This is a genomic window from Arenibacter sp. ARW7G5Y1, assembly GCF_003201775.1.
Classification (GTDB): domain Bacteria; phylum Bacteroidota; class Bacteroidia; order Flavobacteriales; family Flavobacteriaceae; genus Arenibacter.
Window position 1 is genome coordinate 115,344 of the sequence record NZ_QJJZ01000009.1, and the last position, 57,671, is coordinate 173,014.

The window sequence follows — 57,671 nt, forward strand, 5'->3', positions numbered from 1 at the left end:
TTGGGTTAGGGAAAGACAACCAGGACAAACCGAGCTGGAATACCAAATGCGAAATTGGTATTATTTCAACTGGTTGTGCGGAGACCATATATTGGAACAGCACATCCACAATATAGATGTTGCCAATTGGTTTATAGGGGAATACCCAGTTTCAGCACAAGGATTTGGAGGAAGACAAGTAAGGACGGGTAAGGACCATGGGGAAATTTTTGATCACCATTTTGTGGAATATACCTATCCCAGTGGTGCTGTAATAGCCAGTCAGTGCCGTCATATGCCGGAAACCATGAGTAGGGTGGCCGAGACCTTTCAAGGTACCAAAGGAACTATTGAAACGTACGGGGATAATGCCTTTATTAAGGATTATAATGGCAATGATATATTTACTCACCGAGGAAAGGATGATCCAAATCCATATCAGGTAGAGCATATTAAACTTTTTGAATCCATTAGGAACAAAGGTGTAATAAGCAATGCTGAAAATGGAGCTATGAGTACCATGAGTGCAATTATAGGAAGGATGGCCACTTATTCGGGCCAAGTAATTAAGTGGGAGGAGGCCATGACTTCCAATATAGATTTGGCTCCGGACAATTTAACTTGGGATTCTCCGGCACCGGTACAACCCAATGCGGATGGTACTTACAATATACCAATCCCCGGGAAGACTGTTGTGATCTAAGATTTTAAATAGAATAATTATTAATCCCAAACTTTCCAAGTAGGTAGAAAGTTTGGGATTTTTTGTGGTACGACCTGATTGATACAATTGAAACGCCTATATAAATTAAACAAGGCTAATCTCCAATATACGCTTGTTGGCTGTTTTGGCCCTAATATTTTTTAGTGTCTTTTTTCTATTCTTTTCAACATCTAGTATTACGATGGTATATTTTCCTTCCTCGAAGACTTTGGGAGTAAATGTGTTTGTTGCCATACGGATTGAATAAACCAGTTGATCCCTTTTGTCGAAAACCAGAATCACTGGTTTATTTGTATTATGAACCATTATCGTTGGCAGCCAAGCTTTAGCTTTTTTGCCATAATTGTCCTCTTGTTTTATTGTAATCGGCCATCCTGGGAATTGTTCATTTTTATTGCTCAAGGGGTTGGCATATCTAGGCCAACAGGCTGTGGTTATGGTTCTTTCTTTTTTATTAAAGGTTACCAGACCATAGCCTGTGGCCCTATTGTGAACAATGGCCGGTTCAATCCCGGTATTGAAAGGGTTACCTACGGCATGGACAGAAATTTTATTCCCAAATCCGTCTTCATGATTACCTACATAAGCTGGTTTTTCATAGGTGTGGTCCTTGGCATTCACTTCGGGCCAAAACCTTCTTGGCCAAATATTGTTCAGGGCCGGGCCGGCAAAGGCATATCCACTGTCGCCATGCTCATCTGTGCCATATTGTATAAAACTTCCCAAATGTTGATCTCCGGCAATATGAAAGGCAAAACATTTTCGTACGGCCTTTACGGCCTTATCCCTTTCGTTGGCAGGCCAACCATTGGAATCCATGTCCACGGTAGGTACATCGCCCAATACGTATTCCCCTTTTTGGGGAATAGGCAAGGAGGGAACCACGTCATCATTTAAGGCTGTTTTTGGTAAGGTGGCCACGGTGGCAAAATTGGTTTGGGAGAGTACCACTTTCATTTCTACTCCATTGCTCCAATCCCGGGTCCAATGATCTATAAAATCATGCTGCCTCTTTCCCAGAAGTACGGCTTCCAAATCGCGATGTTTTTTTATATCAAATTCCCTATTCTGTATCCAGCCATTTCTAACTTGGGCTTCCTGGGGCAAAACATGCTTGGGCGCCGATTTAAATTTTCGATCCTCCAAGATGGCAAAACTTAGTCCGCCGTAGTTCCAAGTTGTATAATAAACACCGATATTCTGCTGTACGGGGGTAGGGTCATAGGGATCCGGTAAATGACTTGTTTGTGTAAATTGTACCATGTTGATCCATTCCGCAGGCATTTTATATCCGCCCGAATCCTGTGCCAGCATGCCATGTCCTTTACTGGTATCGGCTTTTTTACCACTCTCGCCCCATACATTGCCGTGATATACATCATGATCATCAGGGATAATGGCGCAGGGTTTGTGCCTGAACAGTTCTCGGTAAGACCATCCGAACATCATCCATTTTCGCAGGTAATCCAGACACAGATTGTCTAGGTTACCACTGCGTTCTGCTCCATATCCACCGGTACCCTCGTAAAATTGGTCACCTAGGAAAAGAACCATATCAGGATTTAATTTGGATACATTTTCTTGAACGTCGTTATCAGGAAAACCATAGTGGAAATTACAGCTAAAAACAGCTGCAGAAACTGCATCCTTGGCCATTGGTTCTTGGGCTATGGTTCCGTCAAAGGTGTACTGGTGGGTTTCATTTTTTAAAGGAATTTCTACCAATATTCGATACGGTATTTCCGTGCTGGTGTTCCAATCTTCAATTACAAAGTTCACTGCCCTGCCAATATGCTCCAATTTGGCATTTTTTCTGGTTTTCCAAATTCCTTGCTCTTGGAATTGCAAAATAACGGTATGATTCTCAATCTCTTCAATGGGGGCCAATTGTGCAGTCAGTTTCAATTTTTTTTCGTGAAGGGTATATTGGGCAAAACAAATAGGGCCGTATAATTGATCCTTGTTTGAAATAAGGTTGTCTGCGGATATATTCCAATTGGAAAACGTGGCTGAAGCTTTGGATGTATGGCTCTTGGCGATGTTTAGATCGGCAAGCAGGGCAAAATTGCCTTCAACACTACCGCTTTCAACACTTATATTTTCTTGGGTATGAATCAGTTGATCGTTTGTGGGGTCCAGAATTAAAACCTTTAACAGGTATTCGCTTTTATTTGGGACAAGCTCTGTAATTAATTGGTAGTCATTTGGAATTTGTGTAAGCTTGGTTTCAAAGCTTATATCTCCAACCTGTAGCTTACCACTCGGCTTCAGTCCTATATCGAGCCCCTTGCCAAAAACGGCAGCAGACCTGTAATCCTCAAAGGGACCTTTACATCCAAGTCTTATCCCCAAGCAACCTTCATCGGCTGGTGAAATATTTTTATTCAATACGTTTATATCCACGCTTACCCTTAATGGCGACATGTATTCCGTTTTTTGAACAGTAAGTAGCTGTAGGTTTCTGCTTTTAGCACTAATGTTGCAAACGACCCTTCCATTTTTTAGTCGCCAATCCTGTAAACGGTTTCCCCAATATTCGGGTCCGACCCATTTCATATCTGGCCAGTTATGCCAATTACTTTTAAATTGTATTGTTTCAAGGGCTTTGTTTTGGCTTACTAATCCTAAAGGGAATGCCGAAGCTGAAAAGCTGGGCAATAGGGTTCCTAGGGCAATGGTTTTGATATATTTTCTTCTATTCATGCAGGTTGACTTCAAGTTGTGTAAAGTATTATAATTGTTGTCATTATGGCTAAAAATAAATAAAAAAATGGTTTGAAATGGGAACCAAAGTTGCGCCAAAACAAACCATTTATAAGGTGTACTAAGCTAGTTTATATTATTCCTTTACCTTGGTATAAGGGATTTTCATTTTTATCTCCCAGGTACCTGAATCATTTATTTTAATTCCCCAGCGTATATAAGCCCTATTTCTAATTTCACCAGTATCTGGATCTAGGTATGGTGTCCAGTCCTTTGGGCCGTTATCCGCTTCAAAGGCTTCGGTGTCCACTGTAAAGGCATCATCTGTGGTGAGGTAGTACATTAAATAAGAATTGGTCCCAGTAGCATAGGTTCTTCCGTATTGCGGAAACGGTGGTGCTGGTAGCGAGAATGTGGATCCAGTTGCATCAACTTCCGTATCTACTGAATTGTCATGATAGTTTTGTAAGAAAGTTGACCCGGATGGATAAAAAACAACCTTTTCAGGGTTTAATGGTTTATCATAACTGTCCGCAATGATCATTTTAACCTTTACGCCCAAGGATGGTTCTTCACTTATCTTGGTTACTGTGATATAAGGGTGGGTACCATCTAAAACACTGGGAACACCTTCATCAAAATCGTTCATAATGGTAGAGGTATAGGCAATGTCATAAGCTCCGTCACCTTTACCCAATTGCAGCCTAGAACGCATTTCTGTAGGGAATTCAACTGGTTGAAAATCATCCAATTTCACTATCACAAAGTCATCCAATTGACGCTCGCCCCTTACATTGGTTGCTTTAACGTTTATCTTGAATATGTTATTGTTGGTTACAAACTTACTAGCCTGGGTAAAGGCCAATTGTCCACTTACTTCATTGATCATGATGGTGGGGAAATCCCCCAATTCCAACTTTTCTTCCACTAGTGCCAAGGTGGTATCGGTTTCGGCATTGAAGGCGGATTTCCAAGTTAATAGCTCGTATTCGTCGTACAAATCGTTTGTAGGATTACCTTGGGCATCTGTGATACTCGTTATTTCCCATTTTAAAGGGTAGGTTGATCCCTCTATGGCTGGTGCAGCCCCCACCTTAAACACTCCGCGTGGAACGGCAATGGTGTCTTCCAAAGCATGGATATTGTCACTGAGGTAACCCACTTCAGGTGGTTGACAAGATGCAACCATTACGATAATGATCAGTATGGAATAAATTATATTTTTCATCTTTTTATTTTTATGATTTTTATTAGTCCCTTTCGAAATTGAACAAAGTATGGTTTCCCTGTAGGACATGAATAACTCCATTGGTAGAGATTAAATTGGAGGTTTTTACAACCACCTTATCATCATCATCTATATTATCCCATTCGTCCCAGTCATCACCTTGTTTATAGGTGAAGTACACAAATTCGGGTTTGGAATCCAACTCATCGTTATATATATCTGTTGGTTCCAAGGAAATTCTTTTTTCTTCACCATTTACAGCGGTATAGATTTTTCCTTGTTCCTTGGTCATGTTTTCCCTTCTTATTTTGCCAGAAAAAATATAACCTCCCATATATTTGGTAAGGGTATCCAAAGGAATATCGTTTAAGGTAAACTGGGCTTGTGGATCTACTTCCCTCATATCTGCCAGTACAGCGTTCACATAATTCTTAATGGAAAGATTATTGGGTGCAAAGATGGTGTTGTTTCCGTTCACCAAATCGGCCATTCCCGCTTTTTCAATTAATAGGGCCAAAGTGTCCAACTGACTGTGGGACTTAAAGAATTCCATGGTGGTTGTTCCCACCTCTGGACTACTAATACCTCCATCTACAAGGTAGTTTCCATCCTTGTCACAGGAATAAAGGACTACTACGGCTGTTAGTATGATTATTATTTTTTTCATCGTGATTGTTTTCTTTAGTTCTAAAATTAGTCTACAATTTACCTCTCCAGTATTCTGTTTGTAGAATTGAAGGATTCCTCGATATAACTGAAGGAAGGACAGGCCAGAAATATCCCTTTTTGGCATTTCTTGCTTGGTTTACCCATGGCACTCCATCGTAATAATCCATACGTATTCTATCATAACCAGATTGGGCTTCACCAACAAATTCAATGGCCCGCTCATCAAATATGGCCTTCATTAAGGATTCGCGATCTGTTCCTCCTGTATAATCTGGAACATTGGCTTTGCTTCTAATCTCATTTAAATCGGAAATAGCGGGACCCGATAGCTCCTTACGGGCATTGGCCTCTGCTCTTAATAAATACATATCTGCCAACCTGAATATTAAGATATTGGATTCAGAAAATTGGGCATAGGCATCTTCGGAAGCTTCATCTTGAGTGGAATGCGAATATTTTTGAAGGTAGGAGTAGTCTGCATTGGTCCCATATTCATAAAAGAAAAGATCCTTACGCACATCGTTAGCCCTATCGGCATCCGTGGCCATCATCTCATTACCATAGAAATCTGGATCCATATATGGACTTATTCCGGTATTGACACTTTGCCAAACAGGGTAATTTAATGTAAGTCCTGTATGGTTATCATCATATTGAAGCAACCTAAAGGATTCGTTCATATCCGCGCTGATATTAATTTCGAAAAGGCCAGTTTTGGACTGTCCAATACACATTTCATCAAACCCCTCTTTTCCTTCGTTCACATAATCGATTAAACTGGCACCACTATTATTGATAACAGAGGTGGTTGCGTCAATGGCCTGCTGAATCATTTCTGGGTTGTCATTATCCCTACCGGCATACCAAAGGCTAATATGGGCCTTTAAAGCTTCTGCACTTGCCTTATTGGCCGTTATGGCCCAATTGGAAGCTCCTGGAGTGGAATACTGCAATAGTCCAATGGATTTATTAGCGGCTTCCAACGCGTAATCCAATACCTGCAATTCATCAACCCTCGCATTTTCTACAATGTATCCGTCTTCAGAAATAAGCTGGTCCGAACTTTCTATGGATTGTTCTACGATAGGTACATCACCCCAGATTCGGGCCATATAAAAATAGGTCAGTGATCTAATAAAGGCAGCCTCTCCTAAAAGGCGATCTTTTTCGGTCTGGGAATCGAACATATCCACAGGCATGTCCTCTATATATTGTTCAATAGTATAGGCCCAGTTGGCAGCTCTGTAGAAGTTTTTCCAGTTCATGGAAGCATCCCTATAAGCCAAAACATAATTGCCACTACCTTCAATATAGTTCACGATCCAGTTGCGACTGTTCATAAAGGTCATTCCTGTCCATTCACCCCAATATAGAAAGTTGGATTGTGTCATGATAGCCTCTTTAAAAAGGCTGTAGGCACCGGCAACGGCTTGTTCGGCGTTGGCCTGACTATCCCAAAAGACATCGGGATGGGTAATGCTTATTGGCTCTTGGTCCAACAAATCTGAACAACTAGCTGAACCCAGGAGGCACAGGACCACGATATATATTTTAAAACTTTTTATCTGTTTCATCGTTTATAATTTAAAATTTTGTATCAATTCCAATGGTAATTGTCCTTGCTTGTGGATATCCATTTCCATATGTATGTCCTTTGGCATCTACCATGGAGGCATCTACCACCTTCTTGGATCTCTGCCATTGGTATGGATTTAACATTGCTCCGTAGATTCTTAAACGGGATAGACCAATGTTTTTCATAAAGTTATCGTTTTGGTCAAAAGTGTACCCAATGGAAGCATTGTTAACTTTCCAATAATCCCCACTTTCTATCCATAGGGTCTGATTGCCTCGGAAACCGTAAAATGCTCCAAGTGTTGGACTCTGTGGGTACATTGCAGGAAAGTCTACACCGGCAGCACCGTCACCAGGCTGTTGCCAGAATGTATATTCACTCAGGTCGGCAAGTCCTCTTCTTGCCCAATCGTCACCACCTCTATCGTAACTATCCATATAACTGTTTAATACGGTATTCTTAATATCGGCACCAAAGGAGAATTGGCTATAGGCCTGGAAGTACCATTTTTTGTACTGCAGGTTTATATTGAAGGAACCGGTAATATCGGGAATAGGAGAGTAGTCTGTAGTTAATTTTAGATCGTGTTCCTCATTAAGTAAGTAATCCCCGTTAAGATCCTGCCAAATCGGAAAACCGGGGCGGATGCTGGCCCAAGCGGATTTTCCTTGCAAAGGTTCTCCAGTAAATGGATTTACAGGCAATTGATCCAAATCATCAATGATATAATCGTTAATGAACATCTTGTACAGGTTAAGCGGACGCCCAACAACATATCCATAATCACCTCCTATATAATCCTGGTTGCCATTGGGCAATTTAGAAACGTAGTTTTTGTTTTGAGCAAAACCAACGGACAATTCCATTCGAAGATCGTTCTCCCTAGGGAAAACATGGTACCGTAGCATGGATTCCCAACCGTAGTTTAAGACCCCGGCTACGTTTGTAGGAGCGGAATTATAACCCGAATAAGCAGGGAAAGCTACGTCAAAAAATAACTTGTCCGTACTCTTGTTATAGGCATCAAATGCCAAACTTACCCTTCTATTGAACATATCCAGGTCGAACCCAACATTCCATTGTTCGGTTTCTTCCCAAGAAAGGGATGCATTTCCAATTTGGTCATAATTGGGAATAACCCCGGTTACACCCCCATAACTGGAAACATTCATCTGGTTTGCCCAATATGGGTTTCCTCCATAACCTAAATTGTATTTTCCAAATCTCAGGTAATTTTCTGGGAATTGTTTCCCGTTGATACCCCAACTACCCCTAATCTTTAAATAATCTATAAAACTGGAAATATGGGGTTTAAGGAAGGGTTCATCCGATATGACCCAACCTGCATTAAGGGAAGGGAACTTCGCCCAACGTACATCCTTACCAAACCTGGAGGAACCGTCTATACTAAAGTTTCCACCAACCATATAGCGATTTTTGTACTTATAACTCACACGCCCAAAGTAGGATACCAAGGCATTGGCACTAATATCGGTATATCCACTTATTTGGTCTTGGGTGTACCTGTTGTTAATTGTTTGAATGGCATCACTACCAAAACCAAAGGCGGTCATGGCCATGTCTTCGTATTTGTTATAATCTACCCTATTTCCCAATACTCCCGTAACTTCATGATCGTTATTGGCGCCAATGTTCTTAAATAGGCTCAAATAGGTTTCTGCGGTCAAGTTTTTTCTGTTGTACAAAGCGTAACTAGCAAAGCCATCTCCTTCTGTTCGTATGGTAGACGGCTCATAAAAGTTCTTTTTATTGCTGTCATAAACAAAGCTTAGTTGTGAATTTAGGCTTAAACTTGGTAGAAGATCAAACGTAGCAAAGTTGGAGATGGTAAAGTTTACGGTCCTATCCTCGTTCAACTTGCCTTCCAGCTCCCCACTTAAGGACTGTTTTCTTTCGTCCGTAATATAAAATAGGGAAGATTGAAGTCCGGCCGGATCCACCGGTAAGGAAGAGTTAAGGTTAAAACTTCCTTGGTAAGGGTTTCCTTGTCCAGTTTGTAGATCGGTATGGGTAAACCTAGTAATTAATTGGTTGCGAAATTTTTCCCCTGCCTTAAAATTAAGGTTGGAGGAAAAGGTAACCCTGTCTACCCCGGTACCCTTTATAACACCTTCCTGGTTATCATAACCTAAGGAAACCCTATAGTTGGTTTTTTCACTACCACCACGGACACTAAAATCGTACTGCTGATCAATACCGGTTTTGTAAAAAAGACCTTGATAATCTACATTATTATTAAAGGCAGGGTTTATACTATCGGTCAATACCATTGGTGTTTGTCCGGATTGCAATTCGTCCGTATGCCACCATCTTTGGATCATCCCCATTTTGGCTTGGCGTTCAGCACCTCCAACCAACATTGGTACCAAGTTGGGTTTGGGCTGTAAACCTAAACTGGTGGAAAACGAAAATTCCGGTTTGTCCAGGGCAACCCCTTTTTTAGTTTCAATGATGATAACCCCATTGGCTCCCCTGGATCCGTAAATGGCAGCAGCAGAAGCATCTTTAAGTACGTCTATACTGGCTATATCGTTGGGGTTAAGTGAGGCCAAAAAGTCAACGTTTGAGACACCGTAACCGGCCAAATCCTCAAGACTGGTCTGAACCCCATCAATTACATATAATGGGCTGCTGTAGGCTAAATCGGCGTCAATATCCCCGCCTATACTTGTATTACCACGGATGATCAACGCACCCCTACCTGCTGGGGCCCCCGTCATATTCACACTCTGGATACCAGTAGCCTGGGTAGCGATCAATCCTGATACGTCCAATACTGGAATCCCTTCAATATCATCGCTCTTAATACTGGAAACAGCACTGGTAACATCCCTTTTAAATACTTTTTGGTAACCAATCAAAACTACATCGTCCAATTGTGTGGCATCCGGAGCCTAGGAAATGCTCAGCTGTGTTTGGTTCCCTACAAGAATCTCCTGTGGCTTAAAGCCCAGATAGGAAATTGTTAGTATGGATTGTGGACCTTGTACGTCTATATAAAAATTTCCGTCAAAGTCGGATTGAGTTCCGGTAGAGGTTCCTTTAACTACGACAGAAGCTCCCGGTAATGGAACTCCATTGTCATCGAAAACGGTTCCTTGTACCGTTTTATTCTGAGCCTGGGCAAAATGGCCTACACTCAAAATTAGAATTAGTAAATAAAAAAATGGTTTTTTCATTGATCTAGTTTAAATTAATAATCGGTTGATGTTAAAAATTGAAAAATTCTTGTCGAGCTAATTTTTATTGGCTTCTGTTCATATGCTATTTGGGTTTTAGTTTTTATGTAATGTTGTTACTTTTTAAACCCATTCCATTTTCATGAAATGGGTTTTGAAAAACAACTAACTCAAACAACTCTATAGGTAATGCTATATCTTCAACTTAATATGTATCCTTTATCCAGTTATATGGTTTTCTCTTTATCCAAGTACCTCGGGTGAAATCAGGGAAATCCTGTGGTTCCCCATTATTTTCTATGGATAGTTCGGAAAGAGGCGTAACTGCACTCCATGCGGCGGCATCATACGCATCCATCGGGGGAGCAATATTTTCTTTGGCCGATTCAATAAAGGCGTTCATTACATAAAAATCTATGCCTCCATGACCAGCTTCGGTGGCACTGCTTCCGAATCTTTTCCACAGTGGGTGATCATATTTTTCGAACCAGGAATCCATATTTTCCCAACCATGTCCTTCAGTGGTGCCTTCAATATGGATTCGTTGGGTGTGGTAGTCAAAGTCTGTAAGACCTTGAGCCCCTTGTACTTTAAACCCTAGGGAGTAGGGGTGGGGGTTATTAACGTTATGCGTAACTATAATGGTCTCGCCATTGGAAGTTTCTATAGTGGAGGTAATGATATCCCCTTGTTTAAATTTTAATTGGGCATTGGGGTGGTTTTTACCAGCGGTATCCACAATATATTTATGCAGACCAACTCCTTTGGTGGCATGTGAGGTAAGCGATAAAAATCTATTGCCCCTGTTTATATCAGCCATGACAGCTATGGGCCCAAGACCATGCGTTGGATATACATCAGCGTTTCTCAATAGGGAATGCTGTGTTCTCCAAGCCGATTCGGAAATTCCCTTGGCACCAAATTCGGCGCCCTTACCATAGGCAGTTTTACCGTCATTGAATTTTACCCCGCGCAGATCGTGCTGATATCCACATCTGAAATGCAATAGTTCACCAAAAACATTCTGTTTAACCATATTCAATACGGCAAGCACATCTCGTCTGTAGTTCACATTTTCCAATATCATGAGATGGGAACCGGTTTCCTCATGGGTATTTACCAAATCCCAACATTCCTCTAGGGTATTGGCAGCCGATACTTCAAGGCCGGTATATTTACCTGCTTTCATAGAGTCTACCGCCATCTTGGTATGCCATAACCACGGAGTGGCAATAACCACGGCATCTATGTCTGCCAATGCCAGCAGGTTTTTATAATCGTGCTCATTTTTTCCAAAGGCTTTGGCCTTCTTTTGTCCAGCTTTTACAATATGATCCTGTGCAATATCAATACGGTTCTTGTCTATGTCACAAATGGCCGTGACCAAAACATCCGTTCTCTTTAGAAGGTTATCCAAATGATTGGTGCCCCTTAGTCCAACACCAATGACACCCACTCTTATTTTTTGGGAGTCCTTTACAAAACCATTTCCTAAAGTTAGATTGGGCACTAGGGCTATACCAGCTCCCGTAATGGCGGTCTTTTTAATAAAATTTCTTCTTTGGTTCATATTTTCCTTAATACAGATACTTATTGTTAATGTTCCGCAAATATTAATATTGTGTTAATTAATTAGGTGTGCTTTTTTTGCGTTCTAGGGGTAATTTTTCGGATAATTTGGATATTTGAAGTTTTTTTCCACCTTTTTGCAAAAAATACCTCCTTTAGGTTGACACCAATTATAGGTACATTTGTTCCGGACAGATTAAGGATGGATTAATTGAAATCGTAGCAACTTGAACAAGAAATTAAATAGGAGTAAAATTTTTGCCCTATCCCTTCTGGGTGTGTTGTGCTGGTCCTATTTGTCTGGACAGCATTCATCCAATTTTATCCACCTTCCCAGTAAATTGGATAACCACACTATTAAGGTTACCCACACGGTACAGGATAGCTTAGGCTTTGTTTGGTTGGCACATGCAGAAGGAATATCCAAATACGACGGTTATAATTTTGAATTTACTTCCAAAGAATCAATTTTTAAGGAGGAAACTACTTCGGATGAAGTAAAAAAAATATTTAGTGATGCCAAAGGGGTAATTTGGGCCTTGTCCATGAACGGACAAATATCCTATTTGGAGAAGAATGGTAGGTTTTTGTCCATTGATAAGGCTGTTGAGGGGTTCCAGAAGAAATACAAGGTCACTATTGTCAACGAGGATGATGGTGTAATTTGGTTGGCCACGGACAAAGGGTCCATATATTCTTATGACCACGGCAAGGGCGTTGTAGACAGTATAACCACGATTCCCATTAATTCATCTGGGCTAAATAAAGTGAATTCCCTGGTGGTTAGAAAATCCGACCAACTTATAATTAGTACCTATAAAGGACCCCTTTATATTTATTATTTGGAAACCAACCGACTTGAGACCTTGGAGGTGCCCTATGATTATACCCTGGCCGACAACAACCTTTTGCTATTGGACAAAAAAAATAGGCTATGGATAGGTTCTTCCTATGTAGGGCATGGTATAATGGTTTACGACTTTAGTAAAGAATCCTTTGTACAGAACGAGATTATAAATGATCAGTGGCGCAGCCAGTTAAACGAGTTATTTACTTCCATGTACTGCGATGTAAATGGTTTTATTTGGTTGGGGACTGATGGGAATGGACTATACAGACTGGATACGGAATCTGGCGAATTAACAATTTATAAGCATAACCAGCTCAATGAATTTTCCCTTAGTACCAATACGGTAATTGGTATAAACGAAGACCTAAAGGGCAACTTGTGGGTACTTACCAATTATGGGGACATAAACATACTGCGGAATAAGAATAATCAGATCAATTATCACTCGGGTGCTGTACAGGGAAGCCCTGCAAGGGTGTTGTCTTCCTATAGGGCAAAGGATGGCACCCTGTGGATAGGGACGGACGGTGATGGAATCACCAAGGTTGATTCAAAAGGTAGGGAAGAGCAATTTTTTAGCAATTCGGCCCAAAGCAAGGGGTTTTTTATACACTCTATCAATGAGGACAATAGGGGTAATATCTGGATGGGGACCTATAAAAATGGACTTTGGATATATAATGCGGTTAAGGGAGGGTTCTCAAAGGTGCCTTTGAGCAATTCCAAGAACAATATGGTAATGGACGTCCGATTTATTTTTAAGGACTCCAAACGAAGATTATGGGTGACTACCGATATGGGCATTTATTTGTTTTCGGAAAGAAACAAAATGTTGACGTGGTTTGAAAATGGCACGGCCGGATTGGTGGGGACCATTTCCCAATCTATAGTTGAAGATTCCTCAGGAACTGTTTGGTTAGCCAGTAATGGAGGAGGATTATTTAGGTTCAATGAAGATGGTGACGATATTACTAAATCCAATTTCACCCAATTTCAGCATGTCGACGACACGCTTATTACCAACAAAAATTATGACATCTGGTCCATGGCAGCTAGTAGCGAAGATGTTATTTGGTTGGTTATGGTAAGTGGAGAATTGATCAAATTCAATATAGGTGATAAACAGGTTGAAAAAATAAAGATAAATGGAACCTATGACAACACGATCTTTAGATCTGTATTATTGGAGGACCCAGATAATTTATGGTTGGGCTCAACTAAGGGTATCTGGCATATAAATACAAGGGATTCGATATCAAGGGTGTTTCAAAAAATAGATGGACTACAGGATGACTCCTTTATGCAGCGAAGTGTCCACAAGGGTTGGGATGGGAATATTTACTTTGGAGGGTTGAACGGGGTAAGTTACTTTAAACCCAATCAAATTAAAAAAGAGGAAACGGTAGCCAAATTATTTATTGAAGATATTGATATCCTAAACCAACCCGCCATAAACGTAATTCCAGAACAAATTGAAGAGGGGGTTGAGAAGTTGGACGTTTTGGAACTAGACCATGACCAATCGTCCTTTTCCTTTCGGTTTTTGGCGATTGACAATGTATTGTTTTCCAATTACGATTATGCATATAGGCTTAAGGGGTTCAATGATACCTGGATAGATTCCGAAAAGGAACGTCTGGCAACTTATACCAATATACCTCCCGGAAATTACATTTTTGAAGTGAAGGCCAGTAGTGGTAATGGGGAGTGGGATATAGAAAAAACATCGATTTCCATAAATGTATTACGGCCATTTTGGAGATCAAATCTGGCCTATTTATTTTATACGATCTTAATAATTGGACTTATTTATGGTATGGTCATTTGGATCAGACTTAGGAACAGGGTAATTGCAGATGAGCTGGAACATAAACATGAGAGGGAACTTTATGCCTTAAAAATGGATTTCTTTGCCAAGATGTCCCACGAAATACAAACCCCTTTAACTTTAATTTTGATTCCCTTGGAAAACATGTTGCAACGCGCTATGAAAAGTGGCAATGTGTTGCTTCAACAACGCCTTAAGTTAATTTCCAATAATGCCAATAGACTATCCCGAATTGTATTTGAATTGACATCTTTGCGGGACAAGGAATTGGAGAAATTGGTTTTAAGGGCGGCAGAACACGATATTATTGCCGATTTAACCGAAATAACCAGCTCCTTTGAAGAGCAAGCCACCTTTAAGGGCATCAATTTTAAATGTAGCTATCCCAGTGATGAGTTAAGAATGTGGTACGATAAAGATAAAATGGAACATATTTTCTTTAACCTTCTGTCCAATGCCTTCAAATTTACACCTAAAGGCGGATCTATTGCCCTTGATGTAATTGTGGAGGATTGGGAGAGAAACGTAAAAATATCCGTGACAGATTCGGGTCCGGGTATCCCAAGAGAGGAGCTGGAAAATGTTTTCCAGTTGTTTTACCAGGCCGATACAGGGAAGCAAAAAGTAGGTACGGGAATAGGCTTGGCACTGACCAAAGAGCTGGTAGATCTTCATCACGGAAAGATAGATGTAAAATCGGACCCCATTAAAGGTACTTGTTTTAGCGTTAGTTTTCCTATTGATAAAAATCGGAATGAAAATGTACTGAATAAAAACGGCGCGGAAGAGTCTATTATGGAAGTGGAGGAGGAGGAATACCAATTGAAGGAGGAAAATATAGGTGTTGGGTCAACCAAATTGGCGAAGACCATATTAGTGGTAGAGGATAATTATGAACTACAAATATCATTAAAAGATATTTTTAACGATTACTATAACGTACTCTTGGCTGAAAATGGGGAAGAGGGTTATGCCTTGGCCTTGGAGCATAATCCGGATCTAATAATAAGCGACATAATGATGCCAAAATTGGATGGTATTGAAATGAGCAAAATGCTTCAGAGAAACGAGCTCACCACCCATATCCCAATTATACTTCTCACAGCCAAAAAGGCAGCAAAAAATAAAATACTAGGATTGCGGGCCGGAGCGGTAGAATATATAAATAAGCCCTTCAACATCAATGAACTGGTGCTCAAAGTGAATAATATCATCACCCGAAGTGATCGGTTGATTATGAAATATAAGAACGATTTAATAACAACGCCCAAAAAAGGAGGAAGTAGGTCCCAAGATGAAGTTTTTCTGGAAAACTTGGTTAGCCTAGTAGAAAATCAGATTAGCAATCCGGATTTTAAGACAGAAGACCTGGCCCAGGATCTAAACATGAGCTATTCTGCTATCTATAGAAAGTTTCAAGGGTTAACAGGGAAGAAAATAGTAGATTTTGTAAGGACCATGCGTCTTAAAAAGGCAGCTGTTTTAATTGGCGATTGCAATTACTCCGTATCCGAGGCTGCGTTTTTGGTAGGTTTTAACGATCCAAAATATTTTTCAAAGTGCTTTAAAAAGGAATTTGGCAAGAGCCCTCGAAAGTTAAAGGGGAAAGCAGATCCAAATCCGAGATTTAAATAAAACCGAATAGGGATCAATCACAAGAAAATAACTGTAACAATTTCAATAATCAATATGATAACAATAACCAATGTGGGGGCCAGGATTAGAAATAAAATGGCACCTAAAATAACAATGTTAAAGGGTACGGGATACAACAGTTTAAAGGTACTAGGTTTATTCTTGGTGGTAGCCTCCTGTACAACTTTGTCCAAGCAGGAGAATTCAGAAGAAATAACCATGGCCAAATTGAGTTTAACCGAAAGCATAAAGCCAGGAGGGAATAGTTGGGTGGTAAATGATGTTAAGGATAATCACAATCTTATCTCGGACAAGGGGATTAGGAATTGGAGTGATTCGAATACGGTTATAAGAACCTATTTTAAAACAGATCAAACAGGTCCGTTAAATGTGGGACTAACGATGAAAGTGAATGGTGGTATGTCCAAACTCCGGGTTTCCTTGGACGGAATTACAAAGGAGATCACAGTTTCCAATCAAGATTTTGAAACAGTGGATGTAGGAGTCTTTAAGATTGGCACACCAGGCTACCATTTTATAGAATTACAGGGGTTGGAAAAAACGGCAAATATGTACGCAGATGTCAATGAGGTACTGGTAGGAGGGCAGGCAGCCAATGGGCAACTTACTTACGTAAAGGATGATTTTTATTGGGGTAGAAGGGGGCCATCGGTACATTTAAGCTATACTACTCCCGAAAACACTGACATACTTTGGTTTTATAATGAAATTACGGTTCCTGAAAACGAGGATGTTATTGGATCCTATTATATGGCCAATGGTTTCGGGGAGGGCTATTTTGGTATGCAGGTGAATTCCGAGACCGAGAGGAGGGTCCTGTTTTCTGTCTGGAGTCCGTACGAAACCCAAGACCCCAAAAGTATTCCGGAAGAATATAGAATAATTTTGCTGGGCAAGGGGGAAGGGGTAACTACCGGTGAATTTGGCAATGAAGGCTCTGGCGGACAAAGTTATAAAGTGTTCAATTGGAAAGCTGGCAATACCTATAAATTTTTATTAAAGGGAGAGCCTTCTGTAAATAATTCTACTGATTATACAGCCTATTTCTATGATTCGGAAGCTGAAAAATGGAATTTAATAGCTAGTTTCAGAAGACCGCATACCAATACCTATTTAAAAAGGCCACATTCTTTTTTGGAAAACTTTAGGACGGAGGTTGGACATATATCCAGAATGGGAGAGTACACCAATCAATGGATTTACGATACCAAGGGCAATTGGCACGAACTTACCAAGGCCAAGTTTACGGCAGATGCTACCGCTAGGAAAGGATCTAGGGTAGATTACGCCGGAGGGGCCGTTGGCAACAATTTTTATATGAAGAATTGTGGATTTTTTAATGAAAAGACCACTATAGATACCTTTCATGAAAGGACTGCTAATGGAGTAGCTCCAGTGATAGATTTTTCATCACTTGAGAAACCAATGCAATAACAATGTATCAATGTGAAAGTGTGTTGGTGTGCAATATTTCAAAAGTGATCCACTAAAAAGAATCCAAGACGTTGAATGTGCCTAGAAGAATTGATTACACCGAAACCATAAAGAAACTAAGAATGAAAAATATAAGCTATTTAATCCTAATTCCATTGGCCCTATTATCTTGTAAGGATGAGGGCAAAAAGGATGTTGGTATAACTCCGGCACCTAGACCAAATATCATATATATTTTGGCAGATGACCTGGGATATGCCGAACTGGGTGCCTATGGACAGGAAAAAATTGAAACCCCCAATATCGATGCCTTGGCCAAAGAAGGTATGTTGTTTACCCAACATTATACAAGTGCCCCAGTGTGTGCCCCAGCACGTTATATGTTATTGACGGGGACCCATTCGGGACATGCACATATTCGGGGCAATGAGGAGTGGGGCGAGCGTGGTGATGTATGGAATTACAAGGCAATGGCCAAAGACTCCGTTTTGGAAGGACAGCGCCCCATGCCGGACAGCACCATTACAATCGCCAAAAAATTAAAAGAAGTGGGCTACAGTACGGCCATGTTTGGTAAATGGGGATTGGGCGCTCCCCATACCAATTCTATTCCCACAACTATGGGATTCGATTTCTTTTTTGGATATAACTGTCAGCGACAAGCCCACACCTACTACCCATTGCACCTATACAAAAATGAAAATAGGGTGCATTTGAATAACGATACCATTGCTCCAAATACTAAGTTGGCCAAAGGGGCGGATATTAATGATCCGGCTAGTTATGCAGCTTATACATTAAACGATTATGCTCCCGATCTTATGTTTGAGGAGTTACAGGGGTTTGTAGATAGGAACAAGGAAAATCCTTTTTTTATTTACTGGGCCACGCCCATTCCCCATGCGGCTATCCAAGCTCCTCAAAAATGGGTGGATTATTATAGGAATAAGTTTGGGAAAGAGGAACCCTATTTGGGGAAAAGGGGATATTTTCCACATCAAAATCCCCATGCCGGTTACGCTGCAATGATTTCTTATTTGGATGAAAATGTAGGGAAATTGGTCGCGAAGTTAAAAGCGGACGGACTATACGATAATACGTTGATCATTTTTACCTCGGATAACGGTCCTACTTTTAATGGAGGTACGGACTCTCCCTGGTTTGATAGTGCCAAACCGTTTAGAAGCGAACTTGGTCGTGGAAAGGGATTTGTCTATGAAGGTGGAATTAGGGTGCCCATGATTGCCACATGGCCCGGTAGTATAAAAGCCGGTACCACAACCGATCATATTTCCGCACACTATGATGTAATGGCCACGTTGGCAGATGTTGCGGGTTACGAGGCGCCAAAGTATACAGACGGAATCAGCTTTTTACCTACCCTACTTGCCGGGGATCAAGAAAAGAAGCACGACTTTCTATATTGGGAGTTTCCGGAATATGGTGGACAGTTGGCGATTAGAATGGGTGATTGGAAAGTGGTGAAATCACATTTGAAAGACAAAAAAAAGGAACCAAAACTGGAACTATTCAATCTTAAAACGGATTTAAAAGAAACTACAAACGTGGCAGATCAACATCCAGAGATATTGGAGAAGGCTGCGAAAATATTGCAAAGCCAACATACAGAGCCCACTATCGAGAAGTTTAGGATCCCGGCACTTAGTGATGGCCTTTAGGGATTTATTGGCTAGTTGCCCCTGTTAAATAATTATATATTTTTGCGTTTTTTAAACCACCTTTGAATCATAATTGTTTTAAATGAGAATTTATTTTACCCTGTTCTGTTTTTATTTTCTTTTTGGGCCCTTACTGGCACAGGAAGATATTACTACTCCTGAATTAAAAGGACACATCGCTTATTTAACGGCTGATAAAAGTTCTGGTAGGTATCCCGGAGGAAAAGTCAATAAAAGGATTGTCAGATATATTGCCAAGGATTTTAAAAAGTCGGGAATATCTCCTTTTTTGAAATCTTATAAACAGCCATTTATGGCCCATTTAAGGGTAAAGAAAGGGGAGGAACCCAAAAGTGCAGTTGAGACATGGAACTTAATAGGTTTTATAGAAGGGAACGACCCTTTATTAAAGAATGAATATATTCTCTTGGGCGCCCACTACGATCATTTGGGTATGGGCGGTGGACCATCGTCAAAGTCCGATAAAATAGGGATACACCATGGTGCGGATGATAACGCAAGTGGTACCTCGGCATTATTGGAAATAGGGGAGATGCTTATGGCCCACAAGACCGAGTTGAAAAGAAGTATTTTATTGGTAGCTTTTGGCGCCGAAGAACAGGGGCTTTTGGGAAGTAAGCATTTTACTGATCATTCAGTAGTGCCCTTGTCAAAAATTAAACTCATGATCAACATGGATATGGTTGGCAGGTTAAACGATGCCAAACAGGTTTATATGGGGGGAGCAGGAACCTTTCCAGGGGGCGTGGAATTGATGAAGGAATTGGGGCCGCCATTGGGCCTGTCACCCGTAGTCCATGCTGGCTCAGTGGGAGGTTCGGATCATGTCTCATTCTATAAAAAGAATATTTCCGTGCTTGGGATCCATACCGGAGGCCATCCCCAATACCACACCCCTGAAGATACGATGGACCTTATTAATTTTGATGGGCAAAAACAGGTTTGTCAATATATATTCAATACCATTATGAAAGTAGCCTCAACATCTTATGAAATGAAATTTATTCCGCAAGGGGAATAGAATCATTTACGTTCTTTACATTTGTAAGGATTAAAAATTATAGAATGCAAAAAATAAATGTTTTAAGTGCCTTATTTGTATTGGCTTTAATGGTTCAATGTAAGGAGGAAAAGAAGTTGGACGATAAGGTTGGAAATACGGCTCCAATATCGGAGGTTACGGAATCTTCGGCAGTCACAACTCCTATATTAATAGAAAAGCCAGAAAATATAAATACACCGGATGGTATGGTGTGGATTCCTGGGGGCGAATTTATGCAAGGTGCAGTACCACAGGACAAAATGGCCATGGATCATGAAAAACCTGCGCATAAGGTAAGGGTAGATGGTTTTTTTATGGATGTTACAGAGGTGACCAATGCCCAATTTGCAAAATTTGTTAAGGAAACGGGTTACATCACTGTAGCAGAGCGGGCAATAGATTGGGAGGAAATGAAAACCCAAGTCCCAGAAGGTACTCCCAAACCCCATGATTCCATTTTGCAACCAGGCTCTTTGACCTTCAAAAAAACGAAGAATTCCGTGCCCAACCTTTACGACTTTTCACAATGGTGGAACTGGACCATTGGAGCCAATTGGAAGCAGCCCAACGGACCTGGAAGTACAATTAAAGGAAAGGATAACGAACCTGTAGTACAAGTGGCCTATGAGGATGCCTTAGCCTATTGTGAATGGGCCGGTAGAAGATTGCCTACGGAGGCCGAGTGGGAAAGGGCCGCTAGGGGCAATAAAACTGAAAGCATATATTTTTGGGGCGATGACGATTCCGTTTTGTCCCAAATGGCAAATACATGGGAAGGGGAGTTCCCCGTGACCAATATGAAAACGGATGGTTATGAAAAACGCGCAAAAGTCAAGTCTTACCCTCCCAATGATTTTGGGCTGTACGACATGGCCGGGAATGTCTGGGAATGGACCAGTGATTGGTACAATACGAATTATTATAACGAATTGGGTGCTTTAAACGCTCCCGTGGTAAATCCGCAAGGAGCATCCACTGCATATAATCCTAATATGCCCTATGCCAAGGAGAAGGTAATGAGGGGAGGCTCCTTTCTTTGCAACGCCTCCTACTGCGCCAGCTATAGGATCTCCTCTAGGATGGCCTCTAGTTTGGACTCTTCCTTGGAGCACTTGGGATTTAGGACGGTAGCTACAGTGGATATGGTAACAGAGGATTAATAGTATTTTTTAATTATTTTATATATCCCCTTTGGCTTTCCAAGGGGGATTTTTTTTGTCCAAGGTTTAGTTGTACGTGGGAAATAAATTTACAGTTTCTATAAACGTAAAATATACGTTTATAGAGGATATTTTTTTTATATTTGCGGACTAACACACTTTGAAGTATATGGCGTTTCCGGAAAATTTCACCCCTGAGCTAGTTATTGAATCCCCAGGTAGGATCAATTTGATAGGGGAGCACACAGATTATAATCTTGGATATGTATTACCTACGGCCATAGAGAAGAAAATAACTTTTAAATTTAAAAAGAACCATACAGACAAAGAATGTAGGCTGTTTAGTTTGGGGTTTGATACCGGGTTCACCCTTCAATTGGATAAAATTGCACGGAGCGCTGTGGAATGGGAAAATTACGTTTTGGGCGTATTAAATGAAATTTTATTGAGAACGGATAGGTTAAAGGGGTTCGACTGTACCATTGAAAGTAAATTACCAATGGGTTCGGGCCTAAGTTCCTCGGCAGCCTTGGAGTGCGGACTGGCCTTTGGGCTCAATGAATTGTTTCAACTAGGACTTTCCAAAATGGATATAGTTCAACTTTCACAAAAGGCGGAGCATACCTTTGTAGGAACCCAATGTGGAATCATGGACCAATTTGCGTCTGTAATGAGTAAAAAAGGGCATGTGCTCTTATTGGATTGCCAGTCTTTGGAACATCAACAAATTCCAATTCATATAGATCCGTATAAGATGATAATGCTGAATACCAAGGTGTCTCACAACTTGGCTTCCAGTGAATACAATACCAGAAAAAGGGAATGCGAGGAAGGTGTCGGCATTATACAAAGAAGATATCCTGAAGTAACTTCCTTGAGAAAGGCCAATAAGGAAATGCTGGAATATTGTAAAAGCGAAATGAGTGGCACCATATATAAAAGATGTTCCTTTATCATCAGTGAAAATGATAGGGTTTTGCAAACGGCCAATGCCTTGAAGGAAAATGACCTAAACCTTTTTGGCGCTTTGCTGTACGAGGCACATGAAGGGATTAGCAAATTGTACGAAGTAAGCTGTCCGGAGTCCGATTTTTTGGTTGATTTTTCCAAACAGTATAAGGCTGTGCTAGGAGCTAGACAAACCGGAGGTGGATTTGGAGGCTGTACCTTGAATATTGTACATAAAGATCAGGTGGATAGGTTTGTACAAGAAGCCACCAGTGCCTACAAAAAGGCTTTCAATATTGAATTGGAGGCGTTTGAGGTTAAGCCAAGTGCAGGAACCTACATTCAAAAATAAGCGAAATGACAAATAGTTTTAATGACAACCCACATAGAAGGTTGAACATTCTTACCGGAGAATGGGTTTTGGTTTCACCCCATAGGACCAAAAGGCCATGGCAGGGAAAGACCGAAAAAAGTGCCACAACGGATTTACCGGAATATGACCCTTCCTGTTATCTTTGTCCCACTAACGAAAGAATGGGAGGAGAGTTCAATCCCAGTTACAAAAAGCCATATTCATTTATCAACGATTTTTCGGCCCTATTGCCCGATGTTAAGGAAGAAACTTATGATAATGGCCTGTTGCATGCGGAATCAGAATCAGGTATCTGTAAGGTAGTCTGTTTTTCTCCCAACCACTCACTAACATTACCTTTGATGTCTGTTCCGGACATTACAGACGTAATATCACTTTGGCAAAAAGAGTATAGGGAATTGGGAGCTAAGGAAGGCATAGACCATGTTCAGATTTTTGAAAATAAAGGAGCTATAATGGGGTGTAGCAATCCTCACCCACACGGACAGATTTGGGCACAGAATAAAATTCCGCAAGAGGTACTTAAGAAAACAGGAAATCTTCAAGCTTATTGGGACAAGCATGGTAGAAGTATTTTGGAGGACTATTTAGTACAGGAATTAAAATTGGACGAGCGTATTATAGTAGAAAACGAACATTTTGTAGCGCTTTTACCCTATTGGGCCGTATGGCCATATGAGACTATGATTCTTCCCAAAAGAAAATTGGCACATATCGGTTTACTTTCTGAATCTGAAAAGTTATCCTATGCAGAAATCCTGAAACAACTAACTATTAAATACGATAATATATTCAACACTTCATTTCCATATTCTGCGGGTATTCATCAGGCCCCTACAGATGGAAGGGAACATCCGGAATGGCATTTCCATATGTCATTTTACCCGCCCTTATTGCGATCCGCTACTGTGAAAAAGTTTATGGTAGGCTATGAAATGTTTGCTAACCCCCAACGTGATATTACCGCCGAACAGGCGGCCGAAAACATGAAGTCATTATCAGACGTACACTATAGTCAGCTAGACGCAACAAAGTAGATTATTATATAAAATCCCCAATGATTTCTGTTTTCGTATAGATTAAAGGGAATGTTGGTTTTGAAGGGAGTAACCTACCCGGCCCAATTCTTTTTCTACCTTATCCAGTATTAAGGGACTATTGTATACCAGCAAAATGGTCTTATTTATTATATCAATATCCAATATTCTTAAATCCAATATCCTACTAAGATTTCTGGAGATAACATTTTTACTTTCTTCGGAAATAAGCTGTTCAACCTTAAGCAATGTGGTCATGGAATCATGATTTTTATTAGTGAAACTCAACTTTGAGAAGTCGGTAAGACGCACTTAAAATTGCAAGTTGAACTAATCCCGCCTTTTTCGGCGGGATCTAGGTTCAATACCTTTTATTTCAAGACAAAACTAGGTATAGAGAAGTTTATCCTACATGATATAAATCAGTTTAGGGCAATTGTAAGACAATTTTTTTCCCGAAGGACATAGGAAAATGTATTTAAAAGGAACAGTTGATAACCAAATATTGATAGAATGCGGTTTTCAATTTTAGTCGCATGCTGAAAAATGACTCCTATTGCCAAATGACCCTATATGAATAGGTCCAATTTATTTTTGAGCTGGGTTATTTCATCCTGCATTTTTTCCATTTGATTAAGAAGTTGTGTAATAACCGCTATGCCTTCCAAGTTGATGTCCAGATCGGCATGGAGCCTTAGTATTTTTTCCGCTTTGGGCAATTGTTGGATTGGGATATATTGTACATCCTCTTTTACCACAATATCTACTAGACCGTATTCGTATAGTTCCGTTACGAAATGGGTTTCTATATTGTGGCTCATACAAAAGTCCGTAATCAGTATATATTCCTGTTCCATAAGGATAAAATTTGGTGTTTGTAATTTCTGGATTTCCTTCTTGGGATTTCTTTTTCCATAAATTGGGTTATTTTCTCAGACTCGCCAATTCCTTAAAAAGTTCTTTTTCTCTGGCCGTTAAATTGGTAGGGGTCACAATATTGTAGGTAATATATAAATCCCCATAAACGTCTGTTTTTTTATACAAAGGGAAACCCTTGCCTTTTAATTTAATTTTGGTTCCGTTCTGCGTTTCCGGTTTAACATTCAATTTTACCTGACCGTCAAAAGTATTCACCATTATTTCGCCGCCCAAAAGAGCAGTGTACAAATCCAGGTCTACAGTGGTATATAGGTTGTTGCCATCCCTTTTGAAAGCCGTATCGTTTATGATACTGAAGGTAATATAAAGGTCGCCTTTAGGGCCCCCTTGATGTCCAGGCCCACCGTGACCGCTAATTTTTATGGTTTGACCGTTTTCAACCCCTGCAGGGATAGTTATTCTAATATTTTTGCCGTTTACACTAAGTGTCTGTTTATGCGGCTTAAATACATCCCTAAGGTGCAATTTTAATTCCGCGTTTAGGTCCTGGCCTCTAAAACGGGCTTTGCTTCTTCCGGAAAAACCAGCGGAACCTCCGAACATGGATTCGAAAAAATCGGAGAAATCGTGTTCCCCATAATGTTGGGACCGACTTTGTCCGCCGCTTCCGTAGGCTGATTGTTGGGAAGCCCTAGCTTTTTCAAACTCTTCGGCATGTTCCCAATCCTTTCCGTATTTGTCGTACTTTTTACGTTTTTCAGGATCACTAAGAACCTCATTGGCTTCATTGATTTCCTTGAATTTTTTTTCGGCCTCCTTATTGTTGGGGTTAACATCCGGATGGTGTTTTCTAGCCAATTTCCGATAGGCTTTTTTAATATCGCTTTGGCTGGCGCTTTTGTCCAACCCCAAGATTTTGTAGTAGTCTATAAATTTCACATGAAAGTTATTTATGCTTTATTCTTATTCTATTTTGGAAACATCATTTAGCAATTACTATACTAAAACATTCACCAACCCTACCTAATTTAATATATGTTTCTGGTTTAAAGTAATCCGCTGCAAAATTATTTAATTCAATTGTGGATCCAACTGATTAAAATCATGTATCGGTCTGTTTTATTTTACTAAATTTCTGGGTAAACCAATAGGCAATGCCACTGAATATTATTTTGATTAAGTTAATAATTAATTCATTCCGGCGGTACTTATTGAAATCTGCCTTGTAACTTTTTGGCCTATTATTGGTCAGCAAAAAATTGTTCATATGAAAAATATTTTGATACCTACGGATTTCTCTGATAATGCCTATAAAGCCATCTCCTATGCCTTGCGATTGTTTAAAGATGAGAATTGTGCTTTTCATTTGTTGCATACCTATACTCCCGCTGTTTATCAATCCGAGTACTTATTGCATAGTCCTGGGCAATTGGGGTTAGGGGACATTTATCGCACAGATTCCGAAAAAAAATTGGAAGATTTGAAACAAAAGGTCATTTCAGAATCCAGTAACCCAAAGCACCTTTTTAGAACCTATAGTGCATTTAGTATTCTGATGGAGGCTATTGACGAACTAGTAGATAGCAAACAAATAGATATCTTAATTATGGGGACCCAAGGAGCCACGGGGGCAAAAGAAATATTTTTAGGCAGTAATATGGTGCATGCCATTAAAAGGGCAAGATGTCCCATTTTGGCTATACCCTTTGATTTTGATGTTCAAATGCCCACCAAAATTCTATTTCCAACGGACTATGAAATAAAATACAATTTTGAATTGATTGAGCAGGTACTGTTTATTGCCAAGAAGCATAAATCAATATTGGATATTATGCATGTCCGTTCGGGTTATGAACTCAATGAGGAGCAGAAAAAGAACAAAATCAATTTGAAGCTTTTGCTTTCGGAAACTAAACACAAATTTCATGAATTGCCAGATCAAGGAATCATGGAAGCCATCAATAATATACAATCCTTGCTGCACCCCCAAATGTTGGTGATGGTCAAAAACAAACACAGTTTTTTGGAGAATCTATTTTTAAAACCTGTAATAAATCAAATTGGCTTTCATTCGAGCGTCCCTTTTATGGTTTTACCTTATAATTTGTTGGAATAGCCTTATTAAGGTCTACCGATAAATGATTATCGGCCGGAGAAGTAGTTAGGTTTCCATCTTAGGTAATCTTGTGTATTTAAATGGTCATTGTGAGGTTTTCTAAATTATAATAAAGATTATTTTCTGCTGAATGGTCACCATCCATAGTTTTAACAACTATGTTTATAATAACTTTTTATAACTTTTGATGTAAGATTTTTAATGAAAATCCTACTTTTGTCTACTAACAAGTATTGAATATTTTGATTATGGCAGAAAAAGTAGAGCGTTTAAAAACGTTGATTATTGGTTCGGGACCGGCAGGTTATACTGCGGCCATATATGCATCTAGGGCCGATCTTAAGCCGGTGTTGTATACTGGAATGGAACCAGGTGGACAATTGACTACCACTACTGAGGTGGATAACTTTCCCGGTTACCCTGAAGGAATTGACGGGCCAACCATGATGATACAGTTACAGCAACAGGCCGAAAGATTTGGGACCGAGGTCCGTATTGGTATGGCAACCGCTGTAGATTTTAGTGATGAAGTAGGAGGGATACATAAGGTGACAATAGATGACAATAAGATTATAGAAGCAGAAACAGTAATTATTTCCACTGGGGCTACGGCAAAATATTTGGGTATCCCTAGCGAACAAAAGCTACGTGGAGGAGGCGTATCGGCTTGTGCCGTATGTGATGGTTTCTTTTATAAGGGACAGGAAGTAGCCATTGTTGGGGCAGGAGATACTGCAGCGGAAGAGGCTTCCTATTTGGCCAATATATGTAAAAAGGTAACCATGTTGGTTCGAAGGGACGAAATGCGTGCGTCAAAGGCGATGCAGCATAGGGTGAATAGCTTGGACAATATAGAAATTCGTTATAACACCGAAGTGGATACGGTTTTGGGAGATCAGGTTGTAGAAGGGCTAAGAGTGGTGAACAATATTACTGGAGAGAAAGAGGATATTGCCATTACCGGATTGTTCATTGCCATTGGGCATAAACCAAATACCGATATTTTTAAGGGACAACTGGAAATGGATGAAACTGGATATTTGATTACCCAGGGTAAAACAACCAAAACTAGTAAGCCTGGCGTTTTTGCCAGCGGCGATGTCCAGGACAAGGAATATAGACAGGCTGTTACGGCTGCCGGTACTGGGTGTATGGCAGCACTTGATGCAGAGAGATATTTGGCGACCATTGAAAGCCATCAGGAAGTCTCATCCTAGAGGGTGATATAACAGTCCTAAATTTGAAATTAATTGAATTGAAGGCATTTTAAAACGATCTGTTCTTGGACCAATGTTCTTAGTACAGATCGTTTTTTTATAGTGGTATTTATTTTGGCTTTACCTCAGCTGAAGTCCAATTAGACCTAAACCTAGTTTAGACGTTTGTAATTTTCAGAATTTATTCGGTTCCCATCCGCATCAATAAAGATTTGGCTGTATTTGTCCCCTTCCAACAGAAGTTCCATATGCCATTCCATATTTTCGTTGGCAACTTTTTTCATGGAAGCCGACATGTATTCCAATTTTTCGGTCAAGGTGCTGTCAGTAGCCTTATAAGAGCCATACCCAAACCATTCAATTGAATCTGTAGGGACATAGCGGGTCCACATTACCTTTCCATTATAATACATTTTAATTTGACGGTATCCTTCGGTAGGAGGTATGGTCTTTACAACATCGTTACCGTCGTAATTGTTAAAACTAATTAATTCCCACGTGCCTTCCAGCGTTTTGGGGCTTTGTATTTTAGTAGGTGCAATTTTGGTGGCGGATACCAAAAATAACATCAAAAAAGCTATTCCAAATATTTTTTTCATGACGATTTGCTTTTAAGGGATTAGATACTAATAAGTTACGACTTTTTTGGAATATTAACACCTGAAACGCGGAATATGTTAAAAGAAACTTATCAAAAGGAATTAAATAATAACTGTATGTAGTCTTGGTTTTGTGATAAAATCTCTGATAAGTGGTCGATTTATTGTATAAATCACATTTCGTAGTACAAATGTTTGTTTTAATAATAGTTTTGGAGGTTGTATTCACCGGTCTACAAATAAGATTGGAGGAAGCAAGTGATGATAGCGAGTTTTTTGGACAGTGGTTCAGAAGGGCCATTTATCCTTCAACCGAGTTGAACAGAAATGAGGCCAATGTTGTGGCAAACCAACAAACCCCGGTTACCCCAGTATGGTGGGATAATTAGTTTTTTGTAAGGGAACTGTTAAATGAAGCGGCCATCCATTTGGGATGGCCGTTTCATTTTATAAATAGGAATTAATAATATTACATAATAAAAGAATATCTTCCGTTTTATGATGGGCACTTATTACAATTCTGCTCATAAGTTGGGAATCCTCATCAGGATAACGAAAACTGGTCACCACAATATTTTTACTTTCCAGATAGTCTACCAACTTTTCATCTGAAAAGCTGAACGCGGGATGGCCCTCCATGAATTTAAATATATCCAAAGTTTTAACATTGGATTTGAACAAGTTTATATTGTTCATTAGAATAGTCCTCTTTTCAAGGAAAAGCTTTTTGCCATCCAGGAGACAGGCTACTGCTGCAGGTGTTGCGGGACTTGCCCCGCCAAAAAAAGGAGTGTCCATGAATTGTTCAATTCTCCTTTTGGTCCCAAAAACAGATCCTGCCTGAACCCCAAACCCTTTACCTAGTGAACAACATACAATAAGTTCTTTTGGATTTAATTTCCTTAGCCTTCTAAAGACACCCCCACCATTGTCATCTACAATACCAATACCATGGGAATCGTCTACCACCAGAACGATCCTTTCCAAAGGCAGTGTCCTTAATCCTTCAAAATTGGGATAATTGACCCCGGAAAAATCAATGGCATCCAAAAATACCACAGGAGTAATATTTTGATTGGATTCCAAATGGGCCCTAACGGCTATGTTCAAGGCCGTGAAAGTGATGTATGGTTTTGACTTTGTTGATGGGGTAGTGGAATAGAGTGCAGAATGGGTATTGGGGGCATAGAAGAGCCTATGCTCTTTGGTATCCATGGATTGCCTCACAAGTTGTCCTGCCAAATAACCAGAAGACAAAGTAGCGCTATATTCACACCCTACCAATTGGGATAAATATTGTTCTGCTTCTTCAAAAACTGATATTCGTACGTTGGATTTTCTGGAGGCTCCATAATTGGTGCCATATTTCCGGATATTGGAAATAAAGATTTCCTGAAAAGCTTGGTCGGTCTGTAACCCTAGATAGGAAGTACCTCCAAAATACAAAAATTTCTTGTGGTCCAACTGCAATTCCCGTCCCGGGAATCCATCAATATAAATAGCCATCAGCGTAATTGTATTCCGCTTCCACCAATGGTAGGAAAGATTACTTTGCCATTTTCCTGAATAATGACCCCATCGGCAATATCTTCTTTCAACAACATAGCACCGTCCATATCAACATAATCCAACTGTGGAATTAGTTGGGCGATGGCCGAAATGCCTACGGTAGATTCCGTCATACAACCTACCATTACCTTAAGTCCCATTTCCTTGGCCTTCGAAATCATACGGCGTGCGGGGGTTAGTCCACCACATTTGGTTAGTTTTATATTGATTCCGTTAAAATGAAGTGCACATTTTTCTACATCGGTTTCCACTATACAACTTTCGTCTGCTATAACTGGGAGGACACTTTGGTGCATCACTGCTTCCATTCCTGTCCAATCATCGGCTTTGAGCGGTTGTTCTAAAAATTCAACACCCAAATCCTTCAATAAAGGAGCGTTGGCAATTGTTTCCTCCGCTGTCCAGGCACAGTTGGCATCTACTCTGAAAATGGCATCCGTATGTTTGCGCAACTCCCTTACTATATCAACATCACTATTGGTACCTAATTTAATTTTATATATGGGCCAAGGCATTTCTTTCATCTTGTCCACCATTTTTTCAACGGAGTCCAATCCTATGGTGTAATTGGTTATGGGATAACTACTGTTGTCCGTATTCCATAGTTTATACAATGGCTTCCCGAGTATTTTTCCATACAGATCGTTGGTGGCAAGATCCAATGCACAGATAGCAAAATTGCTCAATTCTTTGGAAACCAAAAACGCATGAAAGGTCTCAGGTTCCTGAAAGTCGAAATTCTCGATTTCCTCCCTGACGTTTTCAATCTCAGCTTGCATGGTTTCAAAGGTTATTTTGTAATAGGGATTGGAAGTTGCCTCCCCATAGCCCGTTTTACCGTTCAGTTCCAGTGCAACGATCATGGAATCCTGGAAATCATGGGATTCCCTGGAAATACTGAAAGTGTGTTTTAGCGGAAGTACGTATTTTTTGATCTTTATTTTCATAACAGTATTTATGGAACGAATATAAAGAAAGATGGTGTATTGGAAAATGAATACCCATTGAAATCTCAATGGGTATTGTAAATTTTAGGATGGGATGGCCACAACCTAAGGATAATCCAGGTTTTAAAGGGCACTGACACTTCCTGAACTCGATTTCTTATGTTCTACGGTAGCATCACCGGTATAGTGTATATTTCCACCACTGCTGGCTTTAGCGGTTAAGGACTCGGACACATTTACCGTTATTCCCGCACCACTACTGGCATTGGCTTCGCAGATTTTGGTGTTTAAATTTCTTGCTTTTATATCAGAGCCGCTACTTGCATGGCCATAAAGGGATTTTGTGTCACCGGCCACTTTAATGTCTGCGCCACTACTGGCATCTGCTGTGACCTTTTCGGCCTTTAATTCTATAATTTCCAGACTGGAACCACTGCTGGCATTCAAGTCAATGTTTCGTCCCTTAATTAAATTTTTGGTAATCAGGTCGGCACCGCTGGATGTTTCCAAGCCTGTAATTTCGGGTAGTGTAACATAAATATTTTTGGTAGCCCTCCCAATATTTTCAACGGCATGAATTCGTAATCTTCCATTTTTGATATCAGTTCCAATAAGGTCGATTACATTTTCATCGGCTTCAACAACAATTTCAAAATCATTGCCTTGGGTAACATAAACGTTCAGGCCTTCAGAGGCTGATATTGAGGTGAAATCCGCGTTTATTGTGCGATGGTCTTCCGTTACAATTCCATTTCCCCTCTTGCCGTTTCCAATATTAATATCGAAACCACAGGACGAAAACAAAATTGCCAAGATAAGTGCGATGGTAATTCTTGCTAATGTTGTCATGATTGTTGTTTTTTGATTGAAATAAACACTATGGGTTTATTCAAGGATTGATTAATGATATGTTTAATTAAAAATATTGATTAGGTTGCTTTAAGGGCATTTTAAATTACTGAGTTGTTACAAGAGTCTACCCAACTGTATTTTTATTGATGGCTATCTTTTAATTTTCGTTGGTTTTGAACTGTACACCCTTTTCGTCTATTTTCAGCTTAAAATTATCCCCATCCCCCTTTATATCTATATCAACACCATCTTCGTTGATGATAATTTTTCCGTTGTCGTCATTATCTTCATGATCTTGCCCATCTTCGTCTATTGGACAATCCAAACATTGTAATTCCCCACTGTTATTCATTTTCCAAAGGTATTTGGACATTTCACATCCACTCATGGTGCGGTCCAATGGAGCACTAATTTTCCAGCAAGGACTACTATCCCTTTCATATGTCAATACCGTGCCTACTGGGATATAGAGTAATATTCTCACTTCTTGGTCCCGGTATTTATTGTTTTTGGCGGTAGTTAAAAAATCGTCCAGTAATAAAGTATTTCCTTGCAAATCATAATTGTAGATCACTTTATCAGCGGTCTCTGTGGCACTTTTAAAAGAATTTCCATTGGCATTTTTGCGTATCTCGATACGGGCAATTGAGTCTCTAGACATTTTAAGGTTTAGACGAACATCTTCGGAAACAAGTACTTCTTCCCCATTTTCAGTGTAATCCAGAACCACACCGTTTATGCCTATTTTATTGCCATTATTTAGATGGGAACCAGACCTTAAAATGATTTTCATTGGTTGCTCTGGCTGCTGGAATGCCAGTTCCTTCTCCACTGAAACATTGCCCGTATAGGCATGGGCAGCAGCTTGTCTTATCCCAAAAACAGTGAGCAGGATAATGGCAATCAACCAAAGTCCCAAAAGGGTAAATTTTGCAATATTACCTATCGATTTAAGGTTGTTGACCAAAATCTTAAGTCCTAAATACATGAGAAAGAAAAAGGGTATGCCAATGGCAAAAAAGCCTAATAGCGACACCAACCATACCGGGGTATTGGTAGAGTTCACCATATAGTAAAAATCAATTCCCGGAAGGTGTACAATGTCTAAAATACCTACGGTAAAAAGTCCTATAAACAAGGCAACTATTCCGGCAGCACCTATTATGATGAGTATTATCCCAATAAACTTGCCAATGATCTTAAAAAAAAACATGATGACATCGGCAATGGCATTAAAGAAACTTTTGCTACCATCCTTTACCTTGGTACCCACTTTTTCATAGTCCACACTTTTAACCTTTTCGGCTACATCATCAAAACCCTCCTTTACTTTTTTTTCAATATTACTAATGTTGACCGCCTCACCCCTCATATCCAATTTCTGAGCCGTGGTAACGGCCTCTGGAATGAGAATCCATAAAAGGATATAAATAAATACAAAACCTCCCCAACTAAAAATGGTCAGCAGAATCCATAAAAGTCGAACCCAGAGGGCATCAATCGCAAAATAATGTCCAAGGCCGGCAGATACACCCCCTATATACTTATTTTCTATATCCCTGTATAATTTTCTTACCCTATGTGCTTTTTTTGTGGATTTTGGCTGGTCCTCAAAAATGTCCTCGTCCACCATGTAATCTTCGGGCTGTCCCATGATGCCTATTACTTCGTCTACTTCCTTTTCTGTAATTACCTGTCTTTCGTTCTCCATTTTTTCATGGAACAGTTCGGCAATTCTGGACTCTATATCCGCTATGATCTCCTCACTACCACTAGTATTGGCAAAGGAACGTTTTATGGCCTCCAAATAGCGTTGAAGCTTATTGTAGGCAACTTCATCTATATGAAAGAATAAATTGGCCAGATTAATATTTATTGTCTTGTTCATTTCTTAGTTGTTTTTTGTTTTGGTTACGAGGTTTGTCGCATTTCTTAATTCATCCCAAGTAGTATCCAATTCTTTAAGGAAAAGTTTACCTGTTTCTGTTAGGGTATAATACTTTCTTGGGGGACCTGAAGTGGATTCCTCCCAACGATAATTGAGAAGCCCCGCATTTTTCAATCTTGTGAGCAATGGATATATGGTGCCCTCAACCACTAGCATTTTAGCGTTTTTTAGGGTGTCCAGTATTTCGGAGGTATACTTGTCCTCCCCATTGAGAATGGAAAGTATACAGTACTCCAAGACTCCCTTGCGCATCTGTGCTTTTGTATTTTCAATATTCATAGTAGCATGATTAAAATAATTTAACTGTTCGTTTTTTTGATGTCCGCATTTTACTGTTTCACTTCTGATTGATTGGATGAATAAACTCTCTAATTAGTGTGATGAGTACTAATTGTATTTTTCATTATTTAATAAATGGGATGCTTATAGGGTATTTAAAATCCAACCCCTCACTGGTTCGAATAGTGGCCAAGATGGTGTAAACTATATTTACCAAGAATAGTCCCAGCTGTGCAACCCCGGCTATTCCCAATGGCCAAAGAAATTTGCCCAGATGAAATGGCTGAAAGTTGAAATCGAAATTAAGGCCATTGAATTCGTTAAAATTGGCAAAGTTAAAATGGCCCAGATGAAATATTTCCGGTATTATCCCAATTAAAAAAGGGATGGTGAAAATTCCAAGGATGATGGAATAGAGTAAAAGACTGATTTGAAAATTCAAAGCCTGTTTGCCATTTTGGTCCACGAAGTTATAATCCTTTTTATTTACGGTCCAAAGTACTAGGGGAAGTAGGAAATTTCCAAAGGGGATGAAATACTTGGAAAACGTAGACGCATGTATTATTGCGGCCAAATTTTTTTCGTGTTTGCTCAGTGTTTCGGTCATTGCTGTATAGTTTGTGTTCCCAGTTATTACTTTGTGCCCTTTACCGTCGGTCTCGATTAAAACAGTTTTAGTAGCTTACTAAAGCTATTTCTAAGGGCTTATCTTATTAAGCCTAATAACTTTCTATGCAAATATATATCTAAAAGAAGGTACTATGCAAAACAAAGTACTAAAATTTAACAATTTATTAACAATTGTAGGTTCGTGCAAATTATATACTTTTGATATAAAATAAACTACAACTATGGCTACCGATGCAAGTAAAATTAACATGTTCAGTTTTTTTAAGCTCCCGGCCGTATGGTGGACAGGAGTACGATTAAGGTATATAGATGAAAAAAAGGCCATAGTCACCGTTAAGCATAGATGGATCAATCAAAACCCGTTTAAATCCTTGTTTTGGGCAGTACAGGGAATGGCGGCCGAACTGACTACAGGAGCTATGGTAATGAGCCAAATTAAGAAAAGTGGTAGAAATATTTCCATGCTAGTAGCCAATAACAATGCCAATTTTTCAAAAAAAGCTACCGGAAAAATTACCTTTACCTGTGTAGAGGGACATCTTGTTTCTGATGCCATTAAGAAAACCATTGAGACCGGTGAGGGGCAGACAGTCTGGATGAAATCGGTGGGGGTTAACGACGAAGGTGTTGTAGTGTCTACCTTTAATTTTGAATGGACTTTAAAGGTGAAAGGATAAGGTGATGATATACACTTAATCAATATACCAATATACCGATATACCAATGTGACAGTGAGTCAAGGGCCATGGTATTAATTTATTAGTGGGTAAATATTCCGATGTAACAAACCGGTAGTTTTTGACACTAATGGTCAACAAATGAAATTCAATTTATTAAACTTATAGGATGAACGCACACGAAATAGACTATGTAATTTACGGAGAGGAAATGCAATATGTGGAAATAGAATTAGATCCGCAGGAGGCCGTTGTGGCCGAAGCGGGCAGTTTTATGATGATGGATTCGGACATTAAAATGGATACCATTTTTGGTGATGGTTCCAATCAGGATACTGGGGTCCTCGGAAAATTGTTCTCTGCAGGAAAAAGATTGCTCACAGGGGAAAGCCTTTTTATGACGGCATTTTTAAATATAGGCCAGGGGAAAAAGCAGGTAAGCTTTGCCTCTCCCTATCCTGGAAAAATTATTCCGATAGACCTTAGCGAATTTCAAGGAAGGTTCATTTGTCAAAAGGATGCTTTTTTGTGTGCGGCAAAAGGTGTTTCCGTGGGTATAGAATTTTCAAAGCGACTGGGGCGGGGGCTTTTCGGCGGAGAAGGTTTCATAATGCAAAAATTGGAGGGAGACGGAATGGCTTTTGTACACGCAGGTGGTACCACCGCAAAAAAAATTCTAGGTCCGGGGGAAACCTTAAAGGTGGATACGGGCTGTATAATAGGATTTACCAAGGATGTGGATTATAATATAGAATTTATAGGCGGAATCAAAAACACCATTTTTGGGGGCGAGGGATTGTTTTACGCCACATTAAGGGGCCCTGGTACCGTTTACATCCAATCTTTGCCCTTTAGCCGTTTGGCCGGACGGGTCTTGGCTTCCATTCCAAGAGGTGGCAAAGATAAGGGAGAAGGAAGTATTTTAGGTGGTTTGGGCGACCTATTGGATGGGGATAACCGATTTTAATGTAATTAAGAATTACCTGATATAATTTGTTTAAATATGGATTTTACTTCCCTGTTTCAATTCTTGACCGAGCTCAATCAGAATAACTCCAAAGAGTGGATGGATAAAAACAGAAAATGGTACAAAGAAGTTAGGGATGGGTATATAAGTTGGTTGAACGATTTGGATCTTGCTTTAGCTGCTGTGGACAATGAATACTTTAGTACGCCAGGTAAAAAAGGAATTAATCGGATCAATAATAATTTGATGTTCCATCCCAATAAACCTACCTATAAGGACCATTTTGGGGCTGGTTTGGATAAGGCCCCCAACACGGGTGATTTTTATATTGAGATAGGGCTCGGGCAGTCCATGTTGGCTGGTGGATTTTGGAGGCCAGATCCCAAAACCTTGCGAAGTATACGCGATGCCATAGATTATGACGGGGAAGAACTGAAAAAAATTCTGAACAAAAAATCATTTAAAGATGCCTTCGGGAATTTGGTAGTGGATGAAACCTTAAAACAGGCACCTAAAGGATTTGCCAATGACCATCCACATATTGATCTCTTGCGCCATAAAACCTTTGCCGTAACACATCCATTGACCCGGAAAGAAATATTAGAGTCCAATTTTAAGGAGAAGGTAATCTCAATTTATTTGGAAATGCTACCCTTTAGAAGATACTTGAACAAGGCGGTTACCGTGTGAGGGTGGGTGGTTGTAAAATTGTCTGTCCACGTTGTGCAGGTCGCTCTAATGGGACTAAAGTTAGAACTAACATCTATCAACAAGTGTAGTGTTCAATGCCTTGGTAACCAATCCGTTCATTTTGAATAGGCGAAGGAAGTAAACACTGTAGCACAGCAATGGTATATGTTACTTCCCGTTCAGAATCAAGTGCCGCAATAGCCAAGAATTAGCTTTAGAAAAATATTCCATTAGGTTATAGTAAAGTTTGTCATAGCCCCCAATCTTATTTTTTTTATCGTTCCCATAGGTATAAAAATGACTAGTTTTGTAAGGATACAAGAACCGCCTACAAGTGAAAAACGGAAAAGTAAAAAACATCAATAAAGAGCTATTATCCGATAACTGGTATAGGCTTGAAAAGTTGACTTTTGAATATCAGAAAGAGGATGGAAGTTGGGAGACCCAATCCCGCGAGGCCTATGATCGCGGAAATGGTGCTGCTATTTTGTTGTACAACAAGAAGAAGAAAACGGTAATTCTTACACGACAGTTCCGGATGCCTACCTATATCAACGGCAATGATTCCGGGATGATGATAGAAGTATGTGCAGGGTTATTGGATGGCGATCATCCTGAAGACTGTATAAAAAAAGAAACGGAGGAAGAGACCGGCTATAAACTGGACACGGTAGAGAAGGTCTTTGAATCCTATATGTCACCAGGTTCGGTAACCGAGATCCTTCATTTTTTTATTGGATCATATGATGAAAAAATGAAGATAGGCGAGGGGGGTGGTTCCCAAGTGGAAACTGAAAATATAGAAGTCTTGGAGTTGGACTTTGGTAAGGCCATGGAAATGATATACACAGGTGAAATTAAAGATGCCAAGACTATTATGCTCTTGCAGTATGCAAAAATTAACGGGTTATTCCCCAATGTACAATCATCCCATTATGGAAGCTAAACATAGAATAGCCTTTGGGGGTGGATGCCATTGGTGTACCGAAGCCGTTTATAAATCACTAAAGGGTATAATAAGTGTAGAGCAAGGTTTTGTAGCTCCGGAAGGGGAGGAATCTTCCTTCTCTGAAGCGGTAATTGCGCATTATGACCCAAAAGTCATTAGTCTTGAAGATTTAATTTTGGTGCATTTATATACCCATAAATCTACATCAGACCATGGCATGCGTAAAAAATACCGTTCGGCCATTTATACTTTTGAGACAGTGGATGTTAAAAGATCTACTGGGGCATTGAAAGAATTTCAGAAGAATTTTAAAGATCCCTTGGTAACCAAAGTCCTACCGTTCAGGAAATTTAAAATTTCCGATAAAGCCTTTCAAAACTATTACTTTAAAAATCCATATAAACCATTCTGCCAAACCCATATTGTTCCAAAACTAGACTTGTTGATGTTGAAATTTGCGGACAAAGTAGATCATAATAAGGTCGTCTTGGGTCAATAACGGTCCCTGATCATTTCAAAGATAGATTCCATATGTTGTTTTACCTCATTATTGCTATGGGTAAAATGGTTGTTCATAAAACTAAATATCAAAGTCTTTCCAGATCGCGTTAGAAGATATCCACTAAGACAATAATTATTTCCCAATGATCCTGTTTTGGCGTAAATATATGGGCGTTCATCACCATGGAACCCGTTTTTTAAAGTCCCTGTTAGGCCGCCGACAGGGAAAAAGTTGAATAATCGCTCCCTAGGTATTTCTTGGTACATTTTATTAAGTACATACACCATTGTCCCTGGTGTAAATAAATTGTAGCGTGAAAGCCCGGAACCATCTACCCATCTTGGGGGCTGTTCCAGTTCCTGTAAATAATTCTCCAAAATATATTTTCTGGCCCTTGCACTGTTCAGTGTATCCGAAAGGGTAGAGGAGCTTAAAATTAATAATTGTTCTGCAAGAAAATTATCACTTACCTTCATCATTCGCTTGTATAGGGAATCTGAGGAAACCCCGTACAACACCTGTTTTACCTCCTTCGGCATCTCTTGCACAATATTGACCTTTTTAAGCAGGACTTCTTCCAATAGATTTTTTATCAGGGTGCTATCAATCATAAAAGGACTTTCCAAGGTATCTTTTCTCTGAGGGTCAAAATAAAAGGTATTACTGTACAATTCTCTATTTATTCCGTATTCAATGGGCACTACTTGGTTTTTGAAATGTTCTGGGGTAACCGTTATACCCTCTGTATTCTCAATGGTTACAACGTTGCCGTAAATAGGAATTGCACTTCTTTCCGGACTAAAATAGAGGTCATAATCTTCCCAGGCCCAACCCGGACCATACTTGTTTTCCTGAAAATTATTTAAATAAAGGGATATGTTCTTATGGTTCTGGGCAAATTTTATTGCGGTACTGTCACCGAAATAGGGATGCAACAAGGTGGGGTCGCCTGTGCCTTCCATATAAAGGGTGTCATTTTTAACAACATATTTTAGGGCCGGAATCCTTTCTGGCAAGATTTTAAGGGAGGTATACAGGGTAATAATTTTGGTATTGCTTGCCGGAGTAAAGTACTTTTGGCTATTGTGGCTATACACAGTATCCTTTTTAATAGGATCGTAAACCAACAGCCCCTGAAAGTAATTATTCGGCGTTTCCGAGCTTATGCGTTGTTGAATGTTATTTTTTAATTTTTTGTTATTTAGTGTTTTACAGCTAAATAGGTTCATTGAGGTGCCAAACAAAATTAACAGCCCAAGAATCCTCTTTTTATCTAAAAAAGGGATTTGAAAGTGTGCATTCATCGACTTTAACATCTTTTTATCTATTATTTAACGGAAAGACAGCAATAATATATACCTTTTATTGGTTATCTTAGTCCAAGCAACCTAAAATTATTAAAAATATGGCAAGAGCTATGTTAGAGTACACTAAAACCGTACTGCAAAAGGTTAGTTTTGATACAAAGTTATTTTGCAAAGAACTAGAGAAAGCAGTGACTAGACTATTACCATTTGAAATAGAAGAATTAAAACTCTGGTTGAAGCAGTTCATTAATGATAAACCAGAATTACAACAAAGCTTACTTTATTTGAAAGTATAGACATAAGCTACCTTAAATTGGTAGCTTTTTTTTTAAATTATTCTTAGTGTGCAACTTTGTTTTTCTTAAAACTTCTCACATACTAAGGACAACTATTTTGGTAAGTTGCACCGTATATAATGGCGGACCCCCCAATATTGTATATATGAAATATTTAACCTACGTATTTGTTCTATTCCTTTTTAGCTGTGGGAAGGATGAGGATACCTTGCCCTTAATTGTCAATGATCTTCTAGGAATATGGCAATTGGAAGCCACTAAAATTAGCCCGGGCGATATAGTTGAGAATTGGACAACTGTAATGAACGGACCCATATTTGAATTTAAGGCCAATGGTTCCTATACCCATAATGAAAAGGCTTGTGGCGGTATTGTTAACGGAATTTACAGTACAAGTGAAAGTGTTTTGACCCTGCGATATCATTGCGAAAACAATGCCATTGAAACCATTTTTAATATGGAATTCACCGAAGGAAAACTTATACTATCCAATGTAGGCTGCATTGAGGAATGTTCCTATAAATATAGAAAAATAGAATAGTTATTTGTTTAAGGGACTAATGATCTTTACATCTTGGAAAGCAATAGCTCCTCTTACCACACTGGCAATAACATCATATAATGCTTCTGTAATTTGAACTTTGAGCTCACTTTTGTGGTAAATTAAGCTTACTTCCCTAGCAGGAGATGGATTTTTAAAGAATTTAAGGTTCTGCTTCTTTTTATCATCCAGTTCAATAGTATTTAGGAAGGGTAGGAGGGTCATCCCCAATCCTTCATTGGAAAGGTTGATCAGGGTCTCGAAACTACCGCTTTGTAATTGAAAGTGCTCTTCATCGTAATTTTTGGTGGCATTGCACAAATTTATGACACCATCCCTAAAACAGTGTCCGTCACGCAATAGCAGCACATCCGAAATTTCCAAATCTTCCGGTACTAATTCCGATAGTTTTCCCAATCTATGATTGGGGGGTACATACCCCACAAAAGGTTCATAATATAGGGGGCGCTCCTTAATAAATTCAATTTCCAGCGGTGTAGCTGCAATGGCAGCATCTATATGGCCATCTTGAAGGTTGCGGATCAAATTTTCGGTGTTTTGCTCCTTGATGATCAGGTTTACTTTGGGGTATTTTTTTATAAAGGTCTTAAGGAACATGGGCAATAAGGTAGGCATAATGGTGGGGATGATACCAAGGGTAAACTCACCGCCTATAAAACCCTTCTCCTGATCTACTATATCCTTTATACGGTTGGCCTCATTGACAATGTTCTTGGCCTGGGCAACTATTTTGGCACCAACTTCCGTTATGGTAATCGGTTTTTTGCTCCTATCGAAAATTAATATGTCCAATTCGTCCTCCAGTTTTTGCACCTGCATACTCAAGGTAGGTTGGGTAACAAAGCTCTTTTCGGCTGCCAAGGTGAAGTTTTGATACTCGGCAACGGCTAGTACATATTGCAATTGTGTAATGGTCATGAAGTATTATTTAAAGTGATAAAATTAGGAAAACTAAAAACAAAACCTAAGCAGAAGGACCCTTACTTATAAAATCTTTTTCCTACCCTGAAATTATATAAGGGGCGTTGGGTTGGTTTCGGCATATCAGTGGTTTTAATCAGTAATGATGTTTTCCGCTTCTATCCTTTTGTTATTGATGAAATCGTATAGCGTCAGCCTTCTCAAAGTGTAGTAATCTGTCCAGAAATTTTCCAAGGAATTCAGGTATTCAAGTTCTGCCTTGTCTTTTTCCTGTTGCGCCAAATTTAGATCTGTAATGGTAATTTTTCCTAGAATATATCGCTCTTTGGTAATCTGATAGCGTTTAATGGCAATTTCTTTGGCTTTTTCCGAAGTGGATAGAAAATCCCTTTTACTGGACCAATTTAAAATATGTAGGTAAATCTCCTGTTCAAAAGCCTGCTGTTCTTGTTTTATATTTGTTTCTACCAAACCTAAATCGGCCTCTCCCATTTTTCTTTCGGATTTGGAGACCCCCCAATCAAAAATAGGAATACCCAATCTCACGGATACTCTTTGTTGTCTATCATAGTCTTGAAAGAGCGCGTCATAATCCTCGGCTCGCTTATTTAATCCGAAATTGGCATTGACATTAATTTCCAGCCTATTGTTACCTTTTATTTGAGCAAGGTTTCTTTCGGCCTCCAAACGTCTCCTTCTAAATTCAATAACGGATTTCCTGTTATGGGTAGCTTCATCCAGGGCAGTTTGTACACTTACCTCAAAATCTACCAATTTCTCTGGAATGAACAGTTCTATGTCCTCGGTTTTCAGTTCCAGATATCTGGCCAGGTTTTGGGAAGTCCTTTTAAGTAGGATCGTATTTGTGGTAACCTCATTTTTCGAATTTAGATGTCCCAGTTCCATCTGCAATAACTCATTTTCAGCAATCTTTCCAATTTCGAACCGTCCTTTGGCAATTTGCAATAAGGTATCCTGGGTAGCCAAATTTTTCTTGGAATTTTTCAACCTCATTTGGGCGGTCAATAGTCCAAAATAGCGCTGGCAACTGCTTAGGGAAATATCTTCCATACGCTCAATAAATTCGCGCTTGGATTCTTCAAATTTTAAAGGTTCTATTTGCCTGTCCCACTTATAAGGATTAAAGAACAAGGAATTTTGATAGTAATTTACGGAAAAAGGGGTGAGGGAGTAATTGCTGTTTTCATCTGCGCCAAAGCGATCTATTCGTTGGATTTGTGAATTAAGGGAAAGGTTTCCCCCGGTAAAAGGAATACGCTGGTCTATGGACAAAGTCCCATCTATCCTGGATTGATTTTGATTTACGAAAATATCCTGGCCTTCGTCATTGGTAATCCTTGTAATTGATTTGGAATAATCCGGCAAGGTGGCCGATAATCGAAATTGTGGTAAAAATTGGGCTACATAAGTTCTGTATTTCCAATAACTGGCTTGTGATTGGTTTAATACGGCTTGATATTCTGGGGAGTTTTTTTTTGCCAATTCAATGGCCTCTGTTAGCGTTAGCTTTTTGGTCTGTCCCAGAACAATAAGGTTTGAACACAGGAATAACAACACAATACATTTTTTCATTTTGGACTATTTTGATTGATAAAATGGGGGAGGGTATTTATGTTTGATGCTATTGGGGTATCCATTATTCACGTCTTATGGCTTCTATGGGATTTTTGTTGGCGGCCGATTTGGCAGGTAAAACTCCAAACGCCAGCCCTATGAAGGTGGCTACAAAAAAAGACAAAACAATGGAGTTCAATGAAAGAATGGTTTCAATACCCGTTGCCAGTTCCAATCCATAGGATGCTACGATTCCCAATATTATGCCTATTATACCTCCGCCCAAACTGATGAGGACGGATTCGGATAAAAACTGTAGAATTACATCTTGCTTGGTGGCACCAATGGCCCTCATGATACCTATCTCTTTAGTTCGTTCCAGTACGGAGGCCAACATAATATTCATAATGCCTATACCACCAATTAGTAGTGATATCCCAGCAATAACACTGAGAACAATATTGAATATCTGTTTAGTTTTCTGCTGTTGTTTTAGCAATTGTATAGGGATGGTAATTTCAAAATCCAACACCTCGTTATGTTTTCTTTTGAGAAGTTTGCTCAATACTTCCGCAGTTGCTTTAAGCTCATTGGAGTTATTTACCTGTACCGTTAATTTATCCAATTGGTGGTAATTGCCCCTAGGAATTTTTTTCTTGGGCCCATTATTGGCACCACTAATGATGATCATACCTCCGCCACTAAAATCCAGGGGTTGGTCCGATATGATCTTTCTATCCTTATATCGAACCAAAAAGGTCTTTACAGGAATATAGATATCCTGGTTAAGGTCTCGAATTCCCAAATTCTCCTGTGCCTTTTCAGAAATGAGTTTTTCCTCTATTATGCCAATAACCTTAAGCCAAACGTCCTTTACCTTGATTTGCTTACCAATGGCACTTTCACCTGGGAACAACTTCTTTTCTACCTTTTCACCAATGATACAGACTGAAGAAGCATTTATCAAATGTTCTTGGGAGAAGTTGCTTCCTTTTCCTAAATGAATATTGGAAGTTTCAAAAAAGGAGTTGGTGACCCCTATTAATTTCACCGAATTTTGCCTACCCTTATTAATAACATAGGTTTCTAAAATTATTTCCGGACTAATGGCTTTTATAGTAGGAATATTATTGGCTATACTAGCTACATCCAAGAGATCCAAACCTTTGGAGAATCGTGTGGTTTCCTGTGCACCTTCCTCGTCCTCACTACTGCTTTCATCCTCTTCATCAGGTATTGGTGTTACTACAATGTTGTTGACGCCTACCAGTTCCAATTGCGCCAGAATTTCCTTTTCCGCCCCATTGCCTATGGACAGCATTGTAATTACTGCTGCCACACCAAAAATGATGCCCAATGCTGTTAAAAACGTTCTAACCTTGTTGATCGTCACCACGCGAATGGCTTCCCTGAAATTGGAGACAACCTGTTCTAGAAGTATCTTGTCTATCATGAATCTAATTTAAAGACAGTATGCCCTTTTCTTCCAATCCTTCTGGTTTGCTCAGATACACAACTTCGTTCTCATTTAAACCCTTTTTTACAATTACCACATCCAAATTGGATTCGCCCATCTCAATTTCTTTTTTATCGATGGAGAGGCCGGATTTGGCGTACACAAAACTTATGGAATCTTGGGAAAATACGGCTTCCAACGGTATCATTAGAACCTCTTCTTCCTTATGGATCAGGATTCTATTGGAGGTAGTCATCCCAGGCCTGACATTTTCATTATTCTCGTCAAAGTTTATCAGTACCTGAAATAACTTAATATCCGACCCTCGTTTTTCTTCCCCAACATTGGCCACGTTGGTAATGGTTCCTTTGACCGTTACATCTGGAAAAGCATCAAAACCGATAATTACAGGAAGGTCTTTTTTTATCTTTCTTATGTCTACCTCGTTGGCATAGGTCTTTGATTCCATTTTTGTAAGGTCGGGTAAGGTTGCTATTGCGGGGTCCCACATGCTAATGGACGACCCAACCTTTCTTTTGGTCCCATCCCAGTTTTTAGCGTAGGTTACCATTCCATTGGCATCGGAATGAATGGTGAAGGATTTTTGAAGATTCCTGAGTTCCTCCAACATTTTGCTTATTTTGGATACTTCAGTTCCCACTTCCACCATCTTGGCCATAGCTTTTTGTTCCTTAATTTTGTAATCCTCGGTTTTCTCCTTTAAATCCCGTTCTAATCGCTCAATATTGATCTCCAACTTTTTTATGGTAGCAGGTGGCTCATAAATAGACTGTTTAAGCTCCAACTTATTTTCTTGGATATCAAATAGCAAATCTTTTATGGCTGTCCGTTCCTGTTTTAAGGTTAGGGTTGTGTCTAACTGCTCTTGAGTGTATTTGGACTGGGCAGTTTCCAAATTTAATTGTGCATCCAAAATTTGTTCATTCACCTCCGAGGGATCCAATCGGCCTACATAATCGCCTTCCTTTACCAGGGAACCTTCCGGAATTAGGTCTTGAATTTTAACATCCCGCAGTTTAAATTTCCGTATGTCGTCCGGGCCATTAATTTTTTTTAAACTGGTAGATTGGGCCTCACCTGAAATGATAACTTCATTTAAAAATTCGCCTTTGACCACTTTGGTGGTAATGGCTACATCTTCATCTGCAGTATTCCCGAACAAGGTGTAACCTGCAAGAATAAGAACAATTGGGATACCGAATAGGAGTAGTTTCTTTTTATTCATTGTTAGGTGGTTTAGTTAAAGGGTGGGGGACTCAAATTTAATCCAGTACCTCTATATACAAGAGATTATTGTGTTATTATTTTCTTAATTAATCATAAAAATATTTGCAAAAGGATTTAAAATTTACATTACATTGAAAATTTATGTTAAATTATTAGTATTATCATCAATTATCGTACCAATGATAAACCTTACTTTTTTCCTATCGTATATTACTATACACTTATAATAACTATCAATAAATTAAAGCTGCATCAGGAGGGGTTTTTTTGTAATTTAGTGGTATAACAAAAAAGATATATTATGCAATTAAACAGTATAGGTTTGGATGTTACCAAATCAAAATCGATAAGTAAGGATTTAAATCAGTTATTGGCCAATTTCCAACGCTATTATCAGAACCTTAGGGGAATTCATTGGAATATAAAAGGGAAGCGATTTTTTGACCTCCATATCAAATTTGAAGAATTGTATACCGATGCCAACACCAAGGTAGATGAAATTGCGGAACGTATACTTACGTTGGGAGGTGTTCCTTTACACACCTTTGAAGATTATATTAGTAGTTCAAAGGTACCTGTTGGTAAAAACATAACGAAGGATGAGGATGCTATAAGACTTATTGTTGATTCATTGTCCCAGTTACTTGTAATAGAAAGGAATATCTTGGATGCCTCGGACGAAGCTTCGGATGAAGGTACCAATTCTATGATGAGCGAGTTTATTACCCAGCAAGAAAAAACTGTCTGGATGATGAAAGCTTGGTTGGCCGAGGAAATTTAATCCACAGGATTATGGCTCTCTTAATACGGGGCCATAGTCTATGAATGGATTTTAGATTTTACAGATCATCCCCGGTATGGATTCTTTTGACATGTGATGTCCAAAGTACTTTCCATCTTGGGGATGATTATTGTTTTTAGGAGGTTCAATCCAAAAAATGCCTATCGAATGAAAAGGGGTAATCAAGATCGGTATTTACCGTAATTTTTACAGCCGTATCACGTCCATCTATTTGTAAGCGGGTAATATTTTGTTCCTTCCAAGGCTTATCCTTTATCCAAAAATGGCCATCGCCCTGAACCATTAGAACCGGTTTGTTAAATGTATCTGCGGCAGATCGAAACAGATCCGTAAAGGTTTTAAACTTATCGGGACCACCTTCCACCATATTTGCATGGCCAAAGACCACCATGGCAGACACCTTGGATTTTTTTTCTGCCACAAGTTTTTTGATCCATAGACCATTTTGGGTCAGTCGGTTTTTCCATTCCAAGGAATCATGTACTTTGCTTCCTACCAGGTTAAGACCAACAAACAAAACCTTCCCCGATTCCCAACTAAAATTTTCCTTACGTCCGGACTGATAGGTTACCGTTGGCTCAAAACGCCAATTTTCATTAAAATGAAGGAAGTACTTATTCCAGTATTTCAATCCTTGTTGTGGATCCGTACAGTCGTTATATTCATTGTCTCCCAAGACGATAAAGGTGGGTGCCTCAAAGGTCTTTAGTATACTGGAAACTTCCTGATATACATTTTCGTCGCATTCCAGGGCACCTGGTTTTATGTCTCCAACATGAACAACAAATTCGGAAGGATCCATGTTATTGTGTTTGGAAATAATATCGATCAATCCATCACGCTGTTTTTCATCGTAGGGAACATCGCCAATTGCTGTAAAGGAGATAATAGTGTTCTCTTTGGTTATGTCATCATTTGTAGATTTGGAAAATTGGCCGTTCTTGCATGAAAAAAGGAACAAGACCATTCCCCAAAAAATCCAATGTTTACAATTGGGTTTTTTGAATTTAGGACCTCTGATAGTATTTGGCATGATAAGGCGGAACCGTAAAAAATTAGATCTTAAATATAATTTAATTACGGGGTAAATTATCTTATTTCTGCATTTTTAAATAATAATCAGTGGAATGTTTACCAGAACCATAAAACAGAAAGAATACACATACCAACAAAGTAATGGAGGCCAAGACTAGGTTTCTTGTATTCATTTCCCCTAAAAAATTTACCACTACCGCACCTAAAAGAATCGGTAATTGTGCCAATACCGCCCAACGGGTCAGTAAACCTATTACCAATAAAAAACCACCTACAAAATGTGCCGGTGCCACATAATGCATAATCAACATACCTCCCGAAATGTCTTGGAAGGGTTTAATTATTTCTGCCATTTGTTGATGATTGGACATAAAATCCACCCCTTTCAAAAATAGAAAAACACCCAATGCAACCCTTAATAAATCCAAGGGATAATAAGTATGAGCATTGGCCCATTTGTTTAAAGATTTAATGGTCGCCATAATTGTAATATTAATGATGCCTATTCTAAGGTACTCATTTTTAGTGAAATATAAAAAAATTGACGGGGCTATTTAACAACTAGTGTGCATTACAGGCTTATTTTGTTGGGAACTGACCTGTACCCAAAAATGGATAACCCGAACTTTGGCAGCCCCTAGAATTTTTAAACTCCAAGTTCTTCCGTTTCTGCTATACTGCCGCTTGGACGTTTCAATAGCATTTTAAGACAAACCTATAAACAACTATTGTTCAATGGATGTGGATATGTTTATTCCAGGAAGCTTCATGGCACTACATTGGCAATATCTACTTTGTCGTCATTAGGCTTCCAATGCCCAAGTGCAAAAAGCTGAAGAGGAAGTATCAAAGCTTTGAGCCTGGAATTGTACAAATACATGTGTACAGAAATAAATAGGAGGTACCCCTACTGAATTTTAATAAATTGAAGCAAGGTTTTACAACTTGGTTACATCGATCTTAAAAAGATCGGCAGCATTCTTCCATAGGATAAGTTCTTTCTTCTCTTCAGGTAGATCCAATTGTTTCATAAAATTGAGATAGGAATTCATATTGGATATAGGCCAGTCCGTACCATACAAGAGATACTGTGGATTTCCGGCGTAGGTAATCATTTCCTCCAATTCATTTTTCATAAACCTCTCAAATTTATATGAGAAATTGCCCAATACCAGCCCAGAAACATCGCTATAGACATTTTTGTTCTTGTAAACCACCTCCATACAATCTTTTATCCAGGGATTGCCCACATGGCAGATGACTATTTTAAGGTCCGGAAAATCTACGGCTACATCATCTATGTGTATGGGGTGGGAGTATTTGATTCTTCCCGTTGGTGAGTAAGTGTCCCCGGAATGAAACATAACCGGGATGTCGTATTCCACTGCCATGTCATAAACTATTTGTAGCCTTTTATCATTAGGGTAGAAAGGTTCATAGCCTGGGTAAAGTTTTAGGCCTTTTATCAGCCCCTCATCCAGAAATTCACTTATTTCCCTTAAGTCCCTATGGGTGTAGTTCAAATAACTGATGCCCGCAACCACCCCAAGATTATCCCGTCCACTAATGGCCTCCACAACCTTCTTGGTACTGGGCCTATGTTCGTTTACCTTATAGGAGGATAACACCAAAGAATAATCTACCTTATTTTCCTGCATGGTTTCGGTTAGTAGGTTTAGGCATTCTTCCAGCGAGACTACCCTGTCTTCATGGTAGTTGTTGATATGTGTGTGGACGTCTATTATCATAAAATTTCAGTTATATTTTTAGGGATATTTCCTTTTTTTTTCAAAGGGTTTCATAGGTAACAGTTTGTTTTTTAGTGTTCAGCAGTAGTTATGTATTTGGAATTTTTATAATTTGTCCGACTTATTATATCCTCTTTTTTCCTGATTCTTTTTGGTTTCGTGAATTGTAATTACCATGGCAATAATCAACAGTATCAATGATATAATCCGGCCCCAAAAACCAAAGTCCATTTTGTCCCAAGAGCTGATGAAATTCACAAAGATCAGTATGGTACTGGCAACAATTAAAAGCAGGGGATAGTTTATTTTTCGCATTGGCCTATCATTTTTTCTGGGTGTTTGGATTATTAAGTCTAACGACCTTTATACATTCATTGTTGAATTCCACATGGTACTGTTTTCCTTTCTCTTGTAATACTAGTTCAAACTCGGAAGGAAAGGCTTTGTCATTGGTAGGGAACCATCTTCTATGGGCTTTGTCAATACATATAAATAATCCATATTCATCCCCCATGGCACAAAAATTTCCAAACCCTCCATCATAGATCCCAATTCCCATAGCATCCCTTAAGATACTAAAAACGTTTTCAATATTACTAGTAGGGATTCCAATTTCCGAAATTCCCAGGAACAGTTCCGGTCCAAAATTCCGTTCCGATCCATTTCTTAAGTTTTTACGCGCTATAAGCTCCACAATATTTTTGTCCGGGTCGTAAAAGTAGATGGCTCTTGCATTCCAGGCCGTGAAATTGATAATGTCATCTTGGCCGTCTTTCAAAATGGTAAGTCTGGATTTGATCCATAGCAATGCTTCTTCCTCTTTATTGGCAGGGATATTGATAGCAAAATGATAAGGTGTAGCCGTTTTTTTTAGTTCAAAATGGAGTAGGGTATAGCCAATTTGAAAGGAAATATTTTTGGAAGATTTTTTCACTACTACCAATCCCAACACTTGAGAGTAAAACTCAGTTTGCCTCCCAATATGGGAAGTGTATAGGGTCAGTTCCTTAATCTTCATTCTTAGGTTATCTTAGCCGGCAATGTAAACTACCTCGGGGCAAGCCTCGGGGTACTATACCCTTTGGCGGTGCCAATAAATGGATCTTAGATCAAACTTCTGCTTCCCCTAAGATAATAAATATTGAACATTCAACCTGTACATAGGTTACGGAAAGTTAGGAGACTATTCGCAAATACTACAGTTGGAGTCACCTGTAAGTTTGCCCGCCACATTTATTTCAAATTTACAGCATTCATTAAAGTTATGGATAAGAAGTGATTTTGCACGTCTAATCCTTGCTTTAACGTTGGCCAAGCTAATTCCCAATTCTTCTGCCGCTGCCCTTTGGGTTTTGCCCTGTAGGTACACCAAATGAATTGCTTCTTTGTAAGCTTGGGGTAAGTTGGTTACAAACCGATCAAAACAACAGAATTCCTGATGACCGTCGTTAGTGGATGAAATTTCATACCTAGGGTTATGATGCACAGCTTTGGAGGTAAGATGGTAATGATTGGCAATTTCATTTCTAACAATGGTAAATACCCATGCCCTAACTTTTTCCGAGTCCTTTAAGGTGTTTATTTTTTGATGGATTTTAAGGAAGGCGTTCTGAATTATCTCTCTAGTTGCTTCCTCATCTTTTACTTTTTTCAAAATAAAAAAGTAAATTTCGCTATAGTGTTTTTTCCAAATGTCTGCCGTTTCAATCTTCATAAGTATAATATACGAGGTTGGCCTTGAAAGACCAACCTTTTTTTAACAACATTCACATTTGCTACAATCGCATTTACTGCAAGGACAATTTTTTTCCAAACAGTTCTCACAATTACATTTGGTGCATTCGCATTGGATACATTTACAATTGTTCATTTCTAAAAGATTTAAAGTTTATTAAGGAGACCAACTTTGGCCAAAAAGGATACAAAAAAAATAGGTGATTTTGTGTGATATTTTGGCAGGTTGATAAAAGATAAAGGCTAAACACGCTTCAGGATTATATTCTTACGAGAATTACCCCTAAAATTTCCATGTTAGGATGTCCCATATACTTTGTAATCATTACCGTATATAAAAAACACTGAAGCTCAAAAAATATTTTGTCTTATCCTTTTCGGTTGCACGGAGACACTGGTAACCACCTCAAAATCAATGATGCCCAAAACCAATTCCTCCTGGGTAAGTACCTCTACTTTCCACAAGCCTTCCTTTATATTGTTCTTGTAGGTATATCCCCTATAACCGCCATCACGCCCTCCAGTAATATCGTAACCAATATCCTCTATAATTTCCCAGTCCTGGGTAGCATCATTATACCATTTCCAACGATGAAAAACTGTTTTCTTTAAGCTGGTAGGAGCAAATATGGATGAAAACACATAGACATTTTCATTGGGTTTCTGTATAAATTTTAGTCTGTGCTTTCTCCAGAACACATACCAATCATCCGTTTCGTAGGTAACAAGGTAGTTGTTGTTGTCTTTTGTAACTTGATGGGCTACTATGCCATTGCTTAGGGCTAGGGGTACCGGTGGGATAAGCTTGAAAAAATAGAATGTGTTGATCATGATGTATATGAAAAACACAATCCCTATGAGTTTTCCCAGGTGTATTTCGGATCTTGTACTTGGACTTGCACGATAAATAATAGCGATAAGAGCCAGCGTACTGAATAAACTTAAGAGACCCGAAAGTATAAAAATATTGGGACTCATTTCCTTGATCAGCACAGGCACCATAAAGGTGAAAAAAGTAAAACTGATAAAAAAATATACACTGAATTGTAAGTATTTATTGGATATTCTTTTTTTTAGAATTTCATTCGCAAATAATAGTACAAGGAGTATGATCAGGAAGAAGACCGTTTTGGACATGGATACGCTACGTGAAAAATAAATAACATAGGCACTGGAGAGCCCACCAAAGAAAAATTGTATGGCCAATGGATAGTATTCTTTAAACCTATCAAGTATGGTATTGTTCCATTTACCATCATCGGCTAGGTTGTAAAGGTAGAGGGTAATGGTCAACGAGGTCATGTGCAGGCAGAGTACGCTAAGGTCGTATAACCTATCTATGCGTCCTAAGGTAAGGGTGTCAAATATAAACCCCCCAATGAAAAATAGGATGGGAGCGTATTTTTCATGCTTTCTGATAAATCCGAGTAACCGGCTATTCCTAAACTGTACCAAGCTTCTTTTCATCCCATTGTTGAGTACGTAAATTTATAGCACAAAAGGCAATTTCAATAACCCGTATCAACAAGTTTTTGCTTCTACCACCTTAAGATTTGGCGTAAATTAATTTTATGATCTAATTAAGGAAACCTTATTTTCCACCGTATAACTTATAAACTTCCGTTCCTGCGCTAAGAAAGGCTCCCGTACCATAAACTTCAGTCTTGTCGGCCCAAGCCTTGCCAGGTGCGGCACCAATAGGCTGAACATAACCTAGCATGCCTTCAGGGGTAACATGGCTTATTAAGGTGTTCCATCCCTTCTTTACAGAAGGGGCATAAGTGTTCTTATCCAAAATGCCCTGGTTTATGCCCCAGGCCAGACCGTAAACATTAAATGCGGTTCCACTGGTCTCTGGAGTGGGATAAAATTTCTGCCCCAATAAACTCATAGCCCAGTGCCCTTCGGGCGTCTGGATTTTCAGGAGTTTGGCAGCCATTTTTTTGTATATATTCAGGAAATATTTGTACTCCTTGCTTTGAGGATCCAATTCGTTCATTACATTAACGAGTCCGGCAAATACCCAACCGTTGCCCCTGGACCAAAATATCTTAGTGCCGTTGTCCAATTTACCCATATAGTTTTCGTCCCTATAGTATAGGCTTTCTTTTTTATCGAAAAGAAAATCGGTGGTGGCTTTGAATTCTGTCAACATGAAATCCAGGTATTTTTTATCACCGGTTACATTATACAATTTTGCCCAGACTGGTGGGGACATAAAAAGGGCGTCACACCAATTCCAACGATCCTGGTGAAAAGGGGTATTCCAGTGAAGGGAACTTTGCGAAGGATGGTACATTATAAAATTAAACTGTTCTTTAGTGGGTTCTATCATAGCCTTGTCCTGATACTTTCTGTAAAGATCAATATACAATTGCCCAACGGTATGATCATCTGCATGGTATTTTCTACTGTGCAGTTGCCATTCATGCTTTTGCCCAATGTCTTTGAGCCACTCATAATATTTGTCATTATTGGCCATAGCCGCCCATTTTACCATTCCGACGTACAAGGCCCCGTTGGTCCAATCCAAAGGGTGATGTGGTTTGTCATGTCCACTGTACAACCCCTGGAAATTATCTATCTGCCAGTTGGCCACTTTTTCCATGATTTTGGTAACTTCGGACGGATTTATTTCCTGTGCATGTGTATGCGCAGTTAAAACGAGCATTAGAAAAGCTATTATAGTATTTGATTTGTTCATTGGTAAAGTATTTTTTGTGTTGAATATTCTTACGCTATTAGACAGGCAAGATAGTAAAAATAATGTAGCACTGAATTGTGAAATTAAGGTCGGTACCTCCTTATAAATTTAATGAGGATGATAGGTATCGGGGCAATATATTGTAAAACCCGGAATTGGGATGAATTATGATTTTAGAATGTATAGGGCAACAATGGTACTATTTACTTTTTGATAGGGCGGTAAGGACCTGCATTGCTTTTTCCGAATCTTTGGTATCCACAAAAATGTGGTCGTGGTAATATCCGGCAATGACATTGCAGCTTATGTCATTTTTGGCCAAAGCTGCGGAAAACGCGGCAGTTAAACCAACTGCTTCCAAAGAGGAATGAATTTTTAAGGTAATCCAAGAGGCTACGTATTCGTAGGGAAGCTGTAAGTGGTCTGCCTTGATCTTTTCGATTATAATAGTGGTCCCTTCATTTTCCTTGAACTCACCTATCGTATCCTTTCGATCCACGGTACTTATATCATCCACTGTACAAAAAACGTACTCGCCCTTATTTAATTGGGGAGACATGTTATTTATTAACTTGGACATATTGGTTTCTCCAATCATCTATTTTAAATTTTTGAGGTACATAAATAATAGCCTATTCAATTGAAATATTATGTTCACTTTTACTTAATTACCATGTTTGGTATCAACTTTCCCAAAAGGAATGGATTTGAATCCCCATTACGCAGTGGAAATATCTATAATCCAACATTTATTTTATGGGCTCGTTGTTGTCCAATTAAAGCCAATTCAGTGGCTAGGAAACAATGGTCTTGGGTCATAGCGGTTTCCGTTCGTTGCACCACATCGTTTACCAATTGTTCGCCATAGGGCATATAGATATTGGAACAATCGTAATATTTTGTTTCTTTCTGGTTCACTAAAAATAGATGATTACCACCTTCTCGGCCTGCAATGTCTATATATTTTCTCATTTCTATATAGCCTTCCGTCCCCAAAATAAAGGTACGGCCATCCCCCCAAGTGCCCAGGCCGTCAGGTGTAAACCAGTCGATCCTGATGTAGCCGGTAGCGTGCGGACTTCTAACGCTCATATCCCCAAAATCCTGGTAGGTAGGATTATGTAAATTCTTAAAATTTCCAATTTGCGAATAATTGACTTCCGCTTGTTGGGAGTTGGTGTAAAAAAGAAATTGATCGCACTGGTGGGAACCTATATCACATAAAATTCCTCCTGCTTTGTTAGGATCAAAAAACCATTCGGCACGAGTTTCGGGTCGCATACGATGGGGCCCTAGTCCAATTGTCTGAACAACCTTTCCTATAGCTCCTGCGCTTACTAGTTCTGCAGCTTTTACAGAGGCCGGATTTCCTAAGCGCTCACTATAGACTATTGAATAGATTCGCTTTGTTTCCTTTTGTACTTTTTTTACTTCTTTCAACTGTTCCAAGGTAAGGATACCTGGTTTGTCCGCCATAAAATCCTTTCCGGATTGCATTACTCGAATTCCTAGAGGAGCCCTTTCTATAGGAATGGAAGCGCTGGCCACGAGCTGAATTCTGTTGTCCTCAATAATTTCATTTTCGCTTTTTGCGATTTTTACTTTAGGGTATCGTTTAATGAATTGCTGCAATAATTCAGGTTCCTTGGCATAAACGGCCACCAAACTTCCACCTCCGTTAATTAAGGAGTCTACCATACCGTATATATGGCCATGGTTCAATCCTATAACCGAAAATTTAATGGATTCCTTGATTTTGGACGGTTTATTGGATGGTAATTTAATTTCTTCCGGTCTCGAGGTATTATGTAAGTTGTGGCCAAAAAGGTGGGTCGGGATCATGGCTGCTCCAGCTATTCCTGCTACTGAAGCAAAGGATTGACTTATAAATTTACGTCTATTGAATGACATTTGTTTTGGTTTTAAGTTTTTGAAATATAAGTTTAAACTTTGAATTATCGGTAAAAAGGGATATTCATTCTCTATTAGAGGAATCCGCTATATATGTCAACAAGCTATTAAGCTCTGTTCATAGTGGTATGATAATTATCATTTAAAATAAACCGATTAATAAATACTTTTAGAATAAAATAATTCAAAAATCAAATATTATGTCCAATATTAACTATGGTACAACTAAAAGAATTTACTGGTTTTTAATAATTCTATCGATTATAATCGGTTATGTTTTCTATGGTGCTTTGAAAGACCAATTTGGTCTGCCCTTCCTTATTTTTTTCTCGGGTGTCCCTTTCTTTTTATTCGTTACAGGGAGTTTTGGTTTGATGTGGCCAAAAATTAAACCCGCAGGGGATGAGGTGTATATTAGTCATGCCTTGTTAATAGGGTTTCTTTTTATTGTTCTATTTTTTATTCATGTTTGGATTATTTTACCACGTATTTGTCCGGATTTCGGTGCATGCTTAGGTGTTTAATTTCAAAATGAGACAACGAAAGAAAACTATAAATAATTGAGACTGATTATCTTTTTTATTTGCCGTTTTTGTTTGGTATGTCTTAGTAAAGGAAAGCAGGGAAAGTGAGGGAATGTTGATCTTCTCCCAGCCCACCGTCTTTAGTATTAGGATGTAATGTACATAATCTCCTGCCCATACAATTTAGTTTGGGTCAAACTCTCAATGAGCCCTGGAATCCTCTAGCGGCATAATAGGAATCTGCACCATTATGATAAATGAATATATGGACATACCTATAATTGGTAAAATGAGCTCCTCCAATTTGTCTAATATTGGTAGGAGTATGTATCCAGTTAGAGGTTTTTGTATCAAATTTCCCTAGTTTTTGTAGTTTTCTATAGTCTTTCTCGGTTATCATTTGGACTCCCACAGCCATTTCACAGGTATTTTGTTCGGGCTTGAATTTTTTTTCTGGATTCTTGTGCCCCTTGATCATAGCAGGCACTTCTTATTCCTACGGGACTTTCAGCTGAGCAATCAATAAACGTAATCACCACTTGCTTCATCAAAATCCACAACATCTGGTTCACCACTGGTTTTTTCCATTTTTATAAGTGTCCAACGTTTACCTGGGTTGTCAATGAGTTTATTTTCTATGGCCTGTCAATCAAGGCTTTTGTGCCGATGCAGGTTTTGATAAAAACGGTCTTTTAAAACTTCCAGTAATGTGGTCCGTTCTTTTGTAGGTAATATCTTTTTTATCATGAATGGACAAATTTTTAGGGGCCATTAGCTATAGGCGATGGTGAACTCCTTTCAATTTGAAATAAAAATAACCCATTTTCATCATTTTAGGGATATCTTGGAAAGCTTGGGAATAAAACTATCTTCCATAATCCCCCTGTGCATACGAGGCAACAATACTGCTATTGGGAGTTTTACAATTGTTGGGAAAATCAAAGAAATAAATGCAATTGGGCAAACCATTGTTAAAGTCAATTCTCACCCAACCTTGATTGCTACTGCCAAAACCAGAATAACTATAATTGGCCTTTAAGGATTTAGGTCTCCCTTGGCTGTCTTTGGACATCACCGATACAGCTGAAATACTTCCGGGAGTATAGCGATTGAACGACCAGGTTTTGGATTGGTTGGTTACAAGGTCATCGATCAACTTATTGAAATCCTGTGATCCCGTAGGTCCTCCAGATTTTTTCATAGTGGCGTATTTACTATGGGCCTCCATGCGGATCGAGGGTTTGTTCAAGGCAAACAGTTTTAGGTTCTCTTCAAATCTTCGCACCCCGGGACTATTACAGCTGTTTATCTTAAAGATCTGAAGCATATCATTTTTAAGCCCTTTGGCTTG

Annotated in this window: 53 protein-coding genes and 2 pseudogenes (2 of these 55 cut by a window edge); 20 read left to right on the plus strand and 35 right to left on the minus strand. The window is 39.2% G+C overall.

The features are described 5' to 3' along the window. A protein-coding gene (locus tag C7972_RS14035; protein ID WP_110356809.1) for a Gfo/Idh/MocA family protein crosses the window boundary here: on the plus strand, nt 1-682 show its 3' portion. The gene continues 635 nt to the left of window position 1, outside the view; only the last 682 of its 1,317 coding nucleotides appear in the window; the start codon falls outside the window, past its left edge; the stop codon is at nt 680-682. Between the two features lie 105 nt (nt 683-787). Here C7972_RS14035 and C7972_RS14040 read toward each other — a convergent pair whose 3' ends face one another. The 7 genes and pseudogenes from C7972_RS14040 to C7972_RS14070 all read right to left on the minus strand — a co-directional run bounded on the left by C7972_RS14040 (nt 788) and on the right by C7972_RS14070 (nt 11,649). Beyond that, nucleotides 788-3,406, minus strand: a complete 2,619-nt coding sequence (locus tag C7972_RS14040) for an alkaline phosphatase D family protein (RefSeq protein ID WP_110356810.1) — start codon at nt 3,404-3,406, stop codon at nt 788-790. A 136-nt stretch (nt 3,407-3,542) separates the two neighbouring features. Continuing rightward, nucleotides 3,543-4,634, minus strand: a complete 1,092-nt coding sequence (locus C7972_RS14045; protein ID WP_181422894.1) for a DUF5007 domain-containing protein — start codon at nt 4,632-4,634, stop codon at nt 3,543-3,545. Nucleotides 4,635-4,656: 22 nt separating this feature from the next. Beyond that, a complete protein-coding gene (locus tag C7972_RS14050) occupies nt 4,657-5,301 on the minus strand; it encodes a fasciclin domain-containing protein (protein ID WP_181422895.1) in 645 nt (214 codons plus the stop codon). 31 nt (nt 5,302-5,332) lie between these two features. Further along, complete coding sequence (locus C7972_RS14055; protein ID WP_110356813.1) at nt 5,333-6,877, minus strand: RagB/SusD family nutrient uptake outer membrane protein; 1,545 nt, start codon at nt 6,875-6,877, stop codon at nt 5,333-5,335. A gap of 10 nt (nt 6,878-6,887) precedes the next feature. Continuing rightward, nucleotides 6,888-9,779, minus strand: a pseudogene (locus C7972_RS14060) (SusC/RagA family TonB-linked outer membrane protein); the annotation flags it as partial. 15 nt (nt 9,780-9,794) lie between these two features. Next, nucleotides 9,795-10,079: a carboxypeptidase-like regulatory domain-containing protein gene (locus C7972_RS14065; RefSeq protein WP_110356815.1), complete on the minus strand. Its 285-nt coding sequence runs from the start codon at nt 10,077-10,079 to the stop codon at nt 9,795-9,797. A 205-nt stretch (nt 10,080-10,284) separates the two neighbouring features. After that, nucleotides 10,285-11,649 carry a Gfo/Idh/MocA family protein gene (locus C7972_RS14070; protein WP_110356816.1) on the minus strand — a complete coding sequence of 455 codons (1,365 nt, stop codon included), beginning with the start codon at nt 11,647-11,649 and terminating at the stop codon, nt 10,285-10,287. 226 nt (nt 11,650-11,875) lie between these two features. Between C7972_RS14070 and C7972_RS14075 the strand changes: the two genes are divergently transcribed. The 7 genes from C7972_RS14075 (at nt 11,876) to C7972_RS14105 (ending at nt 23,676) form a co-directional block, all read left to right on the plus strand. After that, entirely contained in the window at nt 11,876-15,961 is a 4,086-nt protein-coding gene (locus tag C7972_RS14075; protein WP_110356817.1) for an ATP-binding protein, read from the plus strand. A gap of 54 nt (nt 15,962-16,015) precedes the next feature. Continuing rightward, the gene (locus tag C7972_RS14080; RefSeq protein ID WP_258364868.1) at nt 16,016-17,416 is read left to right on the plus strand and encodes a DUF3472 domain-containing protein; all 1,401 of its coding nucleotides are present in this window, start codon (nt 16,016-16,018) and stop codon (nt 17,414-17,416) included. Between the two features lie 122 nt (nt 17,417-17,538). After that, the gene (locus C7972_RS14085; protein WP_110356818.1) at nt 17,539-19,095 is read left to right on the plus strand and encodes an arylsulfatase; all 1,557 of its coding nucleotides are present in this window, start codon (nt 17,539-17,541) and stop codon (nt 19,093-19,095) included. 82 nt (nt 19,096-19,177) lie between these two features. Continuing rightward, entirely contained in the window at nt 19,178-20,137 is a 960-nt protein-coding gene (locus tag C7972_RS14090) for a M28 family metallopeptidase (protein ID WP_110356819.1), read from the plus strand. 44 nt (nt 20,138-20,181) lie between these two features. Further along, entirely contained in the window at nt 20,182-21,318 is a 1,137-nt protein-coding gene (locus tag C7972_RS14095; RefSeq protein ID WP_110356820.1) for a formylglycine-generating enzyme family protein, read from the plus strand. A gap of 169 nt (nt 21,319-21,487) precedes the next feature. Continuing rightward, the gene (gene galK, locus C7972_RS14100; protein ID WP_110356821.1) at nt 21,488-22,618 is read left to right on the plus strand and encodes a galactokinase; all 1,131 of its coding nucleotides are present in this window, start codon (nt 21,488-21,490) and stop codon (nt 22,616-22,618) included. Nucleotides 22,619-22,623: 5 nt separating this feature from the next. Continuing rightward, nucleotides 22,624-23,676, plus strand: a complete 1,053-nt coding sequence (locus C7972_RS14105) for a UDP-glucose--hexose-1-phosphate uridylyltransferase (protein ID WP_110356822.1) — start codon at nt 22,624-22,626, stop codon at nt 23,674-23,676. Between the two features lie 42 nt (nt 23,677-23,718). Here the strand turns inward: C7972_RS14105 and C7972_RS14110 are convergent, their stop codons facing one another. From C7972_RS14110 to C7972_RS14120, 3 genes are all read right to left on the minus strand, one after another. Then, nucleotides 23,719-23,934, minus strand: a complete 216-nt coding sequence (locus C7972_RS14110) for a hypothetical protein (protein WP_146216328.1) — start codon at nt 23,932-23,934, stop codon at nt 23,719-23,721. 311 nt (nt 23,935-24,245) lie between these two features. Beyond that, on the minus strand, nt 24,246-24,533 hold the full coding sequence (locus C7972_RS14115; protein ID WP_110356824.1) for a chaperone modulator CbpM: 288 nt from the start codon (nt 24,531-24,533) through the stop codon (nt 24,246-24,248). A 67-nt stretch (nt 24,534-24,600) separates the two neighbouring features. Then, nucleotides 24,601-25,494, minus strand: a complete 894-nt coding sequence (locus tag C7972_RS14120; RefSeq protein ID WP_110356825.1) for a DnaJ C-terminal domain-containing protein — start codon at nt 25,492-25,494, stop codon at nt 24,601-24,603. 328 nt (nt 25,495-25,822) lie between these two features. Here C7972_RS14120 and C7972_RS14125 point away from each other — a divergent pair, with 328 nt between their 5' ends. Together C7972_RS14125 and trxB are read left to right on the plus strand one after the other, a co-directional pair. After that, nucleotides 25,823-26,671: a universal stress protein gene (locus tag C7972_RS14125; protein WP_110356826.1), complete on the plus strand. Its 849-nt coding sequence runs from the start codon at nt 25,823-25,825 to the stop codon at nt 26,669-26,671. A gap of 248 nt (nt 26,672-26,919) precedes the next feature. Next, the gene (gene trxB, locus C7972_RS14130; RefSeq protein WP_110356827.1) at nt 26,920-27,888 is read left to right on the plus strand and encodes a thioredoxin-disulfide reductase; all 969 of its coding nucleotides are present in this window, start codon (nt 26,920-26,922) and stop codon (nt 27,886-27,888) included. 152 nt (nt 27,889-28,040) lie between these two features. Here trxB and C7972_RS14135 read toward each other — a convergent pair whose 3' ends face one another. Beyond that, nucleotides 28,041-28,487, minus strand: coding sequence for a hypothetical protein (locus tag C7972_RS14135; RefSeq protein WP_110356828.1), 447 nt, complete (start codon nt 28,485-28,487; stop codon nt 28,041-28,043). A gap of 152 nt (nt 28,488-28,639) precedes the next feature. On the opposite strand from C7972_RS14135, the gene C7972_RS14140 reads away from it, so the two are divergent. After that, nucleotides 28,640-28,876 (plus strand): hypothetical protein, encoded by a 237-nt coding sequence (locus C7972_RS14140; RefSeq protein WP_181422896.1) that lies wholly within the window; start codon nt 28,640-28,642, stop codon nt 28,874-28,876. 58 nt (nt 28,877-28,934) lie between these two features. Here the strand turns inward: C7972_RS14140 and C7972_RS14145 are convergent, their stop codons facing one another. The 6 genes from C7972_RS14145 to C7972_RS14170 form a co-directional block, all read right to left on the minus strand. Beyond that, a complete protein-coding gene (locus C7972_RS14145; RefSeq protein WP_110356829.1) occupies nt 28,935-29,993 on the minus strand; it encodes a pyridoxal phosphate-dependent aminotransferase family protein in 1,059 nt (352 codons plus the stop codon). Further along, a complete protein-coding gene (locus tag C7972_RS14150; RefSeq protein ID WP_110356830.1) occupies nt 29,993-31,003 on the minus strand; it encodes a dipeptide epimerase in 1,011 nt (336 codons plus the stop codon). Before C7972_RS14150 ends, C7972_RS14145 begins: the two co-directional genes overlap by 1 nt. 123 nt (nt 31,004-31,126) lie before the next feature. Beyond that, on the minus strand, nt 31,127-31,852 hold the full coding sequence (locus C7972_RS14155) for a head GIN domain-containing protein (protein WP_110356831.1): 726 nt from the start codon (nt 31,850-31,852) through the stop codon (nt 31,127-31,129). Nucleotides 31,853-32,012: 160 nt separating this feature from the next. Next, nucleotides 32,013-33,743: a PspC domain-containing protein gene (locus C7972_RS14160; RefSeq protein WP_110356832.1), complete on the minus strand. Its 1,731-nt coding sequence runs from the start codon at nt 33,741-33,743 to the stop codon at nt 32,013-32,015. 3 nt (nt 33,744-33,746) lie between these two features. Next, entirely contained in the window at nt 33,747-34,082 is a 336-nt protein-coding gene (locus C7972_RS14165; protein WP_110356833.1) for a PadR family transcriptional regulator, read from the minus strand. A gap of 124 nt (nt 34,083-34,206) precedes the next feature. After that, on the minus strand, nt 34,207-34,689 hold the full coding sequence (locus tag C7972_RS14170) for a DUF4870 domain-containing protein (protein WP_110356834.1): 483 nt from the start codon (nt 34,687-34,689) through the stop codon (nt 34,207-34,209). A 244-nt stretch (nt 34,690-34,933) separates the two neighbouring features. On the opposite strand from C7972_RS14170, the gene C7972_RS14175 reads away from it, so the two are divergent. From C7972_RS14175 to C7972_RS14195, 5 genes are all read left to right on the plus strand, one after another. Beyond that, a complete protein-coding gene (locus C7972_RS14175) occupies nt 34,934-35,389 on the plus strand; it encodes a DUF4442 domain-containing protein (RefSeq protein WP_110356835.1) in 456 nt (151 codons plus the stop codon). A gap of 169 nt (nt 35,390-35,558) precedes the next feature. Then, nucleotides 35,559-36,356, plus strand: a complete 798-nt coding sequence (locus C7972_RS14180; protein WP_110356836.1) for a TIGR00266 family protein — start codon at nt 35,559-35,561, stop codon at nt 36,354-36,356. A 36-nt stretch (nt 36,357-36,392) separates the two neighbouring features. Beyond that, complete coding sequence (locus C7972_RS14185; RefSeq protein WP_110356837.1) at nt 36,393-37,046, plus strand: DUF2461 domain-containing protein; 654 nt, start codon at nt 36,393-36,395, stop codon at nt 37,044-37,046. Between the two features lie 334 nt (nt 37,047-37,380). Next, nucleotides 37,381-37,992: a GDP-mannose pyrophosphatase NudK gene (gene nudK / locus C7972_RS14190; protein WP_110356838.1), complete on the plus strand. Its 612-nt coding sequence runs from the start codon at nt 37,381-37,383 to the stop codon at nt 37,990-37,992. Further along, the gene (locus tag C7972_RS14195) at nt 37,982-38,494 is read left to right on the plus strand and encodes a peptide-methionine (S)-S-oxide reductase (RefSeq protein WP_181422897.1); all 513 of its coding nucleotides are present in this window, start codon (nt 37,982-37,984) and stop codon (nt 38,492-38,494) included. The genes nudK and C7972_RS14195 overlap by 11 nt, the downstream gene beginning before the upstream one ends. Here the strand turns inward: C7972_RS14195 and C7972_RS14200 are convergent. Then, nucleotides 38,488-39,813, minus strand: coding sequence for a D-alanyl-D-alanine carboxypeptidase/D-alanyl-D-alanine-endopeptidase (locus tag C7972_RS14200; protein WP_258364869.1), 1,326 nt, complete (start codon nt 39,811-39,813; stop codon nt 38,488-38,490). The two genes, C7972_RS14195 and C7972_RS14200, sit on opposite strands and share 7 nt — an antisense overlap. Before the next feature lie 89 nt (nt 39,814-39,902). Here C7972_RS14200 and C7972_RS14205 point away from each other — a divergent pair, with 89 nt between their 5' ends. Both C7972_RS14205 and C7972_RS14210 read left to right on the plus strand, forming a co-directional pair. After that, nucleotides 39,903-40,100 carry a hypothetical protein gene (locus tag C7972_RS14205; RefSeq protein ID WP_110356839.1) on the plus strand — a complete coding sequence of 66 codons (198 nt, stop codon included), beginning with the start codon at nt 39,903-39,905 and terminating at the stop codon, nt 40,098-40,100. A 145-nt stretch (nt 40,101-40,245) separates the two neighbouring features. After that, nucleotides 40,246-40,641 (plus strand): lipocalin family protein, encoded by a 396-nt coding sequence (locus C7972_RS14210; RefSeq protein ID WP_110356840.1) that lies wholly within the window; start codon nt 40,246-40,248, stop codon nt 40,639-40,641. Here C7972_RS14210 and C7972_RS14215 read toward each other — a convergent pair whose 3' ends face one another. The 4 genes from C7972_RS14215 to C7972_RS14230 all read right to left on the minus strand — a co-directional run bounded on the left by C7972_RS14215 (nt 40,642) and on the right by C7972_RS14230 (nt 45,860). Next, nucleotides 40,642-41,580, minus strand: coding sequence for a LysR substrate-binding domain-containing protein (locus tag C7972_RS14215; RefSeq protein ID WP_110356841.1), 939 nt, complete (start codon nt 41,578-41,580; stop codon nt 40,642-40,644). It lies immediately after the preceding gene. A 135-nt stretch (nt 41,581-41,715) separates the two neighbouring features. Continuing rightward, on the minus strand, nt 41,716-43,176 hold the full coding sequence (locus C7972_RS14220) for a TolC family protein (protein ID WP_110356842.1): 1,461 nt from the start codon (nt 43,174-43,176) through the stop codon (nt 41,716-41,718). Between the two features lie 64 nt (nt 43,177-43,240). Next, the gene (locus C7972_RS14225; RefSeq protein WP_110356843.1) at nt 43,241-44,611 is read right to left on the minus strand and encodes an ABC transporter permease; all 1,371 of its coding nucleotides are present in this window, start codon (nt 44,609-44,611) and stop codon (nt 43,241-43,243) included. 4 nt (nt 44,612-44,615) lie between these two features. Then, nucleotides 44,616-45,860 (minus strand): efflux RND transporter periplasmic adaptor subunit, encoded by a 1,245-nt coding sequence (locus C7972_RS14230; protein WP_110356844.1) that lies wholly within the window; start codon nt 45,858-45,860, stop codon nt 44,616-44,618. A gap of 303 nt (nt 45,861-46,163) precedes the next feature. Between C7972_RS14230 and C7972_RS14235 the strand changes: the two genes are divergently transcribed. Next, entirely contained in the window at nt 46,164-46,643 is a 480-nt protein-coding gene (locus C7972_RS14235) for a Dps family protein (RefSeq protein ID WP_110356845.1), read from the plus strand. A gap of 145 nt (nt 46,644-46,788) precedes the next feature. Here the strand turns inward: C7972_RS14235 and C7972_RS14240 are convergent, their stop codons facing one another. The 10 genes from C7972_RS14240 to C7972_RS14285 all read right to left on the minus strand — a co-directional run bounded on the left by C7972_RS14240 (nt 46,789) and on the right by C7972_RS14285 (nt 55,796). After that, nucleotides 46,789-47,697, minus strand: a complete 909-nt coding sequence (locus C7972_RS14240) for a metallophosphoesterase (RefSeq protein ID WP_110356846.1) — start codon at nt 47,695-47,697, stop codon at nt 46,789-46,791. Nucleotides 47,698-47,758: 61 nt separating this feature from the next. Next, nucleotides 47,759-48,181: a DoxX family protein gene (locus C7972_RS14245; protein WP_110356847.1), complete on the minus strand. Its 423-nt coding sequence runs from the start codon at nt 48,179-48,181 to the stop codon at nt 47,759-47,761. Between the two features lie 456 nt (nt 48,182-48,637). Next, a complete protein-coding gene (locus C7972_RS14250) occupies nt 48,638-49,447 on the minus strand; it encodes an amidohydrolase family protein (protein WP_110356848.1) in 810 nt (269 codons plus the stop codon). A gap of 105 nt (nt 49,448-49,552) precedes the next feature. Beyond that, nucleotides 49,553-49,762 carry a hypothetical protein gene (locus C7972_RS14255; RefSeq protein ID WP_110356849.1) on the minus strand — a complete coding sequence of 70 codons (210 nt, stop codon included), beginning with the start codon at nt 49,760-49,762 and terminating at the stop codon, nt 49,553-49,555. A gap of 7 nt (nt 49,763-49,769) precedes the next feature. Then, nucleotides 49,770-50,465 carry a VOC family protein gene (locus tag C7972_RS14260; protein WP_110356850.1) on the minus strand — a complete coding sequence of 232 codons (696 nt, stop codon included), beginning with the start codon at nt 50,463-50,465 and terminating at the stop codon, nt 49,770-49,772. Between the two features lie 165 nt (nt 50,466-50,630). Next, nucleotides 50,631-51,161: a sigma-70 family RNA polymerase sigma factor gene (locus C7972_RS14265; RefSeq protein WP_181422898.1), complete on the minus strand. Its 531-nt coding sequence runs from the start codon at nt 51,159-51,161 to the stop codon at nt 50,631-50,633. A gap of 371 nt (nt 51,162-51,532) precedes the next feature. Further along, nucleotides 51,533-52,648 (minus strand): DUF2914 domain-containing protein, encoded by a 1,116-nt coding sequence (locus C7972_RS14270; RefSeq protein WP_110356851.1) that lies wholly within the window; start codon nt 52,646-52,648, stop codon nt 51,533-51,535. A gap of 124 nt (nt 52,649-52,772) precedes the next feature. Further along, nucleotides 52,773-53,885: a glycoside hydrolase family 105 protein gene (locus C7972_RS14275; protein ID WP_110356852.1), complete on the minus strand. Its 1,113-nt coding sequence runs from the start codon at nt 53,883-53,885 to the stop codon at nt 52,773-52,775. A gap of 199 nt (nt 53,886-54,084) precedes the next feature. Next, the gene (locus C7972_RS14280) at nt 54,085-54,483 is read right to left on the minus strand and encodes an ACT domain-containing protein (protein ID WP_110356853.1); all 399 of its coding nucleotides are present in this window, start codon (nt 54,481-54,483) and stop codon (nt 54,085-54,087) included. 137 nt (nt 54,484-54,620) lie between these two features. Continuing rightward, nucleotides 54,621-55,796 (minus strand): Gfo/Idh/MocA family protein, encoded by a 1,176-nt coding sequence (locus C7972_RS14285; RefSeq protein ID WP_110356854.1) that lies wholly within the window; start codon nt 55,794-55,796, stop codon nt 54,621-54,623. 200 nt (nt 55,797-55,996) lie between these two features. Between C7972_RS14285 and C7972_RS14290 the strand changes: the two genes are divergently transcribed. After that, nucleotides 55,997-56,320, plus strand: a complete 324-nt coding sequence (locus C7972_RS14290) for a hypothetical protein (RefSeq protein WP_110356855.1) — start codon at nt 55,997-55,999, stop codon at nt 56,318-56,320. 193 nt (nt 56,321-56,513) lie between these two features. On the opposite strand, the gene C7972_RS24320 is transcribed toward C7972_RS14290, so the two are convergent. From C7972_RS24320 to C7972_RS14300, 3 genes and pseudogenes are all read right to left on the minus strand, one after another. Further along, entirely contained in the window at nt 56,514-56,798 is a 285-nt protein-coding gene (locus C7972_RS24320; RefSeq protein WP_309148927.1) for a DUF4256 domain-containing protein, read from the minus strand. Continuing rightward, a pseudogene (locus tag C7972_RS24325) lies at nt 56,740-56,908 on the minus strand (DUF4256 domain-containing protein). Before C7972_RS24325 ends, C7972_RS24320 begins: the two are co-directional and overlap by 59 nt. A gap of 277 nt (nt 56,909-57,185) precedes the next feature. Further along, a protein-coding gene (locus C7972_RS14300) for a hypothetical protein (RefSeq protein ID WP_110356856.1) crosses the window boundary here: on the minus strand, nt 57,186-57,671 show its final stretch. The gene runs 528 nt beyond the window's last position; the window shows 486 of its 1,014 coding nt (coding positions 529-1,014); its start codon lies beyond the right edge, outside the window — the gene reads right to left on this strand; its stop codon occupies nt 57,186-57,188.

Coding starts and splice junctions, on each gene's coding strand:
- C7972_RS14040 (WP_110356810.1), bottom strand. CDS start 3,406: ATGAATAGAAGAAAATATATCAAAACCATTGCCCTAGGAACCCTATTG.
- C7972_RS14045 (WP_181422894.1), bottom strand. CDS start 4,634: ATGAAAAATATAATTTATTCCATACTGATCATTATCGTAATGGTTGCA.
- C7972_RS14050 (WP_181422895.1), bottom strand. CDS start 5,301: ATGAAAAAAATAATAATCATACTAACAGCCGTAGTAGTCCTTTATTCC.
- C7972_RS14055 (WP_110356813.1), bottom strand. CDS start 6,877: ATGAAACAGATAAAAAGTTTTAAAATATATATCGTGGTCCTGTGCCTC.
- C7972_RS14065 (WP_110356815.1), bottom strand. CDS start 10,079: ATGAAAAAACCATTTTTTTATTTACTAATTCTAATTTTGAGTGTAGGC.
- C7972_RS14070 (WP_110356816.1), bottom strand. CDS start 11,649: ATGAACCAAAGAAGAAATTTTATTAAAAAGACCGCCATTACGGGAGCT.
- C7972_RS14080 (WP_258364868.1), top strand. CDS start 16,016: ATGATAACAATAACCAATGTGGGGGCCAGGATTAGAAATAAAATGGCA.
- C7972_RS14085 (WP_110356818.1), top strand. CDS start 17,539: ATGAAAAATATAAGCTATTTAATCCTAATTCCATTGGCCCTATTATCT.
- C7972_RS14090 (WP_110356819.1), top strand. CDS start 19,178: ATGAGAATTTATTTTACCCTGTTCTGTTTTTATTTTCTTTTTGGGCCC.
- C7972_RS14095 (WP_110356820.1), top strand. CDS start 20,182: ATGCAAAAAATAAATGTTTTAAGTGCCTTATTTGTATTGGCTTTAATG.
- galK (WP_110356821.1), top strand. CDS start 21,488: ATGGCGTTTCCGGAAAATTTCACCCCTGAGCTAGTTATTGAATCCCCA.
- C7972_RS14105 (WP_110356822.1), top strand. CDS start 22,624: ATGACAAATAGTTTTAATGACAACCCACATAGAAGGTTGAACATTCTT.
- C7972_RS14110 (WP_146216328.1), bottom strand. CDS start 23,934: ATGACCACATTGCTTAAGGTTGAACAGCTTATTTCCGAAGAAAGTAAA.
- C7972_RS14115 (WP_110356824.1), bottom strand. CDS start 24,533: ATGGAACAGGAATATATACTGATTACGGACTTTTGTATGAGCCACAAT.
- C7972_RS14125 (WP_110356826.1), top strand. CDS start 25,823: ATGAAAAATATTTTGATACCTACGGATTTCTCTGATAATGCCTATAAA.
- trxB (WP_110356827.1), top strand. CDS start 26,920: ATGGCAGAAAAAGTAGAGCGTTTAAAAACGTTGATTATTGGTTCGGGA.
- C7972_RS14135 (WP_110356828.1), bottom strand. CDS start 28,487: ATGAAAAAAATATTTGGAATAGCTTTTTTGATGTTATTTTTGGTATCC.
- C7972_RS14145 (WP_110356829.1), bottom strand. CDS start 29,993: ATGGCTATTTATATTGATGGATTCCCGGGACGGGAATTGCAGTTGGAC.
- C7972_RS14150 (WP_110356830.1), bottom strand. CDS start 31,003: ATGAAAATAAAGATCAAAAAATACGTACTTCCGCTAAAACACACTTTC.
- C7972_RS14155 (WP_110356831.1), bottom strand. CDS start 31,852: ATGACAACATTAGCAAGAATTACCATCGCACTTATCTTGGCAATTTTG.
- C7972_RS14160 (WP_110356832.1), bottom strand. CDS start 33,743: ATGAACAAGACAATAAATATTAATCTGGCCAATTTATTCTTTCATATA.
- C7972_RS14165 (WP_110356833.1), bottom strand. CDS start 34,082: ATGAATATTGAAAATACAAAAGCACAGATGCGCAAGGGAGTCTTGGAG.
- C7972_RS14170 (WP_110356834.1), bottom strand. CDS start 34,689: ATGACCGAAACACTGAGCAAACACGAAAAAAATTTGGCCGCAATAATA.
- C7972_RS14175 (WP_110356835.1), top strand. CDS start 34,934: ATGGCTACCGATGCAAGTAAAATTAACATGTTCAGTTTTTTTAAGCTC.
- C7972_RS14180 (WP_110356836.1), top strand. CDS start 35,559: ATGAACGCACACGAAATAGACTATGTAATTTACGGAGAGGAAATGCAA.
- C7972_RS14185 (WP_110356837.1), top strand. CDS start 36,393: ATGGATTTTACTTCCCTGTTTCAATTCTTGACCGAGCTCAATCAGAAT.
- C7972_RS14195 (WP_181422897.1), top strand. CDS start 37,982: ATGGAAGCTAAACATAGAATAGCCTTTGGGGGTGGATGCCATTGGTGT.
- C7972_RS14200 (WP_258364869.1), bottom strand. CDS start 39,813: ATGTTAAAGTCGATGAATGCACACTTTCAAATCCCTTTTTTAGATAAA.
- C7972_RS14205 (WP_110356839.1), top strand. CDS start 39,903: ATGGCAAGAGCTATGTTAGAGTACACTAAAACCGTACTGCAAAAGGTT.
- C7972_RS14210 (WP_110356840.1), top strand. CDS start 40,246: ATGAAATATTTAACCTACGTATTTGTTCTATTCCTTTTTAGCTGTGGG.
- C7972_RS14215 (WP_110356841.1), bottom strand. CDS start 41,580: ATGACCATTACACAATTGCAATATGTACTAGCCGTTGCCGAGTATCAA.
- C7972_RS14220 (WP_110356842.1), bottom strand. CDS start 43,176: ATGAAAAAATGTATTGTGTTGTTATTCCTGTGTTCAAACCTTATTGTT.
- C7972_RS14225 (WP_110356843.1), bottom strand. CDS start 44,611: ATGATAGACAAGATACTTCTAGAACAGGTTGTCTCCAATTTCAGGGAA.
- C7972_RS14230 (WP_110356844.1), bottom strand. CDS start 45,860: ATGAATAAAAAGAAACTACTCCTATTCGGTATCCCAATTGTTCTTATT.
- C7972_RS14235 (WP_110356845.1), top strand. CDS start 46,164: ATGCAATTAAACAGTATAGGTTTGGATGTTACCAAATCAAAATCGATA.
- C7972_RS14240 (WP_110356846.1), bottom strand. CDS start 47,697: ATGCCAAATACTATCAGAGGTCCTAAATTCAAAAAACCCAATTGTAAA.
- C7972_RS14245 (WP_110356847.1), bottom strand. CDS start 48,181: ATGGCGACCATTAAATCTTTAAACAAATGGGCCAATGCTCATACTTAT.
- C7972_RS14250 (WP_110356848.1), bottom strand. CDS start 49,447: ATGATAATAGACGTCCACACACATATCAACAACTACCATGAAGACAGG.
- C7972_RS14255 (WP_110356849.1), bottom strand. CDS start 49,762: ATGCGAAAAATAAACTATCCCCTGCTTTTAATTGTTGCCAGTACCATA.
- C7972_RS14260 (WP_110356850.1), bottom strand. CDS start 50,465: ATGAAGATTAAGGAACTGACCCTATACACTTCCCATATTGGGAGGCAA.
- C7972_RS14265 (WP_181422898.1), bottom strand. CDS start 51,161: ATGAAGATTGAAACGGCAGACATTTGGAAAAAACACTATAGCGAAATT.
- C7972_RS14270 (WP_110356851.1), bottom strand. CDS start 52,648: ATGAAAAGAAGCTTGGTACAGTTTAGGAATAGCCGGTTACTCGGATTT.
- C7972_RS14275 (WP_110356852.1), bottom strand. CDS start 53,885: ATGAACAAATCAAATACTATAATAGCTTTTCTAATGCTCGTTTTAACT.
- C7972_RS14280 (WP_110356853.1), bottom strand. CDS start 54,483: ATGATTGGAGAAACCAATATGTCCAAGTTAATAAATAACATGTCTCCC.
- C7972_RS14285 (WP_110356854.1), bottom strand. CDS start 55,796: ATGTCATTCAATAGACGTAAATTTATAAGTCAATCCTTTGCTTCAGTA.
- C7972_RS14290 (WP_110356855.1), top strand. CDS start 55,997: ATGTCCAATATTAACTATGGTACAACTAAAAGAATTTACTGGTTTTTA.
- C7972_RS24320 (WP_309148927.1), bottom strand. CDS start 56,798: ATGATCAAGGGGCACAAGAATCCAGAAAAAAAATTCAAGCCCGAACAA.